General features: G+C 39.9%; 44 protein-coding genes and 1 riboswitch. Of the genes, 14 read left to right on the top strand and 30 right to left on the bottom strand.

From position 1 onward, the window contains the following. Positions 1 to 31: 31 nt before the first annotated feature. Positions 32 to 787, bottom strand: a complete 756-nt coding sequence (locus JF53_RS02860) for a helix-turn-helix domain-containing protein (protein ID WP_053351188.1) — start codon at positions 785 to 787, stop codon at positions 32 to 34. Between the two features lie 83 nt (positions 788 to 870). Beyond that, a complete protein-coding gene (locus JF53_RS02855; RefSeq protein ID WP_047980593.1) occupies positions 871 to 2,712 on the bottom strand; it encodes a cation:proton antiporter in 1,842 nt (613 codons plus the stop codon). A gap of 607 nt (positions 2,713 to 3,319) precedes the next feature. Here JF53_RS02855 and recQ point away from each other — a divergent pair. The 3 genes from recQ (at position 3,320) to JF53_RS02840 (ending at position 7,257) form a co-directional block, all read left to right on the top strand. Beyond that, positions 3,320 to 5,470: a DNA helicase RecQ gene (gene recQ / locus JF53_RS02850; protein ID WP_047980592.1), complete on the top strand. Its 2,151-nt coding sequence runs from the start codon at positions 3,320 to 3,322 to the stop codon at positions 5,468 to 5,470. Between the two features lie 530 nt (positions 5,471 to 6,000). Beyond that, positions 6,001 to 6,807 carry a YitT family protein gene (locus tag JF53_RS02845; RefSeq protein WP_047980591.1) on the top strand — a complete coding sequence of 269 codons (807 nt, stop codon included), beginning with the start codon at positions 6,001 to 6,003 and terminating at the stop codon, positions 6,805 to 6,807. Positions 6,808 to 6,927: 120 nt separating this feature from the next. Beyond that, a complete protein-coding gene (locus JF53_RS02840; RefSeq protein WP_157052453.1) occupies positions 6,928 to 7,257 on the top strand; it encodes a hypothetical protein in 330 nt (109 codons plus the stop codon). 225 nt (positions 7,258 to 7,482) lie between these two features. Here the strand turns inward: JF53_RS02840 and JF53_RS02835 are convergent, their stop codons facing one another. Further along, a complete protein-coding gene (locus tag JF53_RS02835; RefSeq protein ID WP_047980589.1) occupies positions 7,483 to 8,727 on the bottom strand; it encodes an aminopeptidase in 1,245 nt (414 codons plus the stop codon). Between the two features lie 210 nt (positions 8,728 to 8,937). On the opposite strand from JF53_RS02835, the gene JF53_RS02830 reads away from it, so the two are divergent. Beyond that, the gene (locus JF53_RS02830; RefSeq protein ID WP_047980588.1) at positions 8,938 to 9,273 is read left to right on the top strand and encodes a winged helix-turn-helix transcriptional regulator; all 336 of its coding nucleotides are present in this window, start codon (positions 8,938 to 8,940) and stop codon (positions 9,271 to 9,273) included. A 29-nt stretch (positions 9,274 to 9,302) separates the two neighbouring features. Here the strand turns inward: JF53_RS02830 and hutG are convergent, their stop codons facing one another. The 7 genes from hutG to cls all read right to left on the bottom strand — a co-directional run bounded on the left by hutG (position 9,303) and on the right by cls (position 18,864). Continuing rightward, positions 9,303 to 10,253: a formimidoylglutamase gene (hutG, locus tag JF53_RS02825; protein WP_047980587.1), complete on the bottom strand. Its 951-nt coding sequence runs from the start codon at positions 10,251 to 10,253 to the stop codon at positions 9,303 to 9,305. Further along, positions 10,250 to 11,458 carry an imidazolonepropionase gene (hutI, locus tag JF53_RS02820; RefSeq protein WP_047980594.1) on the bottom strand — a complete coding sequence of 403 codons (1,209 nt, stop codon included), beginning with the start codon at positions 11,456 to 11,458 and terminating at the stop codon, positions 10,250 to 10,252. The genes hutG and hutI overlap by 4 nt, the downstream gene beginning before the upstream one ends. A 57-nt stretch (positions 11,459 to 11,515) precedes the next feature. Further along, on the bottom strand, positions 11,516 to 13,168 hold the full coding sequence (hutU, locus tag JF53_RS02815; RefSeq protein ID WP_047980586.1) for a urocanate hydratase: 1,653 nt from the start codon (positions 13,166 to 13,168) through the stop codon (positions 11,516 to 11,518). Next, complete coding sequence (hutH, locus tag JF53_RS02810) at positions 13,165 to 14,688, bottom strand: histidine ammonia-lyase (protein WP_047980585.1); 1,524 nt, start codon at positions 14,686 to 14,688, stop codon at positions 13,165 to 13,167. Before hutH ends, hutU begins: the two co-directional genes overlap by 4 nt. A 519-nt stretch (positions 14,689 to 15,207) precedes the next feature. Next, on the bottom strand, positions 15,208 to 16,629 hold the full coding sequence (locus JF53_RS02805; protein ID WP_157052452.1) for an alanine/glycine:cation symporter family protein: 1,422 nt from the start codon (positions 16,627 to 16,629) through the stop codon (positions 15,208 to 15,210). Positions 16,630 to 16,854: 225 nt separating this feature from the next. Further along, the gene (locus tag JF53_RS02800; RefSeq protein WP_047980583.1) at positions 16,855 to 17,370 is read right to left on the bottom strand and encodes an acyl-CoA thioesterase; all 516 of its coding nucleotides are present in this window, start codon (positions 17,368 to 17,370) and stop codon (positions 16,855 to 16,857) included. Between the two features lie 51 nt (positions 17,371 to 17,421). After that, on the bottom strand, positions 17,422 to 18,864 hold the full coding sequence (cls, locus tag JF53_RS02795; RefSeq protein WP_047980582.1) for a cardiolipin synthase: 1,443 nt from the start codon (positions 18,862 to 18,864) through the stop codon (positions 17,422 to 17,424). A gap of 160 nt (positions 18,865 to 19,024) precedes the next feature. Here cls and JF53_RS02790 point away from each other — a divergent pair, with 160 nt between their 5' ends. The 7 genes from JF53_RS02790 to JF53_RS02760 all read left to right on the top strand — a co-directional run bounded on the left by JF53_RS02790 (position 19,025) and on the right by JF53_RS02760 (position 26,551). Continuing rightward, on the top strand, positions 19,025 to 19,582 hold the full coding sequence (locus JF53_RS02790) for a Rossmann-fold NAD(P)-binding domain-containing protein (protein ID WP_047980581.1): 558 nt from the start codon (positions 19,025 to 19,027) through the stop codon (positions 19,580 to 19,582). Positions 19,583 to 19,700: 118 nt separating this feature from the next. Continuing rightward, entirely contained in the window at positions 19,701 to 20,612 is a 912-nt protein-coding gene (rarD, locus tag JF53_RS02785; protein ID WP_047980580.1) for an EamA family transporter RarD, read from the top strand. A 67-nt stretch (positions 20,613 to 20,679) separates the two neighbouring features. Next, positions 20,680 to 20,797, top strand: a riboswitch (SAM riboswitch). Positions 20,798 to 20,892: 95 nt separating this feature from the next. Further along, a complete protein-coding gene (locus tag JF53_RS02780; protein WP_047980579.1) occupies positions 20,893 to 22,620 on the top strand; it encodes an O-acetylhomoserine aminocarboxypropyltransferase/cysteine synthase family protein in 1,728 nt (575 codons plus the stop codon). Between the two features lie 36 nt (positions 22,621 to 22,656). Further along, positions 22,657 to 23,706 (top strand): homoserine O-acetyltransferase MetX, encoded by a 1,050-nt coding sequence (gene metX, locus JF53_RS02775; protein WP_047980578.1) that lies wholly within the window; start codon positions 22,657 to 22,659, stop codon positions 23,704 to 23,706. Between the two features lie 26 nt (positions 23,707 to 23,732). Next, on the top strand, positions 23,733 to 24,737 hold the full coding sequence (locus tag JF53_RS02770) for a homoserine dehydrogenase (RefSeq protein ID WP_047980577.1): 1,005 nt from the start codon (positions 23,733 to 23,735) through the stop codon (positions 24,735 to 24,737). A 272-nt stretch (positions 24,738 to 25,009) separates the two neighbouring features. Then, a complete protein-coding gene (locus tag JF53_RS02765; protein WP_047980576.1) occupies positions 25,010 to 25,888 on the top strand; it encodes an SGNH/GDSL hydrolase family protein in 879 nt (292 codons plus the stop codon). A gap of 36 nt (positions 25,889 to 25,924) precedes the next feature. Continuing rightward, the gene (locus JF53_RS02760; protein WP_047980575.1) at positions 25,925 to 26,551 is read left to right on the top strand and encodes a YpmS family protein; all 627 of its coding nucleotides are present in this window, start codon (positions 25,925 to 25,927) and stop codon (positions 26,549 to 26,551) included. 118 nt (positions 26,552 to 26,669) lie between these two features. Here JF53_RS02760 and JF53_RS02755 read toward each other — a convergent pair whose 3' ends face one another. Continuing rightward, on the bottom strand, positions 26,670 to 27,284 hold the full coding sequence (locus tag JF53_RS02755; RefSeq protein WP_047980574.1) for a hypothetical protein: 615 nt from the start codon (positions 27,282 to 27,284) through the stop codon (positions 26,670 to 26,672). Between the two features lie 231 nt (positions 27,285 to 27,515). Between JF53_RS02755 and JF53_RS02750 the strand changes: the two genes are divergently transcribed. After that, positions 27,516 to 29,138, top strand: coding sequence for an ABC-F family ATP-binding cassette domain-containing protein (locus JF53_RS02750; RefSeq protein WP_047980573.1), 1,623 nt, complete (start codon positions 27,516 to 27,518; stop codon positions 29,136 to 29,138). 300 nt (positions 29,139 to 29,438) lie between these two features. Here JF53_RS02750 and JF53_RS02740 read toward each other — a convergent pair whose 3' ends face one another. Together JF53_RS02740 and JF53_RS02735 are read right to left on the bottom strand one after the other, a co-directional pair. Next, complete coding sequence (locus JF53_RS02740) at positions 29,439 to 30,386, bottom strand: NAD-dependent epimerase/dehydratase family protein (protein ID WP_047980571.1); 948 nt, start codon at positions 30,384 to 30,386, stop codon at positions 29,439 to 29,441. 30 nt (positions 30,387 to 30,416) lie between these two features. Further along, positions 30,417 to 31,607, bottom strand: a complete 1,191-nt coding sequence (locus JF53_RS02735) for a glycine C-acetyltransferase (protein ID WP_047980570.1) — start codon at positions 31,605 to 31,607, stop codon at positions 30,417 to 30,419. Between the two features lie 290 nt (positions 31,608 to 31,897). Between JF53_RS02735 and JF53_RS17410 the strand changes: the two genes are divergently transcribed. Next, positions 31,898 to 32,035, top strand: a complete 138-nt coding sequence (locus JF53_RS17410; protein ID WP_157052451.1) for a hypothetical protein — start codon at positions 31,898 to 31,900, stop codon at positions 32,033 to 32,035. A gap of 60 nt (positions 32,036 to 32,095) precedes the next feature. Here the strand turns inward: JF53_RS17410 and JF53_RS02730 are convergent, their stop codons facing one another. The 17 genes from JF53_RS02730 to JF53_RS02650 all read right to left on the bottom strand — a co-directional run bounded on the left by JF53_RS02730 (position 32,096) and on the right by JF53_RS02650 (position 52,986). After that, on the bottom strand, positions 32,096 to 32,824 hold the full coding sequence (locus JF53_RS02730; protein ID WP_047980569.1) for a 3D domain-containing protein: 729 nt from the start codon (positions 32,822 to 32,824) through the stop codon (positions 32,096 to 32,098). Between the two features lie 219 nt (positions 32,825 to 33,043). After that, a complete protein-coding gene (gene opp4A, locus JF53_RS02725) occupies positions 33,044 to 34,873 on the bottom strand; it encodes an oligopeptide ABC transporter substrate-binding protein (protein ID WP_047980568.1) in 1,830 nt (609 codons plus the stop codon). Positions 34,874 to 35,081: 208 nt separating this feature from the next. Further along, positions 35,082 to 35,984 (bottom strand): ABC transporter permease, encoded by a 903-nt coding sequence (locus JF53_RS02720; RefSeq protein ID WP_047980567.1) that lies wholly within the window; start codon positions 35,982 to 35,984, stop codon positions 35,082 to 35,084. Positions 35,985 to 36,010: 26 nt separating this feature from the next. Next, the gene (gene opp4B / locus JF53_RS02715) at positions 36,011 to 36,973 is read right to left on the bottom strand and encodes an oligopeptide ABC transporter permease (protein WP_047980566.1); all 963 of its coding nucleotides are present in this window, start codon (positions 36,971 to 36,973) and stop codon (positions 36,011 to 36,013) included. A gap of 4 nt (positions 36,974 to 36,977) precedes the next feature. Further along, the gene (locus tag JF53_RS02710; RefSeq protein ID WP_047980565.1) at positions 36,978 to 37,910 is read right to left on the bottom strand and encodes an ABC transporter ATP-binding protein; all 933 of its coding nucleotides are present in this window, start codon (positions 37,908 to 37,910) and stop codon (positions 36,978 to 36,980) included. Further along, complete coding sequence (locus JF53_RS02705; protein WP_047980564.1) at positions 37,897 to 38,913, bottom strand: ABC transporter ATP-binding protein; 1,017 nt, start codon at positions 38,911 to 38,913, stop codon at positions 37,897 to 37,899. The genes JF53_RS02710 and JF53_RS02705 overlap by 14 nt, the downstream gene beginning before the upstream one ends. 501 nt (positions 38,914 to 39,414) lie before the next feature. Continuing rightward, positions 39,415 to 41,241 (bottom strand): oligopeptide ABC transporter substrate-binding protein, encoded by a 1,827-nt coding sequence (gene opp4A / locus JF53_RS02700; RefSeq protein ID WP_047980563.1) that lies wholly within the window; start codon positions 41,239 to 41,241, stop codon positions 39,415 to 39,417. A gap of 93 nt (positions 41,242 to 41,334) precedes the next feature. Then, positions 41,335 to 42,240, bottom strand: a complete 906-nt coding sequence (locus JF53_RS02695) for an ABC transporter permease (RefSeq protein ID WP_047980562.1) — start codon at positions 42,238 to 42,240, stop codon at positions 41,335 to 41,337. Between the two features lie 26 nt (positions 42,241 to 42,266). After that, positions 42,267 to 43,229 carry an oligopeptide ABC transporter permease gene (opp4B, locus tag JF53_RS02690; protein ID WP_047980561.1) on the bottom strand — a complete coding sequence of 321 codons (963 nt, stop codon included), beginning with the start codon at positions 43,227 to 43,229 and terminating at the stop codon, positions 42,267 to 42,269. 4 nt (positions 43,230 to 43,233) lie between these two features. Continuing rightward, positions 43,234 to 44,166 (bottom strand): ABC transporter ATP-binding protein, encoded by a 933-nt coding sequence (locus JF53_RS02685; RefSeq protein ID WP_047980560.1) that lies wholly within the window; start codon positions 44,164 to 44,166, stop codon positions 43,234 to 43,236. After that, the gene (locus JF53_RS02680; protein ID WP_047980559.1) at positions 44,153 to 45,166 is read right to left on the bottom strand and encodes an ABC transporter ATP-binding protein; all 1,014 of its coding nucleotides are present in this window, start codon (positions 45,164 to 45,166) and stop codon (positions 44,153 to 44,155) included. The genes JF53_RS02685 and JF53_RS02680 overlap by 14 nt, the downstream gene beginning before the upstream one ends. Before the next feature lie 785 nt (positions 45,167 to 45,951). Then, on the bottom strand, positions 45,952 to 46,932 hold the full coding sequence (locus tag JF53_RS02675) for an ABC transporter ATP-binding protein (protein WP_047980558.1): 981 nt from the start codon (positions 46,930 to 46,932) through the stop codon (positions 45,952 to 45,954). Further along, positions 46,925 to 47,953, bottom strand: a complete 1,029-nt coding sequence (locus tag JF53_RS02670; protein WP_047980557.1) for an ABC transporter ATP-binding protein — start codon at positions 47,951 to 47,953, stop codon at positions 46,925 to 46,927. The genes JF53_RS02675 and JF53_RS02670 overlap by 8 nt, the downstream gene beginning before the upstream one ends. A 15-nt stretch (positions 47,954 to 47,968) precedes the next feature. Next, positions 47,969 to 48,892, bottom strand: a complete 924-nt coding sequence (locus tag JF53_RS02665) for an ABC transporter permease (protein WP_157052454.1) — start codon at positions 48,890 to 48,892, stop codon at positions 47,969 to 47,971. Further along, the gene (locus JF53_RS02660; protein WP_047980555.1) at positions 48,892 to 49,827 is read right to left on the bottom strand and encodes an ABC transporter permease; all 936 of its coding nucleotides are present in this window, start codon (positions 49,825 to 49,827) and stop codon (positions 48,892 to 48,894) included. Before JF53_RS02660 ends, JF53_RS02665 begins: the two co-directional genes overlap by 1 nt. A gap of 314 nt (positions 49,828 to 50,141) precedes the next feature. Then, positions 50,142 to 51,818, bottom strand: a complete 1,677-nt coding sequence (locus tag JF53_RS02655) for a peptide ABC transporter substrate-binding protein (protein WP_047980554.1) — start codon at positions 51,816 to 51,818, stop codon at positions 50,142 to 50,144. Positions 51,819 to 52,080: 262 nt separating this feature from the next. After that, positions 52,081 to 52,986, bottom strand: coding sequence for a DUF1002 domain-containing protein (locus JF53_RS02650; RefSeq protein WP_047980553.1), 906 nt, complete (start codon positions 52,984 to 52,986; stop codon positions 52,081 to 52,083). 241 nt (positions 52,987 to 53,227) lie between these two features. Between JF53_RS02650 and JF53_RS02645 the strand changes: the two genes are divergently transcribed. Then, positions 53,228 to 54,427 carry an MFS transporter gene (locus tag JF53_RS02645; RefSeq protein ID WP_047980552.1) on the top strand — a complete coding sequence of 400 codons (1,200 nt, stop codon included), beginning with the start codon at positions 53,228 to 53,230 and terminating at the stop codon, positions 54,425 to 54,427. Positions 54,428 to 54,695 lie beyond the last annotated feature (268 nt).

Raw genomic sequence — 54,695 nt, 5'->3', positions numbered from 1 at the left:
CGACTCACACCTAATGCTTCACATAGTATGGTTATTTTGAACCCCTTTTTTTCGAGCTTTTTGATTGTTTGGTACTCTGCCTCATACCGCGTTTGCGTAACATCAACTCTCTTTCCACTTCTTCTAACTTTTTTAGCGCAGCGTTCTCTGTTTCAAGGTACTCATTTCGTGCTTTTAATGCTGCAATTTCTGTTCGTAACTTTTCTTCATCTGTTTGGATCTTGTCTGGCTTTCCGTGGCCTCGTCCATCTACCAGTCCATCAGGACCATGCGCTTTGTACTTTTGAACCCATGAGTAAATATTATTATAAGAAACCTGATATTTTTCAGCTGTGTCTTTATAAGATAAGTTATTGGCTAAACATGCTTTGACAATCTCAACTTTTTCTTCATGCGTCACTTTTCTACTTTTCATTGTATACACCTCGGGTTTTGGAGAATAAGTTTTTAATTCCTCCCCCTCAGTATACTTGATGATCCAATTTCGAACAGTACTATCATTCGGAATACCATACTTGCGAGCTAACTGTATGAAAGGTGTGCCTTGTTCGATGCGTTCTTTAACGATCAAGTCCTTAAACTCTTTACTATATTTATTATTTCTCCTCTTCGTTTGAATGCCTCTAATCCCCTGTTCTTGGTATCTCAGCACTTTTTTATTAAATACCGATTTACTTAACAGCAGACCCTTCTTTTCACTTAACTCCCGATAGCTCCATCCTTCATCAAGGTACATTTGAATATATCTTTCAAGTTCATCAACAGAATGTTTACTATTAGAACGCATAAAAAACTCCCCCTAAAGTAGTTTTGTTTTTTTGGTGTCTACTTTAGGGGGAGCATATCAAATGAAGGCAGACGCTCATTTTTTTAATCTTCTTTTTCGTTTTCTAGTCTTGCTTGGATCTTTGCTTGTTCTTTTGTTCTCGGCATTAGGCTTACGATGATGTCGCCAGTACTTGGAACAGTTCGCATTTCCTCCGAGTAAAACTTGATTTGCCCGGATGGTCTAATGAGATATAAGAACACCGTTTCATCATCCGCTTCTTCCCTGTATTGCTTATAGCTGTATTGATCGGTTATCGTGGTTTGTCGGAATACATAGCCTTGATTAATCTTATTGATTAAATCCTCAAGGTTAACTTCTTTCTTGAAGAGGATTCTTCCGCCTACCTTTGAAACAATCTCCGTCGTTGTACCATAAATCTTATCGTATGGACTCACCTTAAAGACATTCGTCCGGCCATATTCTGGCATAAACGTCGTACATACGAGGGAATTATAAGACCTACTCTCGGTTGCAGCAATCAAATATTCATATGGAATCGTGTCCAGATGATATTCCGTTTGCTCCGAAAGCATTTCCTCGTGATAGAACGGCACGCCTGCTTCACGCGCCACCTTCAATCGTTCCCAAGAATGATCGACGATAATAATTGGCACATTTACTTTTGCCAGTGATTTAGCTAGTTCCACTGTAAAAACATTACTACCAACAATTAATGTTCCTGGTCTACCTTCCATGGAAAGGTTTAATTTCTTAGCCAGCCACCCAATAGAAAAGCCATGGGCAAGTACCGTAAAGAATACGAGGCCAAAGGTTAATGTCGTTAAGATAGATGCATCTTCATAGCCTGCCTCTAGTAAAATAGAAGCAAAATAGCTCGAAACCGTCAACGCAACAATACCTCTAGGCGCAATCCAGCCAACTAATAACTTCTCATTAATCGTTAACCCTGTTCCAATCGTAGAAAGGAAGATGGACAACGGTCGAACCAAGAACATCATTAACACAACATACCCAATAATATTTGGACTGAAAATCTCAAGAATTGTTTCCACTTGTAGGGATGCGGTTAGCATGATGAAAATTGCTGAGATAAGCAGAATCGAAATATTTTCCTTAAAGTGACGCATATCTGCAACTGATGAGATACCCATATTCGCAAGGGTAATCCCCATCGCCGTCACCGATAATAGTCCCGTCTCATGCATCACTTCATCCGCAATCGTGAAGCAGAGAATAACGACTGTAAAAACTGCAGGCGATTTAAGGAATTCAGGAATATAGCCTGTTTCAAACATCCAGCCAATCCCTTTACCACATAACCATCCAAATATCGCTGCAAATAAGGACGCAGCAAAGAACATTAATAATGTCGATCCGTCTGGGTCATTAGCAGTTAAATAAGCAATAATTTCAAAGGCAAATACAGCTAATAAGGCACCAATTGGGTCAACTATAATTCCTTCCCACTTCAAAATTTTGGCCGGTCTAGGCTTCAATTTTGATTGCCGAAGTAACGGCATAATAACAGTTGGTCCCGTTACGATAAACAACCCACCAATAACGAACGCAACCGCCCAAGAAAGTCCAGCTATATAATGTGCAGTTAGTGAACCCAATATCCATGCAATGAACGCACCAACAGTGGATATTCTGAAGATAGGTTTCCCAAGTCCTCTAAGTTCTTTGAAGCTTAAGTTAAGACTACCCTCAAATAGTATAATCGCTACTGCAACAGAAATAATCGGATGATAAAGGCCACCAAAGTCTTCCTCAGGATTAATAAATCCGAAAATTGGACCAATCAAGAGACCTGTGACAGCCATCACAACAATCGCTGGCATGCGATAACGCCAGGCTACCCATTGAGATCCAATCCCTAGAAAGAAGACAAGCATGATTTCAAATAATAACGAATTTACCATTTCATGCCCCCTAATTTAAAATATAAAGTCATTCTAAATGCCTATGCCCAAAAAGTAAACTATTTTCTCCTTTATCTCTGGTACTCGCTTGATATCGCTTGAAATGTGAGATTATCGCTCGTTTCACATAATTATCGCTCGAAACACAAGTTTATCGCTCGTTTCGCGTAATTATCGCTCGAAACACAAGTTTATCGCTCGTTTCACGTAATTATCGCTCGAAACACAAGTTTATCGCTCGTTTCACGTAATTATCGCTCGAAACACAAGTTTATCGCTCGTTTCGCGTAATTATCGCCCGAAACACAAGTTTATCGCTCGTTTCGCGTAATTATCGCCCGAAACACAAGTTTATCGCTCGTTTCGCGTAATTATCGCCCAAACCACTAAAATATCGCCTGCTTCGCGAAAACATCGTTCGTACTGGATAAAATTAGTATCTTCTTTTACGGAAATTTAATAACGCTATTTTATGAGTGGAGAAAACAAAAATATTCTTCCTACACTTTTCATTTTTCTAACAATAATTAGACTACTTTTTTACTTTTTAATCGTTCGTCGTAGACTGTAAAATATGATAGGATTAAACATTGAGAGGAGGCGTAACATGATTACTGCACAAGAAAAAGCACTTCGGACCTATTTTGGCTATGAAGGATTCCGTCCTGGCCAACAGGAGGTCATTGAAAAAGTTATTACATCCACCAACACGTTAGCGGTTATGCCGACAGGTGGAGGAAAATCGATTTGTTATCAAATTCCCGGCCTGACATTAGACGGAACGGCGATTATCATTTCCCCGTTAATTTCATTAATGAAAGACCAAGTAGACTCCCTCCTCGCATTAGGTATTGCTGCAACATTTATCAATAGCTCCTTAACAAACGCGGAACATGATCAGCGGATGACGGATATTGCCGCTGGGCGATATAAATTTGTATATGTTGCTCCTGAGCGCTTCGAATCAACAGCGTTTGTCTCATTAATAAAATCGTTAACAATTGCTTTAGTAGCCTTTGATGAGGCCCATTGTATTTCCCAATGGGGCCATGATTTTCGTCCAAGCTATCGATCCATTGTTCCAAATCTAAAACGATTGACCAATATCCCGGTGGTGATGGCGTTAACAGCCACCGCAACTGAAGCGGTTATTACCGACATTCAAGAGTTACTTCATATTGATAATGACCATGTGATTAACACTGGCTTTGCCCGTGATAATCTTGCTTTTCATATTGTAAAAGGAAAAGATCGCGCAACCTATATTCGCGCCTTTTTAGAAGAACATCCGGATGAGTCCGGTATTATTTATACAGCGACAAGAAAACAGGCAGACGCACTGTATGAGCAGTTAAGTAAACGAGGGATCCGAGTGGCGAAATATCACGCTGGGATGACAGAATTAGATCGAAAAAGAGCTCAAGCTGCTTTTATTCATGATGAAATGCCCGTGATGATTGCCACTAATGCATTCGGAATGGGAATTGATAAATCCAATGTGCGTTATGTGATTCATTATGCGATGCCAATGAATATTGAATCCTATTACCAGGAAGCTGGACGTGCTGGTCGAGATGGAGAAGCAAGTGATTGTATATTACTATTTTCCCCGCAGGATATTCAACTACAAAAGTTTTTAATTGAACAATCACTTATGGATGAACAAGCGAAGCAGCAGGAATATCGGAAGCTACAAGCGATGGTCAATTACTGCCACACACAAGGCTGTTTGAGTACATTCATTTTAGATTATTTTAATGATACACATTCCCAGCCTCATTGTGGACGCTGTAGTAATTGTGTTGAAAAGCTTGAAAAGGAAGATATAACGGAAGAAGCACAAATGATTTTGTCTTGTGTTAAGCGGATGGGTGAACGCTTTGGCGTTAGTATGACGGCAAAGGTCTTAAAAGGATCAAAGGATAAGAAGGTCCAAGAATTCAACCTACACAAAATCTCGACCTATGGCTTACTGTCTGCTTACACCGAAAAGGATTTAACTGAACGCATCCATTTTCTAGTGGCAGAACAACTTCTAGCCACGGAAGAGGGCAAATTCCCGACATTAAAATTAAATCAGAACTCGGTCGACGTATTAAAGGGCATAAGAACTGTTGAAATGTACACAGCACCGATCCCGACTGGTGAAGAGGACGATTATTACAAAGATCTATTTGAATCCTTACGAGCGTTACGAAAAGAAATTGCCGATGAAAAAAATGTTCCACCTTATGTTTTATTCTCAGATGCCACATTAAAAGAACTAAGTCGTTACTTTCCAGCGACTAGAGAAGATATGTTAGAAATTAAAGGAGTCGGTGAAAAGAAATACGACCAATATGGTGAAGCATTCTTACACGTCATCCAATCTTGGCGCGCGGAAAATCCTGAGGCGAGAACAAGAGTCAAAATATCGGGATCCACCCCTGCACCAAAGCCACGAAATCAACAAGAAGACGGTCCAAGCCATTTAGCCAGCTATAAGCTTTTTCAATCTGGTAAATCGATCAAGGATATTGCCGTTATTCGTGATATGAAGCCAATGACAATTGAAAACCATTTGTTTAAAGCCTTCCAAGATGGCTATCCTATTGCATGGAATATCTTCTTTAATGAGGAAGAAGAAGCTACCATATTAGCAGCAAGAGAAGAAATAACAGATCCAAAACTTAAGCCTTTAAAAGAAGCGTTACCTGATAGCTATGACTATACGAAAATCAGGGCTGTATTGGCTAAGAATGGGGTATTAGAAATGTGAGTGTAACGGGGAAAATCTTGAGTTATTTCTCATCTGTTAGTTCGTCATTTCAGATAGTACTGATGAATTTCTTTCCGTTTCATGTGCTGTTCCTACATGGTTTGGTTAGTAGAGGATTTCCAGAGAAAAGCGTGGCATGGTTTACTTACCCAGGTCTCTGACTTTTCTCTTTATTTTTACATCTGTGATGAGCATTGACGAGGGTCTATTGTTCTGATAACATTATTTCAATTAACTAAAGCGATAAAGTGAACAATTTCGATATAGCTAAGAGATTCCCCTTGGCATCCTCCTAACTAGGGGCATGTCCACCGGTTGGTGTAGTGTTGTTATATTGTAATTTTTAACTTGTCCCGATAACAGGATAAGTTTTTTTATTTATCTTACGGCTTATCACAATCTGTACTATACAGAACATCATATCCTTACACATCCAAATCAGGATTATACATCCCTTTCGATAGACAATACTAGAAATAATGCTCCATTTTATATGGTTATTTTTTCTGCTTCACGAGGAGGTTTACAGCTTGAAGAATATTATTGTAATTCTAGGATCGTTGATCATCGCTTTTTCATTCAATTTCTTTCTTGTTCCCTATCATATATTAAGTAGTGGCATCAGCGGTATCGCCATATTACTTGGGCTCATAACGCCATTTGATACAGGAATTCTGAATTTCGTGTTAAACATTCCGCTTATCATATTAAGCTATTATAAACTTGGAAAAGAAATTACGACGAATACTTTATTATGTGTGATTTCACTTTCAATATTTTTATATGTATTACCAGTCGTTCAAGTCGCTGACAACATCTTACTTTCCACCCTATTTGGTGGTGCTTTATGCGGAATCGGAATTGGACTCATTCTGAAATACTCCGGTTCATCAGGTGGCTTAGACATTGTCGCGATTATTGTTTCACGGGTAAGCAATGTTAGTGTTGGGTTAATTTTGACCGGTATGAATGGGATTATTGTTCTCATTTCTGGCGCGATTTTTGATTGGAATATTGCGTTATATACATTGCTGTCTATCTATATATCCGGAAGAATTATTGATAAAATCCATACGAGTCACATCAAACTAACGATGCAAATTGTCACGACTAAGGGAGAGCCGATTCGTAAGGAGCTCCTGCAATCGATTTATCGCGGTATCACGATTACCGATGGCTATGGCGGCTATACATTAGAGAAGAAACAAGTTCTGATGATGGTCGTTACCCGCTATGAAACGATGCAAATTAAAGAAATTGTCCGTAAGCATGATGCGAAAGCATTTATCAATGTTTATGAAACGGTAGAGGTTGACGGGGCTTTTGCGAAGAATTAAGGAATGGCGTAGACTCAAGCCACCCATCCGTGTAAATTTACAATTTCATTAATCTTTTAAACTTCTTTTTTAATGAAAATGGGTGTATACTGATATACATTACAAAAAAGGGGAGTGATTTTGATGAAAAAATACGTTGCCCTTTTGATGATTGTCGCGATTATAAGTGGTTCTTTCTTACTTTTTCCCGCCCATATTGATCATAGCAGTCCTTTAGTTGTTCAAGAAAATGGAAACAGCGCTTCCTCTACTTCGGAGGATTTGCAGCCTATTGATGGATACGGGAAACATAAGATAACCATGCAAGGTTTCGAGATGTTTGTTTTTGTAGGATTCTACTTCATCTTCTCATTCCGGTTTGTTATCCAATTAGTAAGACGACTTATCGTACTCACACCGATCTTTTACCAATCGAATTACGTTGTTTCACCTCTTTTAAAAACAAATTAGATAATCACATTGTTTTTTAGAGGAGGCTAAAGCGAATTATGTTGGCTCGTATAATTATGATGGGAGTATTTTCGGTAACTGCGGTTGTTTTATTTTCCTATCAGGGAATAGAAATTTCCCATGCTATCGCAAGTATTTTCAATAAAAAAGAATACTAGGTTAAAAGATTCTTACCACATAAAAAACCTGCCACACCCTTAGCGTGTAGCAGGTTTTTCTTATGGTTTATTTTCCTGTAATATCTAATGCCCATGTTCCGTTGCGGAAAACTGGCTCACTTGAACCGTCAGCTTTTACACCATCGATGTCAAGCTTTTCAGATCCGATCATGAAGTCCACGTGTGTTAAGCTATCATTTACGCCCGCTTTATCTAGCTCTGCTTCATTCATCGCAGATCCACCTTTAACATTGGTTGGATATGCTTTTCCAAGTGCGATATGGCAGGAGGCATTTTCATCAAATAATGTATTATAGAAAATTAACCCTGATTGGGAAACAGGAGATTCGTGTGGTACAAGTGCGATTTCTCCTAAACGACTTGCTCCTTCATCTGTTTCTAACAAGTGTTTTAATGTATCTTGTCCCTGTTCTGCTTTAAAATCAACTACTTTACCGTCTTTGAATGTTAGGCTAAAGTTATCGATTAAGCTTCCACCATAGTTCAATGGCTTCGTGCTCGCAACTGTTCCATTGACACCATATTTATGTGGCATCGAGAATACTTCTTCGGTAGGCATATTCGGATTGAAGGTAATGCCTTTTTCAGAAACAGCTGATCCACCCTTCCAAATATGGCCATCTGGAAGCTCTAATTCTAAATCAGTTCCTGGTGCTTTAAAGATAAGCTTTTTGTAGTTTTTCTCATTTAAAATCTCACGCGCAGTTTTCAATGTTTCATTATGGGCATCCCATGCTGCAATTGGATCTTCTTGATCCACGCGTACAATTTTAATAATTGCTTCCCAAAGACTTGCGATCGCATCTTCACGAGATTTGTCTGGGAAAATCTTTTGTGCCCAGTCCCCTGTTGGGATAGAGATAATTGACCACGTTATCTTATCGTTCATCGTATATTTACGGAAATTCGTCATAGCTTGTGCCGCAGCCTTATTTGCTTTTGCTACTTTTTTCGGATCGATATCTTTTAGAAGATCTGGATTGGTTGAACGGATATTTAGAACAGCTGCCCCATCTTCTGCAAACGTATCATGAAGTTTAACCTTCCATTCTGGATAGTCGGCAATAACTTCTTCTGGCGCATATTGGTATTTTAATAATGTTAATTCATCGTCAGCCCAGTTAATATGTACGTCTTTAGCACCTAGCTCATAGGCTTTTTTTGCAACAATCTTGGTGAAATCTGCCCCTTCTAATGAACTGTTTATCATTAATGCTTGCCCTTTTTGCAAATTAACACCTGTACGAAGAGCTAATTCGGCATATTTTTCTTGAATTTGTTGTGATACCATTTCGAAACCTCCAATAAAAATAATATTTCGTATACCGTTATTATTTCACAAAATACCAAAATATCCAACTAACTTTCACTAGTTTTGTGAATTGCTTCTAAATTTTAGCATTTTACACTTCTAAATGGTTATGATATGATTATTTCAGTTACTTTTTGTAAGTAAGTTAAGGTAACCTATTACGATACCACGGTTAGAGAGGTGATCCTAATGAGTGAATTATGTCCACGATTTGAAAAAGCGATGCAGATCATAAGCAAACGCTGGGTTGGTTTGATTTTATTTGAACTATTAACCGGCGAAAAGCGTTTTTCGGAAATGGAATCAAATTTACCAATTAGCGGCAGACTGCTCTCCGACCGACTCAAGATGCTTGAAAAGGAAGGCATAGTAGAGCGAAATATTTATTCCGAATTTCCAGTTCGAATTGAATACTCTTTGTCCAAAAAAGGTGAATCACTTCGACCAGTTATTGATGATATTCAGAGCTGGGCTAATGATTGGATTGAATTGGACGAAGTTAGTGATAAGATTACGGAGAGTTAATATGCGTGCAGGGCGATGAGCCTTGCACGCTATTTTATTTGCTTCCCTTTCATGTATTCTAGCAATATATAAGCCGCTAGCTTACTCGTCATATTGCGGAAGTCGATCGTTGGGTCAATTTCCACAATATCCATCGCTTTTACTTGTTTGTGCTTGGCTGCACAGCTAATTCCTTCTAGTAATGTCACACTATCCATCCCGCCTGGGCCAATTGCTGGGCAACCTGGTGCAAATGCTTGATCCAGCACATCCATATCCACTGAAAGATAGATAAACTCAACCTGTTCTTTTAGTCTATTAATTTCCTTTGTGAGGATAGCCGGCAGGGATTGTTGTCGTACATCTGCCATCGCATAGACGGTAACGCCTTGTTCTATAGCGTACTCATGGTAGGCTTTTGCATTCGAAAAATCACGTATCCCGATTTGAACGAATGCATCGCCAGAAATGATGCCTTCTTCCAGTAATCTACGAAATGGCGTGCCATTTGTTGGTCCACCGTCCGCTAGATTCCGCAAGTCATGATGGGCATCAAACTGAATAATTCCAACAGACTGATATTGCTCCTTAAAAGCTTTAATCGAAGCATAGCTGACGGAATGATCTCCCCCTAGCAAAAACCAGTTCTGTGCTGCCTTTGTTTGATACATATCAACTAGTCCTTCATATAGTCTCGTGTGGTTAGCCAGTAGGTCGGTTGGATGCATTATAATATCACCGAAATCCAAAATTGACTCTGTTAAATCTAGCTGATGCTCACCTGAATAGATTGAATAGCCTTGGAGTGCTTCTCGAATAGCACTTGGCGCAAAAGATGCTCCTGAATGACTAATCGAGGTCTTGGATAATGGTAGCCCTAGTAACCCATAGCTTCCTTGTAATGCCGGTGACCATGGCGTAAGTAATTCCTTCGCTTTTACAGTAAAACGATCCTTGAAAATTGCTTGCCCAGCATGCTTAACATGACGTATCTCCTTCATCGAATCGCCGGCCTTTCATAAAGTACCTTTCCATTTTTTATCACGGTATTTGTATGATTCACACCAAAATGGTAGGGAATATACTTATAATTCGGTGCATCCCAAATCACGATATCAGCCTTTCTTCCAATAGCGATCCGGCCTGCTTGCTCCCCACGTCCAATAGCATGAGCCGCATTAACTGTGACCGCATGCCAAATTTCCTCAGGTGATAGGTTTAGCTTCAAAGCGGCAATTGCCATAATCAGCTGCAGGTTTTCCGTCACAGAGCTACCTGGGTTAAAATCCGTTGCGAGTGCAATTGCTGCCCCTGCATCAATCATGTCCCGAGCCCGTGCATAGTCATCCTTTCCAAGGTAAAAGCTTGTTCCTGGCAAAATAACACCAATCGTTTGTGAGTTTGCTAGCTTCTGTATCCCCTCATCTGAGGTTACCGCTAAATGATCCCCACTAATTGCACCAAGCTCTACGGCTAATTCTGTTCCCCCTAGTGGATCAATTTCATCGGCATGAATTTTTAATCCAAAGCCTTTTTCCTTGGCTTTTAATAAATATCTTCTCGACTGGACAATAGAAAATACCCCTGTTTCGGTAAAAATATCAATGAATTCTGCTAGATTCTCTTGTTTAATCACATCGAACAGCTCGCTCATGTCCGTTAAGAATGCTTCCGGATCATCACGATAATCCGGCGGAATTGCATGAGCACCGAGGAATGTGGAAACTATATCGAGTGGATGAACAGTAGTTGCTTCTTTTACCACTCGTAGCTGTTTTAGCTCGGTTACTGCATCTAATCCATAGCCACTTTTAGCCTCAACTGTCGTGATACCATGCATGGCCATTCGGTCCAGATGGAAGAGCGCCTTTTCTAGTAGCTCCTGATACGTTGCCTCTCGTGTCGCTCGAACAGTTGATAGAATCCCGCCACCTTGTTTTAAGATATCGAGGTAAGGCACTCCTTGCTGTTTTAGTGCCATCTCTTCTTCTCGTGATCCACCAAAGACTAAATGGGTATGGGGATCAACTAATCCCGGGGTTACTAGTCTTCCATTCGCATCAATTGTTTTGGAAGCTTCTAGAATAGAAGATTCTTTCGTCGAGCCAATCCAGACTACTTGGTCTCCTTTTATCCCAATTGCTGCATCATTCCATACAGTTAACATAGTCATGTCTCTGCCTTTTACAGGTCCCTTTTTATCCATCGGTAGTAGTTGACCGATATTGGTAATCAGAATATCTATCTGCACCTATACTCCCCCTTACTTTTTCATCGGTATCGTAATACCATGTTCGTCTGCAAATTGTTGTGCTGTCTCATAACCTGCATCTGCATGACGAATGATTCCCATACCTGGATCTGTTGTAAGTACTCGCTCTAGTCTTTCTTTTGCCAAATCTGTCCCATCGGCTACAATTACCATCCCAGCATGTAAGGAATAGCCCATTCCAACACCGCCACCATGATGGAACGATACCCATGAGCCACCTGCTGCTGTATTTAGTAACGCATTGAGGATTGCCCAATCGCCTACTGCGTCACTTCCATCCTTCATACTTTCTGTTTCCCGGTTCGGTGAGGCAACGGAACCACAGTCCAAATGATCCCTACCGATGACAATTGGTGCTTTTAATTCCCCTGTTCGTACGAGTTCATTAATCGCTAACCCCAGTTTCGCTCTTTCCCCGTAGCCTAACCAACAAATCCTAGCTGGCAATCCTTGAAATGCCACGCGTTCCGCTGCCAAATCAATCCAGCGCAGGAGTGCTTCATTTTCCGGGAAAAGCTCCTTTATTAATTGATCGGTACGATAAATGTCCGCTGGGTCACCAGACAATGCTGCCCATCTGAATGGACCTTTGCCCTCACAAAATAGTGGGCGAATGTAAGCAGGTACAAAGCCCGGAAAATCAAATGCGTTGGTAACTCCTTCATCCTTGGCAACTTGTCGGATATTATTGCCATAATCGAAAACGATGGACCCTGTTTCTTGATAAGCAAGCATCGCCTCCACATGTTTCGCCATGCTTTGCTTCGCTAGAGACATATATTTTTCCGGGTCTAATTTACGTAGTGACTCCGCTTCTGTTATTGTATAGCCGAGCGGAATATAGCCATTTAACGGATCATGAGCCGATGTCTGATCGGTTACGATGTCAATTTGAATTGGTCGCTTGAGGAGTTCGTGATGTACCTCTGCAGCATTTCCGATTAAACCAATTGATAGGGCTCTACCCGCATCCTTTGCCTCAGTCGCTAGGTTAATAGCATCCTCAATACTTTCGGTCATGACATCACAGTATTTCGTCTTGAGCCGCTTCTCGATCCTCGATTTATCAACGTCAACTGCAATAACCACACCTTCGTTCATCGTCACCGCTAATGGCTGTGCACCACCCATTCCACCTAGTCCTGCGGTCAAGGTGATCGTACCTTTTAGGGATCCTCCGAAATGCTCTTTTGCAACTGCGGCGAAGGTTTCATATGTCCCTTGGAGAATGCCTTGTGTTCCAATATAAATCCAGCTTCCCGCTGTCATTTGTCCATACATCATTAACCCCTGTTGATCTAACTGGTGAAAATGTTCCCATGTTGCCCACTTCGGTACCAATACAGAGTTTGCTAATAGTACTCGTGGTGCGTGGCGATGGGTTTTAAATACCCCAACTGGTTTTCCAGATTGGATCAGCATTGTTTCATCGTTCTCCAGATTTCGTAGCGTTTTAACAATGGCATGAAAAGCATCCCAATTTCGTGCTGCTTTTCCAATCCCACCATAGACAACCAATTCCTCCGGGTTTTCTGCTACCTCGGGATCAAGATTGTTGTACAGCATGCGGAGTGCCGCTTCCTGCTCCCAGCCCTTACACTCTAATTCCAATCCTCTTTTGGCACGAACCTCTACTCGATTCATACAGGCTTCACCTCTCCTTTTTCCAAATTGACTTCACTTTCACTCGATTCCATTAACCAGTTGGTCAATTTCTCAATATCCGTTGAAAAAACGCGATCCTTCGTGATACTCGCCACGATTTTCCGCGCACGCTTATAAAAATCACGCGTCGCCCTTGCCATTTTTTCAATCCCACGATATTCCACTGCTTGCATCGCACAAATCAGTTCAATTGCAATGACACGTCTTGTGTTTTGCAGCATTGCCAATGCATGCCGAGCGGCTATCGTCCCCATGCTGACGTGATCCTCCTGGTTGGCTGAGGATGGGATCGAATCCACACTTGCTGGATGTGCCAATGTTTTATTTTCCGATACGAGTGAAGCTGCACTATACTGCATTATCATCGCACCTGATTCTAGTCCTGGATTCGGACTTAAAAAGGCAGGTAAATCATTGAGTTGTGGATTAACTAACCGCTCGATTCGTCGCTCTGAGATACTTGCTGTTTCAGCTATACCTAGTTTGAGAAAATCCATCGCAAAGGCAATCGGCTGACCATGAAAATTCCCACCAGAAATAACTTTATTCGAATGAGAAAAAATTAATGGATTGTCGGTGACCGCATTGATTTCTGTTGTTAGCTTTTCCTTTGCATAGTTGATTGTTTGCCAGCATGCACCTAAAACCTGCGGAATACATCTTAAGGAGTACGCATCCTGCACACGAATTTCACCTTGTACGGTTGTGAGTTGACTGTCTCGAAGTATTGTTTGCATTCTTTGGGCCACTTCTACTTGTTCCTGATGCCCTCTAACACGGTGTAAGTCGGCATCGAACGCATCAATAATCCCATATAAGCCTTCTAACGTCATCGCGGCCGTTAATTCACTTTGATGCATTAATTTTTCCAGCTGCAAATAGGCAACAACACCAACCGCCGTCATCGCCTGTGTCCCGTTAATGAGTGCTAGGCCTTCTTTCGCTTGTAAGGTAATTGGCTGCAATCCTTCTGCTTGTAATGCTTCCATTGTCGGCATTCTGTTCCCTTGATAAAATACTTCTCCCTCCCCTAATAAAACGAGAGCCAGATGCGAAAGCGGTGCTAAATCACCACTCGCGCCAAGCGACCCTTGCTGCGGGATTACGGGATGGATCGCCGCATTGACGAGATTAATTAACTGCTGCACAAGCGCTGACCGAACACCTGAATACCCTTGGGCAAGTGCATTGGCGCGTAGCAATACCATTGCCCGACTAATGGACTCCTCAAATGGTTCCCCTACCCCACATGCATGGGAATGGATTAAATTTAGCTGAAGCTCCTCAACGTCTGCCGAGCCAATGACGACATCACTAAACTTCCCAAAGCCCGTATTGATCCCATACATAACCGACTTGTCTTCCAACATCTGTTCAACTGTGCACCTATTTTCATCAATCTTCTGCCGCTGGCTATCACATAAAACGACAGGCTCCCGTTGATAAATAACGCGTTTAACTTCTTCTAACGTTAATGAACTGCCAGTTAATAACACCATGCTTACACCTCCAAAGTAGTGCTTTACCAAGATAAAGTGATCAAACAAAAAGGAGGCTCAGGAATTTTCCCAGCCTCCAGCATATTTAAGGATTAATTGATATTGCGCGTGAATGTTACGCATTCTTCGCACCTCATTGTGTTAATTTTCTTACTTTTAATTGTAAACGGTTTCTTATTGGATTGCAAGGGGTAGGGGTGTGGTGGTAAAACTGGATTTGGATTTCGAGCGATGTTCTGGTCGTTTGGGCGATAGTTCTGGTTTTCGAGCGATAGTTCTGGCTGTTCGAGCGATAGTTTAGGATTTTGAGCGATATTCCGGCCGTTCGAGCGATACTTCTGGCTTTCGGGCGATGTTCTGGCCGTTCGAGCGATAGTTTAGGATTTTGAGCGATGTTCTGGCATTTCGGGCGATAGTTCTGGTTTTCGAGCGATGTTCTACCCTTTTCCCAAACTGCGCTCCACCACCCCACAAAAAAACCGCTCGCTCTCCAAGAAAGTAAGCGGTCATTTATTCGATTTAATCTCTACCCTTTACCTGGCCAGGTTGCCAAAATTCTACGCCGGTTGCGTCATCTAAGCTGTCGCGGGTAAATACAGGGTCTTTTCCGGCTTTTCGTTGTGTGCGGTAATCTTGTAGTGCACGATGGACGACTTTATATAGTTTGGTGATGGCATATAAGTTTATTAATGCCATGATACCCATCGTAAGGTCTGCTAATGCCCAGACGAAATCAAAACTTGCTAATGCACCGAATGCAACCATCGCCAAGACAGCAACACGGTATACAAAGAGCCAGCCTGGGCTATTTTTAATGTAACCAATATTGCTCTCTCCATAATAGTAATTTCCTAAAATGGAGCTGTACGCAAATAGGAAGATAGCGATGGCTACAAATATTCCTGCCCAATCCCCGATATGTTGGGTAAAGGCGTTTTGCGTTATTTGGATTCCATCTAATTGACTGCCTTCATATCCTCCTGCCGTAATGACAATGAATCCAGTGGCAGAACAGATTAATAATGTGTCAAAGAATACTCCAAAGGCTTGGATTAAGCCTTGCTTTACCGGATGGGAAACCTCTGCTGTTGCGGCAGCATTTGGTGCACTACCCATACCAGCTTCATTGGAAAATAGACCACGTTTAATTCCCATCATAATCGCTGCACCAAAGGTTCCACCAGCTACCTCTTTTAGCCCAAACGCATTGGCCAAAATAAGTGATAGCATTTCTGGAACTAAGCCAATGTTTAACAGCACAATATAGAATGCGATGGCAAGGTATAGTATTGCCATAATTGGAACGATAACCTGTGACACATTCGCAATGCTTTTTAATCCTCCGAAGATAACAGCAGCCGTTAGCAAAAGCAATACGATGGCCATGATATAACTGTCCACTGCAAATTGCCCTTCAAATGCTAGGCTAATCGTGTTGGACTGAACCGAATTAAACACGAGTCCATATGTAAACGTAATCGTTATCGCAAATACAATCCCTAGCCAGCGCTTATTTAGCCCTTTTTCCATATAATATGCCGGACCACCACGGTATTGATTTTTGTCTGGCACCTTATACACTTGTGCTAACGTGCTTTCAACGAATCCTGACGCAGCACCGAGTAAGGCGATGATCCACATCCAAAATACTGCCCCTGGACCACCTAGCGCAATTGCAGATGCAACCCCAGCTAAGTTTCCAGTACCTACCCGTGACGCAGCACTGATGGCAAAAGCTTGGAAGGATGAGGTACCTTTTTTCCCTGATGCATCTATGGAACGTTTATCAAAGATAACACGCAGCATTTCAGGAAAATTAATAAATTGAACAAAACGCGTTCGGATGGTGAAAAATAACCCCAATCCAATTAAAACGATAATAAGTACGTATGACCATAAAAAATCATTGATATGACCGATGATATTCTCTAAGATGCTCACTCTTTTTCTCCTTTCAGGTGAAAACATTCATGTATTTCTATTCTACTATCTAGCTTAACCAATTCAGAAAAAATTCCTCAAGGGAACCAAATATAGTAAACGTAACGTGAGGATTGTATACCTTACACTTATGCAACGAGTACCACATTATGCGCTCCCATTCAAAAAGAAGGAAGCCCATTTTAAAAATAGGCTCCTTTACCTAACTACTTTATCCTAAATGACTTATTTATTCCATGGGTATGTCGTACCAAATTTAGCTGCGAACTCCTTGGAATTACTTCTCCGTTCACGGCGACGTTCTGCTCGTAATGGTGCCCCGTCATGTAATAGCTTCTCTGATTCTGTTTCTGGGTACACCTCAGGCACTGGTACTGGTCGCAAATTTTCATCGACCGCTACAAAGGTTAGAAATGCTGTCGCACATACTTTACGATTCCCCGATAGCAAATCTTCTGCAACAGCCTTCACAAATACCTCCATCGATGTATTATGAGTCCATGTAACAAATGCCTCGATACAAATCGAATTCCCTTCTTTTACAGGCTCCAGGAAATCCACCGAATCGGTTGAGGCGGTCACGACCGCACGCCTTGCATGTCTGACAGCAGCAATTGCCGCTACATCGTCAATATGGGCCATTAAGATCCCGCCAAAAAGGGTACCATGATAATTGGTATCTGGTGGCAATACATGTGAGGTTTTCACTGCTAACGAACTAGAGCATGGTTTTTTTTCCATTATGATGCCTCCATTTGTTGTTTTTGTTTTTACGCAAATGAAAAATGCCTGTTATAAAATTGGCGATATCAATCTTGAAATCGATTCCTTAATCCGGATTCCAAGTGACCGCTTCGCATATAATTTCTTCGTCATTTGGGTGGAAACCTTAATATCATTATTAAAAGCTTCAACTAGTCGGTATGCAAGAACTCGGTCATATAAAAACGCATTGACTTCAAAATTCAAGCGGAAGCTACGTACATCAATATTTGCTGTTCCTACTGATGCTATTTTACCATCCACAATAATCGTTTTGGAGTGTAGGAAGCCTTTTTGATAAATATAGACCTCTGCCCCTGCCTCTAACATATCACCGACATAAGAAAGTGTTGCCCAGTAAACAAATGGGTGATCTGGTTTATTCGGTATCATTATTTTAACATCAATACCAGATAGCGAAGCAATACGAATCGCATCCTTCAAGCTTTCATCTGGGATAAAATACGGCGTTTGTATGTAGACGTATTTCTTCGCCGAAAAAATCATTTTAATGTACCCGTTTTTAATTTGTTCCCAATCCGAATCTGGTCCGCTGGAGACAATTTGCACCCCAACATCGCCATTTGGTTCCGAGTTAAAGTAACGCTCATCATAGGCAATACGATGACGGGACGCCTGATTCCAATCCAAAATAAAGCGTGTCTGCATGCTTTGAACAGCATCACCGCGTATTCGTAGATGTGTATCGCGCCAGTATCCGAATTTCTTACTTTTTCCTAAATATTCATCACCAATGTTGAAGCCACCAATATAGCCGATTTTCCCATCAATAATAGCTAGTTTTCGGTGATTTCGGTAATTGATTTTAAAATTTATCTTTGGAATTTTAGAAGGAAAGAATGCATCTAATTGTACGCCTGCTTTGCGCAGTATTTTTAAATATTTTGGTCGTAAATAACGCGTGCCTAATGCATCATAAAGCACACGAACTTCCACACCCTCGGCTGCTTTTTTGACTAGCATATTGGCAATTCGCTGCCCTAATCCATCATGACGAATGATATAATATAACAGATGAATATGATCAGTAGCCTGCTCCATATCCTTCAATAGTGCGGCAAATTTTTCCTCACCATCAACGAAAATATCTACATTATTATCCTGTGTAAATATCGCCGCATCATTACGCAAATGTAAATAGTATAAGTCCTTATTCTCCGCTAAGTCCTCATGTTTATAGATAAACTCATTATTTTCAATCGCTCGCATTTGCCCTTGGACGGTTGTTTTCACCCCGAGCTTCGCTTTCTCGTCCCAGGTGAAAATTCGTTTACCGCTCAACCTTCTACCGAAAATTAAATACAGAATAAAGCCAACAATTGGGACAAATAGTAATACCATTAACCATGCCCATGTGGCTGATGGATCTTTTCGCTCCAAAAATACGATTGATAACCCTAAAGCAATATTAAAAATGATAAATGCCATAAAAAGATAGGGCATGATTTCCATCTCGATTACCCCTTTACGTTCATGCTATTTCTAACTTGTTTTTAATGTATGGTGCTTAACATACGAATATTTACCTATTATACTATAGCATACTTCCTGGGAATACGATTATACAAATCCGTTTGCTTATACTTATCTATAACTGAAGGGTGGTGAATTCATGCAACAAAAATTAGTTGCCATTGTAATTGGCGGAACTGGCATGCTTGAAGGTGTTTGTCATTGGCTCGTGAACGAGGGCTATGAAGTATTGGTTATCCACCGAGACCTTGCGAAATTTAAAACCATGCAGCTTAGAAGTACTAACCCCGAACAGCTACATTCTATCTCGGTGGATTATCATGAGGATGAACAACTACAATCTAAAGTGCGCGCGGCTCTTCAACCATATGGAAGCTCTCCAGATCTAATTGTTAGTTGGATTCATAATTCTGCTCCGAAGGCACTTCCAATTATTCTCCAGGAGGTGCAATCGCTTGAAAAACCGTGGAAATTAATCCACGTACAAAGCAGTTCTTCCTTTTTTGTAAAAGAAAACACGACTGTTCCAGCAACTTGTGAATACAGACGTGTCTATTTAGGATTTGTTATGGAGGAGCATGGCTCAAGATGGCTTACCCATGAGGAAATTGCCAATGGTGTTATTAAGGTTATCAAACGCGATTTGAAAGAAACCGTAATTGGGACCTTAAAACCTTGGAGCAAACGACCACGTTAACTCCGATTAATTGTTCCCAATCCTTTTTATTGCCTTTTTCCGTAAAGCATTCTAAAATGAGTTTATTTCGGTGAGCGAAAGAAAGTAGAAATAAAATTTGGTTAAAAGAGGGTTAAAGATGGAGCAAAACACAGAAAAGCTCGGCATGCTGTATGCGGCTAGCGCTTATATTATTTGGGGATTCTTACCGATTTATTGGAAGCTGGTCGACCAGGTCGATGCAGGCGAAATATTAGCCCATCGGATTATTTGGTCCTTTGTTTTTATGGTGCTGGTCATCCTTTCTGTCCGTAAATGGTCTGGGTTCGTCCAAGAGTTTAAGCGGATTATAAAGGATAAAAAGAAGTTTATGTTTATTACACTTGCATCTGTCGTAATTAGTCTCAATTGGCTTACTTACATATGGGCAGTAAACAGTAATCATGTTATTCAAGCTAGTCTTGGTTACTATATTAATCCTTTGATTAGTATTTTGTTAGCCATCATTGTACTGAAGGAGAAGCTAACGAAAAGCCAGGCACTCTCGGTTTTATTAGCTGGAACTGGTGTACTATATCTGACGATTAGTTATGGGGTCTTCCCGTGGGTATCGTTATTTTTAGCGATTTCTTTCGCACTTTATGGCGTTTTTAAAAAAGTAGTCGACATCCCAGCTATGTATGGTTTAGCTATTGAAACGATGATTGTAACACCAATCGCACTTATCTATTTACTTATAATTCCAACCAATAGCTTCTCTGCTCCAAATAGTAGTTTAGCAGATATCCTACTATTAATCGGTGGTGGAATTGTCACAGCATTACCACTGTTATTGTTTGCAAGTGGTGCGAAACGTATTCCGCTTGCCATGGTTGGATTTTTGCAATACATCGCACCAACCTTAATGCTTATTATTGGTGTATTTCTCTATCATGAGACATTCTCAAAAGAGCATTTTGTTGCATTCGGATTGATCTGGCTTGCTTTGATTATTTATTTAGCATCCGTTTATCGCTTCCCTGTTCGAAAAATGAAAGTGGAAGAAAAATAATTCAGAAAATTGTTGACATCCACTTCAATCACCGTTAATATAATAGTCAATAATTAAATAGTTGTATCTCTTATCAAGAGTGGTGGAGGGAATAGGCCCTATGAAACCCGGCAACCTTAGGTGAAAGTTGAACTTTCCTTAAAAGGTGCTAAATCCTACAGGTCATACGATCTGGAAGATAAGAGGAGGAACGGTCCGTATACACGCCCTCTTCTTAGGAAGAGGTTTTTTTGTTTCCCCTCTTTCCTCCAGAAAAATAAGATTAAAGGAGGAGTTTTTTATGACCAATTTTCATGTTGATCAACCCGAAACAACCCTACTTCATGGCGGACAGGTGCCTGATCCTACGACAGGATCACGAGCTGTTCCAATCTACCAAACTACTTCCTATGTGTTCCGAGACAGCGAGCATGCCCAAAATCTGTTTGGGCTAAAAGAAACCGGAAATATTTATACCCGCATTATGAACCCCACCGTAGATGCATTTGAGCAACGTGTTGCACTCCTAGAGGACGGTGTTGCCGCCGTTGCAACAGCTTCTGGTGCGGCGGCTATCACCTTAGCCATTCTAAACATCGCAGGTGCAGGTGACGAAATTGTCGCGGATAGCAATTTATACGGGGGCACCTACAATTTATTTGCGAAAACATTACCGAAATACGGCATTCAAGTGAAGTTTGTAGATGGCACCAAGCCCGAGGAAATTAATCAAGCCATTACAGATAAAACCAAAGCCGTGTTTGGCGAAATCATCACGAACCCCAGCTTAAACATTTTTGACGTGGAGCAGGTAGCCACCATTTGCCATCAAAAACATGTTCCACTCATCATCGATAACACATTTGGTACACCATACCTATCCAAACCGTTAACATGGGGAGCAGACATTGTTGTTCATTCCGCAACAAAATGGATTGGTGGACACGGTAATTCCATTGGCGGAATTGTCGTAGATGGTGGCCGATTCAACTGGAATCATGAACGATTCCCTGAATTCACTGAACCCGATGAAAGCTATCACGGACTTCGCTATGTAGATGTTGGCCCAGCGGCGTATGCGACAAAGCTCCGTGTCCAATTGTTACGTGATATCGGTGCATCCTTAAGTCCACAAAATGCCTTTTTATTCCTGCAAGGACTAGAGACGTTACATTTACGTATCGAACGCCATAACGAAAATGCTAATTTACTAGCTAACTATCTAAACAACCACCCTGCGGTAGAATGGGTCAATTACCCAGGTTTACCAAATCACCCATCACACGAGCTTGCGAAAAAATACTTAAAGGGCAGTTATGGTTCTATCATTACATTCGGTATTACCGGCGGGCGTGAGACAGGACGGAAGGTAATTGATTCTGTTCAGCTATGGTCACATGTTGCCAATGTCGGTGACGCAAAATCATTAATCATCCATCCCGCTTCCACGACTCATCAGCAATTAAATGCTGATGATTTGAAAAAAAGCGGTGTAACGGAAGAGCTAATTCGCTTATCTGTTGGGATAGAGTCCATCGAAGACATCATTTTCGATTTAGGTCAGGCAATTGCCAAGGCAACCAATACATCGAACACACGTGTACCATCGGAGGCATCCGTTGTGAATTGGGTATTACAATCCCCATTTGATCGAAGCAATGGTTCCCTTCGAAAGAAAACAATTGCCATTTTAACGAATAACACCGATCCAGATTTCACCCAAACCATTGCTAGATTAAAAAATTTCGGCTATGACGTCATTGCCCTAACAGACATAGCGAGCGAGCTACCGACCATCGAAGCTGTGCTAGATGTTGTACTAATTTACGATCAACTCCCGTCAACAGATGCGCTTGAGGCAATTCGGAATAAGCAGGTAAATGTTCTATGGATTGAGCGGGCTAACGGCGCTAACACAGCCCTACAACATGGTAAAGAATCAGGTGTTACCACGGTTGTGAATCGGTCTATTCTTAATGACCTATTGAAGCTTCGTGGTATTGACAAGCAGCCTATCCAGATCGGATAAGGCTTATATCCATACATTACGCGAGGGAGTGGTACATTGGAAAATACATCGCAGGAGCTCGGGATAGTTGATCATGTCACAATCGGTCCACTCCCTTTAGAATCAGGTGAGGTGCTGCCACAGGTCACACTTACCTATGAGCGAGTCGGTCCTAGCTCTGCTCCAGTTATTTTAGTATGCCATGCCTTAACCGGAAATCATCGAACCGTTGGAACTCCTAGCAATCCAGGCTGGTGGAGTGGTCTAATTGGGAATCGTAAAACGATTGATACATCAGAATTCCAAGTCATTACATTTAATGTGCTTGGTGGCTGTAATGGTTCCACTGGACCATCTTCTATCAGCCCAATAACAAATCAACCATATCGCTTAAGCTTTCCTAATATTACGATACGTGATATGGTCCATGCGCAATTCTTTGCCTTGCAGAAATTACAAATTCATAAGCTTCACACCATCATCGGTGGTTCCTTAGGTGGGATGCAAGCACTAGAATGGGGTTTATTATACCCAGCATTCATGCAAAGGATAGTCTTGCTTGCCGTCACCCCTACCCTTGCTGATTATGGAATTGCTTATAATCATATCGCCAAACAGGCGATTACAAATGATCCTTTGTGGTTAAATGGGCATTACGATGTAACGATTGCTATTCCTGGGCTTGCGATTGCGCGAATGATCGGGATGGTTACCTATCGAAGTGCTGCGCTATTTTCCGAACGTTTTAATAGAGGAAAGACTTCAGAAGGTTATTCGGTTTCCAACTATTTAAACTACCAAGGGGATAAGCTAAGTCAACGATTTGATGCAAACAGCTATCTATACCTGTTACAGGCGATGAATTCTCATGATATTGGGCGAGATCGCGGCGGATGGCAAAAGGCATGCCAGCAATTCCGCTGCAACCTACTCGCAATCAGTTATGCACATGACTTAATTTACGAGCCTACTCGCATCCAAGCATTTGCAAGCCAAACACCGAACTGTTCCTACCAGCATGTGGAGACAACCTATGGGCATGATGGCTTTCTTACCGAATTCGAAAAGTGGGCAGATGGTGTGCATGATTTCCTTACTTCCATCTAAATTTTTTATGAATATGGGGTGATGACATGAAAAAAATCCAAGTAGCATTGCTTGGACTGGGAACCGTCGGAAAAGGTGTCTATCAAAATCTAACCGTACACCGAAAGCGGATAGAAGAAAAACTCGGCATATCCATCGATATTGCTGTCATTGTCGTCAAGCATCCAGAAAAGCATCAGGCATTTGAAGCGAACGCATTAATCACCTCAGACTTTCAGACCGTTCTTGATAACCCGTCCATAGATATCGTCTTGGAGGCGATTGTTGGCAAGGAGCCCGCTTTTACCTATTTATCGCAAAGTATCCAAGCAGGAAAGCATGTCATAACCGCGAATAAAGAAATGTTTGCCCACCATGGGAAACAACTTCTTGCTTTGGCAAACGCCAATAAGGTCGAGATAGGATTTGAAGCGACAACAGCTGGGGGAATTCCCATAATCCAAACCTTGAATCAGCTTTTCCAAGTGAATGGTATAACGAAACTAACGGGAATATTAAATGGAACCTCGAATTACGTGTTGACCGAAATGCGTCTTCGTCAGCTCACCTTTGAACAGGCACTCCATCAGGCACAACAGCTCGGCTATGCCGAGGCCGATCCCTCCAATGATATAGATGGCCATGACGCATTTTATAAATTAATGATTCTGAGTCAAGTCATGTTTAATACCCAACCAGAATGGAGTCAGGTCGAACGTACTGGTATAAGCTCTGTAACATTAAATCAAGTCGTGCGACACCAAGCCAAGCAGGAGCGGATAAAGCTACTGGCAACAGTAGAGATGATTAACGGCGCACCACAAGCAAAGGTCGCTCCAGAGGTACTGACAGCTGACCATCCACTTTACACCATTGATGGCGCCTATAATGGTATTTTTTTAGAAGGTGATATCGTTGGTACCTTAACGCTATCTGGACTAGGTGCAGGTGCACATCCAACTGCGAGTGCCATGCTAGAAGACTTAGCAATTATCCTACGGCATGGTGAAGCAACGAAGCGTCCCTATCTCGTCTCAACCACTTCTCGATAAGAAAAGGACAAATGCATGATGTTAATGCCTCCCCATGCATTTTACAATAAGCTACTTAAACGCCCCTCGAGGCGTTTTTCTTTTTCTACATAAAACCCTACACTTTTAAAATCTGCTAAAGTTGGGTATATATAATAAAGTGGTTTACGAAAACCTTACTAACATTGACTTATTCAGTAGATTTATGGGGAATTTTTTCATACAGTATTGTAAAATGATGTAGTCCTCAACTGCCCTTTCTTTTAAAAAAGAATTAGCATAGGTGTGTTCATATGAGAAAAAAGACAACAATGATTACGATAATATTGACGTTATTGGCTCTAGGCTTCGCAATCTTTCTGTCTACTAACCATCAAGCTAATCCAACACCAACAAGTGAAGAGACCCCCATCAACGATCAACGACAGGAACCTAATGAACCAATCGAGCTGCCAGAGGGAGAAATAAGCGAACCGCCTGCATCTGAATTAAAGGATGAATTTGCTGAAGCAATACAACGTACGATCAATTACTTCTCTGGTAAAAAGACAAATGTAGTTGCTATTGGGGACTCATTGACACAAGGTGTAGGGGATAGTTCAGAGCAAGGTGGCTATGTCGGGATTCTCGATCGGCAATTGAACCAAAATAGTGAGGTTGTGACGTTTGAAAACTATGGAAAACGCGGAAACCGTACCGATCATTTAATCAAACGTTTGAAACAAACCGAAATTCACGACTCCATTCAGCAAGCAGATATTGTCCTGATTACAATTGGCGCCAATGATATTATGCAGGTTGTCAAAGAGAATTTTATGAATATCACCTATGAAATCTTCGCAAGTGAGCGTAACAATTACGAAACACGTTTACGTGATATTTTTGCAGAGTTAGCAGCAATCAATCCGGATGCATCCATCTACTTAATTGGATTCTATAACCCATTTGAAAATTATTTCGAGCATATTAAAGAACTCGATATGATTGTGGATGAGTGGAACGAGACAGGAAGACAAGTTGCAGAAGATTACCGGGCGACATTTGTTCCCACTAAGGATTTATTTATTAGTAATTCGACGAACTTATTTGCCGAGGATCATTTTCATCCAAATGATGAGGGGTACCAGCGAATTGCAGAAAGAATACTAAACTATTTGGTTGTGGACGAGTAATTACCATTAATTAAGAGGATTTAGAGGGTGAGCAGGATGAAACAAGATCAAACGAATTATATAAAATGGAAAAGGTCCTTTATCACCTTGCTCATTATCAATATTGCTATTGTTTTGTTGCTATGCTTACTTATCTTTTGGCCTGTTAAACAGCCTGAGATTTCTGGTGGCAATCAAGTGCCTACACAAGAAAGCTCTGAGTTCATTATCCGAACGACAAAAAGCAATCTGAACGAGCTCATCAATTCCTATATGAATGAAATTCTAAAGGATTCGAAGCATAAATTTCACGTCTCCTTAGAGGATGATGTTCATTTGATTGGAGAGTTACCAGTGTTTTCTACGACGGTTCCAGTTTCCATTCATTTGGAGCCATTTGTACAGGAAAATGGTGATGTCGTGCTCGAGCAAAAGTCTATTACCCTAGGCTTATTGTCTCTACCAAATCAAAAGATCATGGAATACATGGAGAAATATTTATCGATGCCTGACTGGATTACGATTAATCCAGCAGACGAGGAAATCTATGTGGCCGTTACAGATATGGACATTAAGAGTAATTTTCAGGTTAGTGTGGAACGCATTGACTTAGCTGCCAATAATCTAGCATTTAAGATCGAAATACCCTATGAAACACTAGGTATCGAGACGATTGTACATTAGCGACCAACAGAAAAAGCTTGCGGCTGAAATGCCACAAGCTTTTGTTGAATGATTTAGATTGTTATACGTCTACTCCAGGTGATGTGTTGATTGAAGCGTAAGAATCGCGCTAGCCATTTTACCGGACAACAAATTCCTTTAGCTTTTGGGACAAGCTATTGAAAATCGATTGCTTTGGAAGCTCAAACAGATCGTCCTCTGCCAGTCGATGCTTTGGATAGTCTCCTAATCTACCTTGATAGATTAATTGCAGCTCTGATTGCTCACGGATATCTGCCGGTGTGACAAAGTTAGTAGGTTTCGCTAGTTTAAATGTCTCGGTATCTTGTAATACAGTTGCCACAAATTGTGAACAAAACAACGCATTACTACGTTGTATTTCTATTTTTAATAGAATCCCAATTAATCCTACGAAATTATATTTATAATCGGAAGCTCTTTTTTCAATCTCTTTTATATGGTGACGAATACTAACGTAGTCTTCTTCTGTAATGTTCATGGTATAAACGGCACACTTGGAGTTCTTTAAGAAGTCACCTCTAATATCTTCACGTACAAAGCCGCCGCTAAACGGGTTTTTCGGATTAATTCTACCAAAGCTATAAACTTCTTTTAACTCATGATCAAAACAAATCGATACATGATTTAACGTATTATTCGTACAGAAGTTTATTAGTCTTGAAAGGTATGTCCCTGTATCCGTAAAGATAAAGTAGATTGTCCTTTCTCTCATGTTTTCCCCTCCACTCAGGTCCTATACAACTGAGGTTTGTCATTCTACCTTCTTTTAAAAAAACTGATATACCAAAACTTTACCCAAAAAACAAGAAATACACAAGACAATTTTTCAATTGTATGTATAAAATTGTCCAAGATACCCTTAAAATCAAGGTTTTGCATTGACGAAAGTCGTTAAATCCCGTAAGCTAACCTTGAAGTACTTTATTTGGAGGAAAACCATTACATGATTACAGTAACGAATGTAAGTTTACGATATGGCGATAAAAAATTATTTGAAGATGTTAATTTGAAGTTTACTCCTGGCAATTGCTATGGCGTGATTGGTGCCAATGGTGCTGGAAAATCTACTTTCTTAAAAATCCTTTCTGGTGAAATTGATCCACAAACAGGAAATGTTTCCATGTCACCTGGTGAACGATTGACGGTGCTAAAGCAGAACCATTTTGCGTATGAAGAATATCCTGTCATCGAAACCGTATTAATGGGACATGAAAAACTTTATGCTGTAAAACAGGAAAAAGATCAAATTTATATGAAGGCAGAATTCACCGAAGAAGACGGCATGCGTGCTGCAGAGCTTGAAGGCGAATTTGCAGAGATGAATGGATGGGAAGCAGAATCCGATGCAGCGATTCTTTTAAAAGGACTCGGTATTGAGGAATCCCTTCATTCAAAGCTTATGTCCGAATTAACCGCTGACCAAAAGGTAAAGGTATTGCTAGCCCAAGCCTTATTTGGTAATCCTGATATTTTACTACTGGATGAGCCTACAAACGGATTGGATATCCAGGCAATTCAATGGTTAGAGGAATTCCTAATCAACTTTGAAAATACAGTTATAGTCGTATCCCATGACCGTCACTTTTTAAATAAAGTATGTACGCACATTGCCGATGTTGACTACGGAAAAATTCAAATTTATATCGGAAACTACGATTTCTGGTATGAATCTAGCCAGTTAGCATCACGAATGGCTCAAGATGCGAATAAGAAAAAAGAAGAAAAAATTAAAGAATTACAGGCGTTCATTGCCCGATTTAGCGCAAATGCATCGAAATCGAAGCAAGCAACCTCTCGTAAAAAATTATTGGATAATATCACATTAGATGATATCAAGCCATCCTCTCGTAAATACCCGTATATCGGGTTCACACCTGAGCGTGAAATCGGAAATGATTTATTACGTGTAGAAGGACTCACGAAGACAATCGGTGGCGAAAAGGTGTTAGATAATGTGAGCTTTATCGTAAATAAAGACGATAAAATTGCCTTCGTTGGTAAAAACGATATTGCTAAGACAACCCTTTTCAAAATTCTTATGGGAGAAATGGAACCAGATGCTGGTACGTATCGCTGGGGTGTAACCACTTCACAATCCTACTTCCCGAAGGATAACAGCAAGTACTTTGAAAATGGTGAGCTAACCCTTGTTGATTGGCTACGTCAGTTTTCACCAGAGGATCAAACCGAAACCTTCCTACGTGGTTTCTTAGGAAGAATGCTATTCTCCGGTGAAGAGGCATTGAAGAAAGCAAATGTCCTTTCCGGTGGAGAAAAGGTTCGCTGTATGCTTTCGAAAATGATGCTAAGTAATGCCAATGTGTTAGTACTAGATGAACCAACTAACCATCTTGATTTAGAATCTATCCAAGCATTAAACAACGGTTTAATTAAGTTTAAAGGCTCGATTCTATTCACATCACATGACCATCAGTTTATCGAAAGTATCGCCAATCGCCTAATCGAAATCACCCCTAAAGGTATTATCGATAAAGAAATGAGCTATGACGAATACGTGCAAGATAAAGAACTACAGAAGAAAATTAAAGAAATGTATGCTGAGTAATTGGGAAGCCCGCTGGTTAGCGGGCTTTTTTTTCTTGGGGGAGAGCGGTGTTGGTTGGTGGGAGCGTGCTTTGGGGTAGTGCTTGCTTGGGGGGTGGTTTCCGCTGGGTTCGGGATTCAGTCTGGGGTTCGGGATTGCTCGTGCGATGTTCGGGATATGCGTGGCTTGGTTCGGGATTCCTCGCGTGGAGTTCGGGATATCCGCTTCCAGGTTCGAGATTCGTTGCAAACTTCGGCACTTCCCCTCGCATTTTAGCAACACAAAAACGCCCCCATCTAAATGAGGGCGCATCACTATTGTTTACAGATTCACTTTACTACTAATCTTCTCTAGCATTTCCTTTGTCATCCGGTCGATATCATAGTTGGCTTTAAAGCCCCACTCAGCTGTCGCTACGGATGAATCAATCCTATTTGGCCAGCTTTCGGCTATCCCTTGGCGAATTGGATCGACGTTAAATGTTAGGTTAAATTCAGGGATATGTGCTTGAATTGCTCGGGCAAAGTCCATTGGCTCTGCTGAAATTGCTGAAATATTAAATGCATTTCGATGGATAAGCTTAGCTGGATCTGCTTCCATTAGTTGTACAATGGCGTCTAGCGCGTCCGGCATGAACATCATGTCCATGTAGGTACCTTCTGCAATATATGACGTATAGGATTTATTATTTACGGCTTCATAATAAATTTCCACTGCATAGTCTGTTGTGCCACCACCAGGAGGCGTAACATACGAAATTAACCCTGGGAAACGTACCCCGCGGGTATCGACACCAAATCGTTGAAAATAATAATCACAGAGCAATTCACCAGATACTTTGTTCACTCCATACATCGTTGTTGGTCGCTGTAATGTATCCTGTGGGGTATTATCTTTCGGGGTTGACGGCCCAAAAGCACCAATGGAACTAGGCGTGAAAAATTGCAGGTTCAATTCACGAGCAACCTCTAGCGTGTTCATAAGACCGCCCATATTAATATCCCATGCTCGTTTTGGCATTTTCTCAGCAGTTGCCGATAATAATGCTGCAAGGTGCATGACGGTATCCACTTGGTAATCCTTTGCTACCTGAAAAATACGTTGTTCATCGGTAACATCCACCAGTTCAAATGGTCCCTGCTCTGCTATTTGATTGTCTACCCGGATATCAGTAGCAATAACATTTGAATCCCCATATATACTTCTTAGCTTGGTAATGAGCTCAGAACCAATTTGTCCTAAGGCTCCGGTTACAAGTATTTTTTTCATCGTGATCTCCTCTAATGTCGTTGCTTTTCTTTAGATTAAACCCATTTCCTTACCAACTTTTTCATAAGCAGCAATTGCCTCATCTAGCATTTCTTTTGTATGTGCTGCTGTTGGCATATTCCGTACACGTCCAGTACCTTTAGGAACCGTTGGGAAAACAATTGATTTTGCATACACGCCTGCATCAGCTAAACGTGTACTGAATTCCTGTGCCGCTTTTTCGTCTCCGATGATACAAGGTGTAATTGGTGTTTCACTATCACCGATATTAAATCCAAGCTTCTTTAGTCCGGCTTTCAAATAGTTCCCATTTTCCCAAAGCTTATCATGAAGCTCTGTGCTTTCCATTAAAATCTCTACTGCTTTTTTACTAGCAGCTGCATCCGCTGGTGATACTGCTGTTGAAAATAGGAAGGGACGCGAGCGAACCTTTAGCCAATCGATTAGATTTGCTTTACCCGCCACATAGCCACCGATTACACCGATTGCTTTAGAAAGTGTTCCCATTTGTAAATCCACTTTATCCTGTAAGCCAAAGTGTTTTACCGTTCCTGCGCCTTTTCCAAGTACACCAGAACCATGAGCATCATCAACATAGGTAATTAAATCAAACTCCTCAGCAATCTCCACTATTTCCGGTAGTTTCGCAACGTCACCATCCATGGAAAAGACACCATCTGTGATGACCATAACTTTATTATATAAGCCTGATTCCACAGCTTCTTTTGCCTTCTGGCGTAAATCTTCCATATCAGAGTGGCCGAAACGGATAACTTTTGCTCGTGATAAGCGACAGCCATCAATAATAGAGGCATGGTTTAATTCATCTGATAAAATAGCATCGTTCTTGTCCATTACCGCAGAGATTGCGGCCATATTACAGTTAAACCCGGATTGATAGGAAATAACCGCTTCCGTACCTTTAAATTCCGCTAGTTTTTGTTCTAATTCGATATGTAGGTTTAGGGTTCCATTAATCGTACGAACCGCACCGGCTCCGACACCATGTGATTCAACAGCAGCTTTTGCCACTTGTTTTAAACGTTCATCTGTTGCTAATCCTAGGTAATTATTAGAGGAGAGATTGATAAGCTGTTTTCCATTAATACTTATCTTCGCTCCGTTTGCGCCTTGAACTGGGTCAATTTCATTATATAATCCATGTGCTTTTAAATCAGCAAGGTTTTCATTTAAAAATGTATCTAATGCTTTACTAGTCATGTTTTGTTGCCTCCTAATCGTGATTTTCTCTTTTTCGTTATGAAAGCGTTACCAAGCAGGTAATCATATATAGTTTATCACAATATACCTTAAATGTTTACTCATACGGATCTTCTATTTTTTGCTTCTTTTTCCGATTACTATCAATTCAAATAGTCATTCTTGGAAAGGTCTTCTAATCTTGTAAAGCATTGGTGAAAATTCTATTAAATTTTGTAAAGAATCTAATTGTCTTCTCGTTTATATCCTATTATACTAGCAAGTGGAAAGAATTTTTTGGAGGCAAAATGATGAGGAATATATTAGTAGCATTATTGTTGATGCTTATAATAGGATTTGCTGCAGTTGGCGTTTCAAAGGCGACCGATGAAACAGAAAAGGTAATCGAACCCACTGACTCTGGGGTAACGATTCAAACTCAATCATAAGAAAACATAAAAAAATGGAAGCATTGGCTATCAATGCTTCCATTATCTTGCTTGTACTTGCTATTCAATAATCGTTACTTCTACTTCTTTAACGCCCCAGTTAAGTGCTTCTTCTGTAGTTGGTACATGGATGTCAATTCGATTTCCTTTGATTGCTCCTCCAATGTCACCTGCTATAGCAGTACCATAGCCTTCTACATATACTTTTGATCCTAATGGAATTACGGATGGATCAACCGCAATTACTTTTGCATTGCGATCAGCGTTTAAATCAATGCCGGTGTATGTCACACCGGAACATCCATCACATTCAGCTGTATATGCTGTTGCGACAACCGTTAATGTTTGCCCTTCAGGCTTGTCCTCTTTTTTACTAGTAGTACTTGCTTTGACTTCAGCTTGTTTTGTTGTTTGCGCAGCTGCTACTGCTTTTGAATATTCTTTTGCTTCCTTAATTAGCAACTCTTGCCCAACTAAGATCAAGTCTGATGTTAAGTCATTCCATTCTTTTAATTCTTCTACTGTTACATCATTCTGTTTTGAGATACCAAATAGGGTATCTCCCTTTTCTACTAAATACTTTTTATAGACTGCTAGTTTTTGTTTTGGATAGATTAAGTCAGAGTTTAAATTATTTATTTCAAGTAAAGAATCAACTGTCGTTTCAAACTCTCGCGCTATACCCCATAGGGTATCTCCTTTTTCAATTTCATACTCTTGTGCCGATGCACTTAATGCTGGGCTAGCAAGTATAATTCCTGTAGCGAGCATTGCTACAATTTTCTTCATAGTAGTCCCTCCTTAATTTCCGGACAAAGCCTATCGTAACATAGGTTACTAGACTCTGCGGTTACAAGACTTTTAAAAGTCTGTTACAAGGATTCCCGAAACTACTAAAAATTATTACAAAAATAATAGAAATAAGACAAAAGTAGGAGATAAATCTTCAAATAGTAAAAAAGAAGAAGCCATTAACGGCTTCTTCTTCATCAATTTCTCGAATTATAATTAGTCAACAAATGGTTCTTCTTGACTTACAGCAATTTCGTAACGACGTAGGTCAGATGCTGGGTCAATTGAGTAGTTAAGAACACGGTTGTTAACCGGAATTAATACAGAACGGTAAAGTGTTGGGAACATTGGGATATTGTCCACCATATGTTGTTGCCACTTATTGTAGACATCTTTACGATATTCTACATCCATCGCTTCAATAGAGTTACCGTCTTTGAATAATTGATCCATTTCTTCACTAGTGTAACGAGTGTAGTTAGCTGAAGACGTACGTCCATGAATACCTTCAGGGTTTACGTCAGTACCAGTTCCCCATGCACCTTGATAAATATCATATGCAGGATCATCTGCTTCTAGGCGATCATAGAATGAGTTAAATTCTAATAGACGACCGTCTACAAGTTCAACTTTTAGACCAACTTCAGCCCAACATTGGATGTAGTAGTTTGCTAATGGCTCAGCAGTTTCTCCACCTTCCATAGATGCGAAGTTAATTACTAACTCTTCACCTTCTGGCGTTTCACGGAAACCATCACCATCTACATCTTCATATCCAGCTTCATCAAGAATTTTCTTAGCTTCTTCTGGATTATAAGTTGGTGTTTCAATTGATGCATCATGATACTCTTGGAAGAATGGAATTAATAATGTAGTAGCATTCCAACGTAATCCGTTGTAGAAGTTATCTCCAACAGCGTTGTTATCTATTGCATACCACATAGCTCTACGTAAGTTTACATCTGCCATTTTAGCATCTGGATCCATTACGTTTTCACCAAGTTCTGCATCCCATTTACCTAATTTAAATCCAATGTACGTATAAGCAGCATCAACAGAACCTAACCATTCAACGTTAGCCATATCAGCTACATCTGGATATTGGTCAGTCGGGAAGCTATCAACTAAATCAACTTCACCAGTTTCAAGTGCATTAATTACTGTACTTGAGCTAACAATTTTAGCAGTTACTTTATCTAAAGCAGGCTCACCGCGCCAGTAGTCTTCGTTCTTCACATATGTTACAGACTCACCAGGAACGATGCTTTCCACTTTATATGGTCCGAAACCAATTGGAGTTTCACGAACATATTCAGATGCAGGCATATCAGCTACAGAAATGCCCTCAAAGATATGTTTCGGTAATGCATAAGGCCAGATACCACCAGAAATCATGGATGGACCAGTTGATAGATGCGTGATTTTTAATGTTTTCTCATCAACAATTTCAATACCAGAAATTGTATCTGCTTCGCCAGCATGGTATTCTTTCATACCAACAACATTTTCAAAATCTGCACCATAACGAATACCTTTGTAATCTGCGTGACCAATTACTTCATACGCATAAGCCCAGTCTTCAGCAGTTACAGGCTCACCGTCATGCCAGTTAACACCATCTTTAATGGTTAACGTAAATGTTAAACCGTCTTCTGATACTTCATACGTAGCTGCACCATCATTGGTGTAGTTGAAGTTTGCATCAGAATCAAATAATGGCTCATCAAACCAAGCGATGAATTCATAGTCATAAGCATCTTCATAGAAGTTGAAGTTTAATGTACCAGCAAACGCTGTGTCTGCTACTACACCATACGTAAGCTCTCCACCTTCAATAGCTTCACCTTGGTTTTCTTTTGTCATGCTGAAGTCATCGATAGAGTATAACCCGTCATCTTCTGCTTCTTCTTCACTATCGCCAGCAGGTTCTTCTGTATCTGGGTCCTCTGTCTCGTCGCTTCCGCTATCTTGGTTACAAGCAGCAAGTACTAGTAATAGTGCTAGCATTAGTGCGAATAACCATTTTGATAAACTTGTCTTTCCCATGTTTAATACCCTCCCTTTTTATTGAACCAATTGGTTTTGTCGATTAAATAAAAATTTGAATCGACATTTATACGCAACACAGATACCTTGTATCCATGTAGGTAACAAATTCAGATATCGTTCTTGACCAGCCTCACCTCCTTAAAATGAATGTCTTGATGTGGTTGATTCGTTCTTAGTTAGAAAGAAACGAGACTTTTAACCATGATTATCCTCTTCTTTGTCGTGCATCTGTTGCACGCTTTAGCGCTTGACCAACGTTATTTACACTTAACATAAGCAGGAGAATCAAGAGTGAAGCTGGTACCCAAACCCACCATCTATGTTCTAATGTTTGTGGATTGGTTGCATAGCTTAGTAAAGTTCCTAGACTTGGCGTGCTTTCTGGAAATCCAAAGCCTAAGAATGATAATCCAGATTCTAATCCAATATTTGCTGCTAGATTCAGTGTCATGTTAACGATAATGATTGAGCTACAATTCGGTAATAGATGTCTAAAAATAATCTTAAGATTTGATGATCCAAGCGTTTTGGAAGCTTGAATATAATCGAGTTCTTTTTCTTGGAGTGCCTTTGACCTGATTAGCCGGGCAATACCCATCCATAAAAAGGCGGTCATAATTGCCGAGAACGTGAGCACGCTATACTTCGGCACAATGGCAACAAACGCAATAACAATCATCGTAAATGGTAGGATCATGAAGAAATCTAAAACTCGCATCATGATATTATCAATATGACCACCATAGTAGCCGGACAATAATCCGAACATAATTCCGATGAGACCTGTTGCGACAGTTACTACAATCGCAATTGATAAAGAATTCCGTGTTCCAATTATTAACTGACCAAAGATATCACGTCCTCCATAATCCGTACCGAGGATAAACTCATTTGACGGCGGCTCGTGGATTGAGAATAAATCTACTCTTACAATTTCATCCTTATCCAGCACAATAGATGTGCCATATACGAATGCGGTAATCGCAATTAAAAATATTAATGATAGGAGTGCCAACTTATCTCGGACAAGTTCACGCCAAATAATACTAAAACCAGATGGACTCTTAATAACACTATTTCCTTCAATAGTTACCGTATTTGTTTCCACTTTTATCACCTCACCCTTTTCCTATTTTATTTAATCCGAATTCTTGGATCGACAAGACTTAAAATAATATCGGAGATTAGCGCCCCAAGGATCGATGCAGCCCCAAACAGTAGGATTGACGCTGTCACAACACTATAGTCGCGTTGTGATATCGACTCTACGAGTAATTGCCCCATACCTGGATAACCGAATATATTTTCAATAAAGATAGATCCTCCGATTAAGCCTGTAATTTCAAATCCAAAGAATGCCGCAATAGGAAGTAATGAGTTTCTTAGAATATGTCGATTGTACACTCTAGATTCCGGTGCACCCTTTGCTCGAGCTGTGACGATAAAATCACGTTGTTTCGTATCGACAATTTCATTACGTAAATATTGAATCGTGCTTGTCGTCGTTATTAGTGCCATTGAAATGGCAGGTAATAGTAGATGATATAACCGGCTCATCACATATTCAAAGGTTCCCTTGTCAACACCAGGCTCGACACTTCCACTTGTTGGGAACCACCCTAAATTGAAGCCAAACAACCAAAGCATAACGAGCGCAAAAATAAATAATGGTGTTGCAAAACCAACATAACTATAGCCGGTAATCATTTGGTCTCGGAATGTATCGTTATAACGACCACTTGTTATTCCGAGTGGTATAGCGATGAGGTAGGTTAAAATTAACGTAACTACAGATAACCAAAATGAGTTCACAATTCGTTGCCCAATTAAATCTGAGGTCGGCATTTTAAAACGGAATGACTCGCCTAAATCACCTTTTACAAACCCGCCAACCCAACGAGCATATTGCTCATGCCATGGGTCATTTAAACCATATGCTTCTCTTAGCTCTTCAATTCGATTTGGATCAACATCCGGTCCCATTTTTCCGGATAATGCATCCCCTGGCATTAATTGTGCAAGGACAAATACTAGTAAACTTAACACAATTAATTGAGGAATCATGATTAAAATACGACGTAATGAAAATTTCCACATATTATCAACCTTTCTCCGGTAATGCTACGAGATGTGTATCCGTTATTGGTTTTAATGCATAGGCTAATCCTTCAGTATCAAAATAATCATTATAGGCTTGTTCATATTCCTTATTAACCTCATCACGGAATCGCTTCAGCTCACCACGTTTACTCGGATCAATTTCTGGAATAGCAGCAACTAGTCTCTTCGTATAGATATGTTGTGGTTGTTCAAATATTTCTTTTGCCGTTCCTTCCTCAACAAATCTTCCTTTATACATAATTCCAATGTGATCACACATATGTTTAATGACCCCAAGATCATGACTAATGAATAAATACGTAAGGTCTAATTCGTTCTGAATTTCCTTCATAAAGTTCAGTACTTGGGCTTGTACAGAAACATCAAGTGCCGATACTGGCTCATCTGCGATAATTAGTTTCGGCTTCAGCGCGACTGCCCTTGCGATACCGATACGTTGACGTTGTCCACCAGAGAATTCATGTGGGTATTTCAAAATACTTTCTGGACTTAGTCCAACTAGTTCTAACAATTCCTGTACACGTATTCTTTCTTCTTTTTTGGATAGCTTTTCAAAATTCCGTAACGGTTCTGCTACAATATCTAATACTCTCTTTTTCGGATTTAATGAAGAATATGGATCTTGGAAAATCATTTGAATATCTTTACGTGCTTCTGATTTGGCTGTTTTAGCCAATGTAACTGGCTTATCCTCAAAGGTTATGACACCATCAGTAATATGATTCAATCCGATAATTGCTCTTCCAGTAGTTGATTTTCCAGATCCTGATTCTCCAACCAGGCCGTATGTTTTCCCCTTTTCCAGTGAAAAAGAAACACCATCAACTGCTCGAACGTAATCTAAAGTTCTTCCAAAAAGACCGCCTTTAATTGGAAAATGTACCTTTAAATCCTCTACCTTAAGAAACGCCATGCTGTTGTTCCTCCTTACTTTCTTCCGGGAAGTTGAAATGTTTATAGCAAGTGCAACGAACAAAATGTCCTGGTTTTACTTCATGCAATTCTGGATTTTCTTCATGTGCTGATTCATCTACCCAAGGGATACGTGCTGCAAAGCGACAACCCTCACGCGGAAGATTTTGCAAGGAAGGTACAATTCCTTGAATAACGTGTAATGTATCCTGTTCCTCTTTTGCATTAGGAACGGAATTAAATAATGATCTTGTATAAGGATGAAGTGGATTGTCAAATAGTGAATGAATGTCGGCTAATTCAACAATTTGTCCCGCATACATAACAGCAACTCTATCCGCCATCTCTGCTACGACACCTAAATCATGGGTAATTAGGACGATTCCGGAGTTCATGTCTTCCTTTAAATCTTTAATTAAATCTAAGATTTGCGATTGAATTGTTACATCCAGTGCCGTTGTCGGCTCATCTGCAATTAAAATATCCGGCTCATTTGCAATGGCAGTAGCAATTACTACCCGCTGTCTCATTCCCCCAGATAGCTCATGCGGAAATTGATGATATACATAATCCGGACGAGGAATTCCTACTTTTTCTAGTAAATTTATAACTTTTTCTTTTCGTTTGGATTTTGATAAATCTTTTGTATGGAGAAGTAATGCTTCTCCTATTTGATCACCAATAATCATTAGTGGATTTAGTGCAGTTAAAGGATCTTGGAAAATCATTCCCATATTTTTACCACGTAACTTATTTAACTTACTCGGTGAAATATTAGCGATATCTTCATCATGAAATAATATATTCCCCTCGATTTTTGCCCGACTATGAAGACCCATAATCGAAAAAGCGAGTGCGCTCTTACCACAACCAGATTCCCCAACTATCGCAAGTACTTCATTTCGATTTACTGTAAGGCTAACGTCATCAACCGCCGCATGGTATTCATCTCGAATACGAAATGAAGTCTTTAAGTTTTTGATTTCCAATAACTTCTCTGCCAAAATAATCCCCCTAACTAAATATTACAAAAATTTAATTTGCATTGATAGAACATAGTAAAGAGCAGAATATAGTGTCATGGTGTGGTGGTCTTCTCTCTCTGTTCTGCCCTACTAAATACCTATTTGTTTTAAATTTTCCAATAATTATATTTGGACTTTTATTACTGAATTACACAATTTTTATACATTCGTAACAATCCTGTAATATACTATCAATTTTTATAAAGTATATATTATTTTCAGACTTTTAACAAGTATTTTTTTATTTTTTCTTTTAAATTTTTTTGATTATTTCGTTAAAAAGAACATAACGGATAATTATTAGGGTATAGTTGCTAGAATTAGCGACATATATTAGTGGAATTGGGTGTATTTACCTGCTTTGGCAATGTGTTTTATGGAAGCTATAGTACCTGTGTATTGATTACTAAATTTGGATTGTTTACTATATTGGACATAAAAAAAGAAGAAGCCCTACTTGAGAGCTTCTTCTAATTGCTATTATTCCGCTACAACTGGTTCAGCTTGTGATACGCCGATTTCGTAACGACGTAGGTCAGAACCTGGATCTAATGTGTAATTAACGACACGGTTGTTAACTGGAACAATAACAGAACGATATAATGTTGGGAACAATGGAATGTTATCCACCATTAATTGTTGCCATTGATCGTAAACTTCTTTACGGTATGCAGTATCCATTGCATCCATTGAAGAACCTTTTGCTAATAACTCATCATTTTCTTCATTAGTCCAACGTGGGTAGTTAGCAAATGAGTTTCCTGCGAAAATACCAGCAGGGTTTACATCTGTACCAGTTCCCCATGCACCTTGATAGATGTCGATACCTTCATCGTCACCTTCTACACGATCATAGAAAGAGTTGAATTCTAATAGACGACCATCTACTAATTGTACATTAAGTCCTACATTACCCCATGCTTGGATATAGTAGTTTGCGATTGGTTCTGCAGTGTCTCCACCTGACATTGATGCGAAGTTAATTACTAACTCTTCACCTTCAGGGTTTTCACGCATTCCATCACCATCAACATCTTTATAGCCAGCTTCGTCTAGAATTTTGTTAGCCTCATCTGGATCGAATGTTGGTGTTTCGATATCAGCATTGTAGTATTCTGGGAAGAATGGAATGATCAATGAAGTTGCATTCCAACGTAATCCATTGTAGAAGTTATCTCCTACAGCATTGTTATCAACTGCATACCACATAGCTCTACGTAAGTTTACGTCAGCCATTTTTGCATTTGGATCTACTTCTACTTGTCCTGCTTCTTCATTCCATTTACCTAATTTGAAACCAATATACGTGTATGCTGCATCAATTTGACCTAAGAACTGTACATTTGACATATCAGCATTATCTAGGAATTGATCTGTTGGGAAGCTATCAACCATATCTACCCCACCAGTTTTCAATTCTTGTACTACTGTAGATGGGGATACTACTTTAACAGTAACCTTCTCTAAAGCAGGCTCTCCACGCCAGTAGTCTTCGTTCTTAACCATCGTTACAGACTCACCAGGTACGATGCTTTCTACTTTATATGGACCGAATCCAATTGGGTTTTTACGAACCGCGTCAGATTCAAGCATTTCTGCTACTTCCATTTCACCGAATACATGCTTCGGTAATGCATATGGCCAGATACCTCCAGTAATTAGAGAAGGTCCGCCTTCTTTATATGTGATTTGTAATGTTTTTTCATCAATTACTTCAATACCAGAAATTGTATCTGCTTCTCCAGCATGGTATTCTTCCATACCTTCGATGTTTTCAAAGTCAGCGCCATAACGAATACCTTTGTAATCTTTATGACCAATCACTTCATGAGCAAATAACCAGTCTTCAGCTGTTACAGGCTTACCATCATGCCAGTTTACGCCATCTTTAATTTTGAATGTGTAAACTTTACCAGAGTCGTCAACTTCCCAAGTTGCTGCTCCGTCTTGTGTGTACGTATAGCTTTCATCATTATCGAATAATGGCTCATCGAACCAAGCGATTACTTCATAATCAGGAGCTCCTGAATAGAAGTTGAAGTTAAATGTTCCTTCAAGTACTGTATCCGAAACGATACCATACGTTAATGATCCATCTTCAATAGCTTCTGCATCATTTGAAGTTGATACTTTAAAATCATCAATGTTGAAGATACCATCCTCGTTCGGAGTAGGGTTGTTTGAAGCTTGACCTTCTGTGTCTTTATCTTTGTCAGAAGCGTCATCACCGCCACCACAAGCAGCTAGTGCAAGCACTAATACTAACATAAGTGCTAATAACGATTTACTTAAGCTTGTCTTGCTCATTTTGTTGCCTCCCTTTTTAATAAATAGCTTTTTCTTGGCCCTTCCAATTGACGCGGCCAAGCCAACTAAATGATTGTCATCATGGTACTTTTCTTACCCTCTTCGTTGTCTTGCATCTGTTGCCCGTTTCAATGCTTGTCCAACATTATTAATGGAAAGCATTAATAATAAAATCAAGATTGATGCTGGTACCCAAATCCACCAACGATATTCCAGTGTTTGTGGGTTAGTTGCATAGCTTAATAATGTACCCAGACTTGGTGTGCTTTCTGGAAAACCGAATCCCAAGAAAGAAAGCCCTGACTCTAGTCCAATATTAGCTGCTAAGTTTAATGTCATCGTTACGATCATAAGTGAACTTAGGTTTGGCAATACTTGCTTAAACATTATTTTCAAATTCGATGATCCTAATGTTTTCGATGCTTGTACATAATCTAGCTCTTTTTCCTGTAATGTTTTCGATCTAATCAATCGCGCTATCCCCATCCAGAGGAACGCTGTCATGATAAGCGAGAATGTTATGACGTTATATTTCGGAACAATTGCAACAAATGCGATTACAATCATTGTAAATGGTAGGATTAAGAAGAAATCCAATATACGCATCATGATGTTATCGATTTGCCCACCGAAATAGCCAGAGATTAATCCGTAGATAATTCCGATAAGCCCTGTCATAAGGGTTACCAGAATCGCCACTGTAAGTGAGTTCCTCGTTCCAATGATTAATTGTCCAAAGATGTCACGACCACCGTAATCAGTACCTAATATAAATTCATCAGAAGGCGGCTTATTAATGGAGAATAAATCTACCTTAACAATCTCATCTTGATCTAAAATAATGGATATACCAAATACAAATGCAACGATTAGAATTAAAAATACTAATGAAATTAACGCAATTTTATCTCGAACAAGCTCTCTCCAAATAATGGAAAAACCAGATGGGCTTTTCATTGGAGCTTGTACTTCTTTCTCGTTCGTCTTGTTGTTTGCCATCTTCTTCACCTCACTGTTTTGCCAAATTATTTAATACGGATTCTTGGATCAACAAGACTAAGAATAATATCAGAAAGTAGTGCACCTACAATTGACGCAACACCGAACAGTAATGTCGTTGCTGTTACAACCGTATAATCACGTAATGTGATTGATTCGACTAGTAATTGTCCCATACCTGGATAACCGAAAATATTCTCAATGAAGATCGACCCGCCGATTAATCCAGTAATCTCAAATCCAAAGAATGCAGCAATCGGTAATAGTGAGTTTCTCAAAATATGACGATTATATACACGTGATTCAGAAGCACCTTTTGCTCTCGCTGTTAAAATGAATTCTTTTTGCTTTGTATCTACGATTTCATTACGTAAATATTGAATGGTGCTATACGTTGTAATTAATGCCATCGAAATCGCCGGTAATAGCATGTGATATACCTTGCTTACAAAGTAATCGAATGTTCCTGGCGTAAGACCAGGTGTAACACTACCACTCGTTGGGAACCAGCCGAGCTTGAACCCAAATAGCCATAGCATAACAAGCGCGAAGATGAATAATGGTGTCGCAAACCCAACATACGTATAGCCGGTTACGAGCTGGTCACGCCATGTATCGTTATAACGACCACTTGTAATCCCTAATGGAATGGCAATCAAATAGGTGATAATTAGCGTAACGACTGATAACCAGAATGAGTTGGCAATACGTTGGCCAATTAACTCTGTTACAGGCATTTTGAATCGGAAGGAATCGCCTAGATCACCTTTAACAACGCCACCAATCCAGCGTCCATATTGTTCATGCCAAGGATCATTCCAGCCCATTTCTTCTCTAATTTCATCCAGTCGCTTCGGATCCACATCCGGACCAACTTGTCCAGATAGAGCGTCCCCTGGCATTAATTGTGCAAGCACAAAAATCAAGATACTTAGTATGATTAATTGAGGAATCATGATTAATGAGCGTCGAATACTAAATTTCCACATAATATCAACCTTTCTCCGGTAAAGCCACTAAATGCGTATCAGACACTGGCTGTAATTTATAAGCTAATCCTTCTTCATCAAAGTAATCATTGAAGGATTTTTCATATTCCAATTTCACTTCTTCTCGGAATTTTCGCTTTTCTTCACGTTTATTCGGATCAATATCCGGTATTGCCGCAACTAGTCGTTTTGTATAAATGTGCTGTGGCTCGTTGAATATATCGGTTGCCGTGCCCTCTTCCACATAGCGACCCTTATACATAATACCGATGTGATCACACATATGTTTGATTACCCCTAAATCATGACTAATGAAAAGATAGGTTAAATCTAATTCTTTTTGAATCTCTTTCATAAAGTTTAGAACTTGCGCTTGAACAGATACATCCAATGCGGATACTGGTTCATCAGCGATAATTAGTTTTGGTTTTAATGCAATTGCTCTAGCAATCCCAATTCTTTGGCGTTGTCCACCAGAGAATTCATGTGGATACTTTAAAATGCTTTCTGGACTAAGTCCTACAAGCTCCATTAATTCTTGAACTCGTTTACGTTCTTCTTTTTTCGTTAGCTTTTCAAAATTGCGAAGTGGCTCTGCCACGATATCTGCAACACGTTTTTTCGGATTTAAAGAAGAATACGGATCTTGGAAAATCATTTGGATATTACGACGCACATCAGAACCTGCCCGTCTTATGTCAGTAATATTTTGTCCATCAAACAAGACACTTCCTGATGTAATATCGTTTAAACCAATAATCGATCTGCCTGTAGTTGTTTTCCCAGAACCAGATTCTCCTACTAGTCCGTATGTTTTACCTTTTTCTAAGGAGAAGGATACGCCATCCACTGCTTTGACATGTCCTACTGTCCCTCCAAAAATACCGCCTTTAATAGGAAAGTGAATTTTTAAATCGTTAACCTCAAGATATGACATGTTGTTCCTCCTTGCTTTCATCAGGGAATCTGAAATGCTTATAGCATGTACAACGCACATAATGCCCTGCTGATACTTCTTTTAATTCTGGATGTTCTTCATGAGCAGATTCATCTACCCATGGAATTCTGGCACCAAAACGACAGCCTTCTCTTGGTAGGTTTTGTAATGAAGGAACAATACCTTGTATGACATGTAATTTATCTTGTTCTGTACTTGCGTTCGGCACAGAGTTTAATAATGATTTGGTATACGGATGTAACGGGTTTGAAAATAGTGTATTAACATCAGCAATCTCAACAATTTGTCCTGCATACATAACCGCTACACGGTCTGCCATTTCAGCAACAACACCAAGGTCATGTGTAATTAAGACAATCCCTGAATTCATTTCGTTCTTCAATTTATTGATTAACTCTAATATTTGAGATTGAATGGTTACATCCAATGCTGTTGTTGGCTCGTCCGCAATTAATAGCTCCGGCTCATTAGCAATTGCCATCGCGATCATAACACGTTGGCGCATCCCTCCGGATAATTCATGAGGAAATTGGTTAATCACGTGATCAGCACGTGGAATTCCAACTTTATTTAATAGGTCTAAAACTCTTTCTGTACGCTTAGCCTTTGAAAGATTCTTATTGTGTAATAGTAGGGTTTCACCAATCTGCTCGCCAATTTCCATTAAAGGGTTTAATGACGTTAATGGATCCTGGAAAATCATTCCTAAGTCTTTCCCACGAACTTTATTAAATTCAGATGGCGTCATTTTAGCGATGTTTTTATCTTTGAAAAGGATATCTCCTTCAATCTTGGCACGGGTATGAAGTCCCATGATTGAGAATGCCAATGCACTCTTTCCACAGCCTGACTCTCCAACGATTGCTAATACTTCATTTTTATTAACCGTTAGTGAAACATTATCAACCGCTGCATAGTAATCATCTTTTATACGAAATGATGTTGTTAGATTATTAATTTCTAATAATTTCTCAGCCATTCTTAATCCCCCTATTTCTATCGTGTCGCCCAAGACAATATGCCTTTTTAGGGTATACATCTTTGTAGAATTTATGAAACAAGCCAATCTTATTATTGTTTAAATTATTCTGATAATTTAGTGTTATTGAATTTATGTGATAGAAACTATTATACTACCATTTTTTTAAGAATGCACGTCTATTTTTAGAAAAATAGTAACTTTACTACAGTTATTAGGTAATTTTACTTATAGGAGAAAGCGCGTGATTCCTTTATAGGTATAGGTTTAGACCCACTTGACTTAAACGAGAATTTTTTCTAATTTTTTTATCCTACTTTATCACTAGATAATGTTATCTATAAAATTGTCAATATTCTGTGTCGTTAAATAACTGTATTTTGTCACTATTTTAACGATTTGTTCATTTATTGCTAGGGCGTGGTCGCTGCGTTCAGGAGTGTGGTGGCGTTGCTTCGGGATTTATGCACGGATGTTCGGGAGTGCGCTACATTGCTTCGGGATTTATCCGCGATGTTCGGGAGTGTGTCCCATTCATTCGGGATTCTACGTGTTGTTCGGGACTGTATCGCATTCGTTCGGGATAACTGAATGGCACTTCGGCATTAAATCTGTTTTGTTCGGGATTCGTAGCTGCGGTTGGATTATAGATTCGATTAGGGAGTTGTGAGGTGGAATTCAGCGGTAACGACCACTAATTCAGCGTAACGTTACAATCGATCAGATACCGCAATATTCATTCCATAAAAAAAGAGACTTATTCCGTAGAATAAATCTCTTATACGTTAATTTTCTTCGCCATATAAATGGCAAGCTACCCAGTGATCTGGTTTATGCTCGGCAAGTTTTGGTTCTACTTTCGAGCATATTTCCATTGCCATTGGGCATCTTGTCCGAAAACGACAGCCACTCGGTGGATTGATCGGGCTAGGTACATCTCCCTCTACAATGATTCGTTCCCGGGAACGTTCCACCTGTGGATCTGCGATTGGAATTGCACTTAATAATGCTTGTGTATATGGATGTAATGGTTCTTCGTATAGATCATCACTTGTTGAAATCTCAACCATGTTTCCTAAATACATAACACCAACTCGGTCACTGATATGCTTCACCATGGATAAATCATGGGCAATAAAGAGGTAGGTTAATCCTCTTTCCTTTTGAAGCTTTTTCAACAGGTTTACAACTTGCGCTTGAATCGATACGTCTAACGCTGAGATTGGTTCATCGGCAACAATGAAATCCGGGTCTACAGCAAGTGCTCTGGCAATCCCAATCCGCTGGCGTTGTCCACCACTAAATTCATGTGGATAACGATTTCCATGCTCCGCATTTAATCCAACCGTCTCTAACAATTCATTGACACGATTTGTTCGTTCCTCTTTTGTTTTCGCAAGCCCATGAATGTCGATACCTTCTGCGATAATATCTTTTACCGTCATTCTTGGATTCAAGGAAGCGTATGGATCCTGGAAAATCATTTGCATGCTGCGATTTAAGTCTTTTAATTCTTGTTTAGATTTTTTGCCATGTACACTAGCACCTTTGAAGGTAACTTCTCCATCGGATGCTTGATAAAGTCCCATAATTGTACGGCCAGCAGTTGATTTACCACAGCCAGATTCCCCTACTAGACCAAATGTTTCTCCCTTATAGATGGCAAATGACACTCCGTCCACTGCCTTTAACACGTTTTGACGGTCTACTTTAAAATGACGTTTTAAATCTTTTACTTCTATTAATGTTTCCTTTGCATTAGCCATTTACCTTCGCACCTCCAACATTTACAAACTCTGGCGGTTCCACTTTCGGTGCACGCTCATCCAATAACCAACAAGCCGTTTTTTGTGTATCAGATAACTCGTAATATGCTGGCATTTGTGTTCCACAGGCCTTCATCGCATATGGACAACGAGCAGCAAACGGACAACCTTTTGGTGGATCAGCTAAATCTGGAGGCGATCCAGGAATTGCTTGTAGTTCCTCGCCTTGTTGGTCTAGCTTCGGCATGGATCCTAGCAGTCCCCAAGTATACGGATGCTTCGGATTATAGAAAATCTCATCGACTGAACCTGTCTCCACAATTTTACCACCATACATAACCGCTACACGGTTTGCTGCATTAGCAACGACACCAAGGTCATGAGTGATGAGGATTATTGCGGTACCAGTTTCTTTTTGTAATTCTTTCATTAAATCCAAGATCTGTGCTTGGATGGTAACATCTAGTGCTGTTGTCGGCTCATCCGCTATAAGAATCTTCGGATTACAAGCTAACGCAATCGCAATCATAGCACGTTGTCTCATCCCACCTGAAAACTCATGTGGGTACTGATCAATACGTTTCTCGGGGGTTGGAATTCCAACTAGCTTCAGTAACTCTACACCACGATTGTGTGCTTCTTGTTTGGACATATTTTGGTGCTTAATTAAACCTTCTGCTATTTGTTTTCCAATCGTCATGGTAGGGTTCAATGAAGTCATTGGATCCTGAAAAATCATCCCGATTTCTTTCCCGCGAATGCTCTCCATTTGCTTTTCCGATTTCTCTGTTAAATCTTCCCCATCAAACACAATTGAACCATTGACAAATTTTCCGGGAGGCATAGGAATCAGACGCATAACAGACTGAGCCGTAACACTTTTTCCTGATCCAGATTCCCCAACTATTGCTAATGTTTCCCGCTCGTGTAAGTCAAATGATACATCACGCACAGCCTTTACTTCTGCATTATAGGTATCAAATGATACAGAAAGATTTTTTACGCTTAGTATTTTTTTCATTTCGCATCCTCCTCCCTACTTACGTTCTTTCGGATCTAGTGCATCTCTTAATCCATCACCAATTACATTAAATGCTAGCATGGTTAAACAGATGAAAAATGCTGGAAAGAACAGCTGATATGGATAATATTTAAACGAACCTAGCGCATCACTTGTCATAACGCCCCAACTCGCGAGTGGTGCAGGTACCCCTAATCCTAAGAAGCTCAAGAATGCTTCCGTGAAAATAGCGGATGGTACTGTTAATGTTAATGTTACAAGGATTGGTCCGAATGTGTTCGGAATTAAATGCTTAAATAAGAGTCTTGAATTACTAGCTCCTAACGATCTTGACGCTAAGACATACTCCTCTGATCGCATTTGCATAACCTGACCACGGACGATTCTTGCCATATTGATCCACCCAGTTATAACCATCGCGAGGATCATCGTCCATAAGCCTTGTGGCATTACCACCATGAGGAGAATAACAACGAGCAAGTATGGTACACCAGATAAAATATCAGCAAATCGCATGATATACTCATCGACCCTACCGCCGACAAATCCAGCAACCGCTCCTAAAATTACCCCAATAACTAAATCGAGGAATGCTGCCATTAACCCAATGAATAGGGAGATTTTTGCACCTTCCCATGTTCTGGCAAATATATCACGACCTAAACTATCGGTTCCAAACCAGTGATCAGCGGATGGCGTTTGGTTACCACTCATTAAGTCATTATCTTTATAGTTCTCACCCGAAATCGGTGCCCCGATAAAAGCCATTAATGCTAACAAAGCTATTACGATAATTCCAGCTAGTGCTAGCTTGTTCTTACCAAATCTTCTCCAAGCGTCCTTCCAAAAGGAGGTACTCTTTCCAACTATACGTTCTGATTCCGCTTGGTCAACATGCAGTGGTTCGAAGTCTGCGCTTGTTAATTGTGATTGTGCCATCATTTCTCACCTGCCTTTGCAGCTACTTTTATTCTCGGATCTATTAATCCATAAATTAAATCAACAATTAAAATAGAGAATAATAGAATGACACTGTAAAAGACGGTAGTTCCCATAATAACCGTGTAATCACGATTGGTAATACTAGTCACGAACTCTTTTCCGAGTCCAGGAATCCCAAATATTTGTTCAATAATAAAACTACCCGTTAAAATACCCGCAACCAATGGCCCAATATAGGAAACAACCGGTAACATGGCATTCCTAAGACCGTGCTTATACGTAACGATGCGTTGGCTCATTCCTTTTGCCTTTGCAGTTTTAATATAATCTGAATGCAACACATCTAACATACTAGAGCGCATTAATCGCGCAATAAATGCTAGTGGTGTTGTCGCTAATGCTAGTGCGGGTAATATCGTATCTGAAAATGACTCCATACGAGCGATCGAGAACCATTCTAGCTTCGATGCAAAAATAAATTGTAGTATGGTAGCCATGATAAAGCTCGGTACTGAGATTCCAAGCACCGCAATAACCATTGCAGTATAATCACCAAATTTATTATGCTTTAGTGCTGCAAATACTCCGAGTAAGACACCGATCCCTAAAGCAATAAATATTGCCTCTAGCCCTAAAATAAGGGAGTACGGGAAACCACGTAAAATTATATCCATGACTTCTTGTCCTTCATATTTAAAGGAAGGTCCGAAGTCAAATGTTAGCGCATTAACTAGATAATCAACGTATTGTACAATAATTGGATCATTCAATCCATATGCTTCGTTCATTTGTTCTTCAATTGCCGGTGGTAATCTACGTTCTGAAGCAAATGGTCCACCCGGCGCCGCTTTCATGATGAAGAACGTGACGGTTATAATTAAGAAAAGGGATAGCAGAATATACGCTAATCTCTTTAATAAATACTTTGCCAACACATCCACCTCCAATGACGTAAAATTAAAAATAGAGCGAGACAAGCTCCCCCCATACCACTTTTTTCAAGTAAGAGAATAAGCTCATAAAATATGCAATGAAATACGATAGTCTAGTATTTCTATAAGGAGTCTCGTTTTTGGTTTGCATCTCTCGTTACATATTAAATTATTATTCTCAAAATTTGTAGAAAACTTAGTAATGTTAGATAAATTAACCCTATATAAGGAAGCAACCAAGACAAGAAACACTTTTGTTGCGTGCTTCCCATCTTGGTTATTTGCTTCTTGTTTTCAATTATTATAGTGAACTATTATTTTTCAATATAGCCCCACTTGTACTGTACGCCACCAAGTCCTGAAACTTCGATGTTCTTCACGTAATCTTGGCTAATCCAAACATTCGTGTAGAAGTAGATTGGCGCAATTGGCATTGCATCCATGAAGATTTGCTCTGCTTGACGTAAGATTTCTTTACGTGCAGCTGCATCTGTTTCAGTTCTAGATTGTGCAAGTAATTCTTGGTACTCTGCATCTTCCCAGTTCGTGTAGTTGTTTCCACCTACTTGTTGGAAGATTTCAAGGAAGTTGATTGCATCGTTAAAGTCTGCAAGCCATCCCATACGTCCAACTTGGTAGTTACCTGAACCCATTGAATCTAGGTATACATTCCACTCTTCATTACCAAGTGTTACATCAACACCTAGGTTAGTACTCCACATATCTTGAACAGCTTGCGCAATTGTAGCATGTGCTTCATCTGTATTGTAAGATAGTGTAATTGGTGGTAATTCAGATAAGCCAAGCTCTTCTAAGCCCGCTTCTAGGTATTCTTTCGCTTGTTCTACATCATTATCAGCGAAGTATCCTTCATTGTTTTCTTCAAAAATTGACGGTGGTACTAGCGCCATTGCTGGTTGCTGTTCACCTTTTGTAATGTTCTCAACAATACCTTGACGGTTAATTGCTAATGCAAATGCTTTACGAATATTTTCGTTATCAAATGGTGCTGCTTCTGTATTAAATGCATAGTAGTATACACCAGCTAAAGATGAAATATTAAGTGATCCATCTTCTTTTAATGCTGGGATTGAAGCTAATGGTAGTGAGTCAGTTGGTGATCCTACCCAATCAAGATCTCCTGCATTATACATTTCAAGTGCAGTGTTTTCATCATCAACCATGAACATATTGATTGTTTCAAGTTTTACAGTTTCAGCATCCCAATATTCAGGATTCTTTGTAAGTACAACTTTGTCTGAGTGTGCCCAAGAATCAAGCAAGAATGGTCCGTTAGTTACGTAGTTCTCACCTGCATCAAGTGCCCAATCAGCGTTACCCTCAACAACATTTTTATTAACAGGGTAGTAAGTATAGAAAGCCGTTAAATCTAAGAAATATGGAGTTGGTTGTTCTAATGTAACTTCTAGCGTTTTTTCATCAACAGCTTTAACGCCAACTTCATCTAATGATGCTCCTTCTTCTTTAGCAGCTTGAGCACCTTTGATTACATATAATTGATATGCATAATCAGTGTCCGCATTATTAGGATCTAATACCCATTTCCATGCATATTCGAAATCTGCTGCTGTTACAGGGTCACCGTTAGACCAAACTGCATCATCACGAATTGTAAATGTGTACGTTAATAAGTCATCAGATACTTCTGGCTCACCTGCTGCCATTGCTGGTTCTACGACACCTTCTTGGTTAATTCGCATTAAACCTTCAAATACCTGATCAAGAATTGCACCAGAAGTAGTATCTGTTGCTGTACCAGGATTTAATGAAGGTGGTTCAGTTTTAATATTGACATTAAGTACTTGTTCAACTGTTTCTGTACCTTCAGTATCAGTACCTTCTGTTTCGCCACCTGTTTCTGTTCCGCCATCTGTTTCGCTACCAGCCTCATCGTCACCGCCACAAGCAGCTAGAAAAAGACCCATAGCCAGAACTAGAACAAATAGTAATGACCACTTTTTAAATTTCATATTTGTAGACCCTCCCGTTTTTTAATGATTCTAACAATTCAAGACAGTCTAAATCTTGAACCTTGAAAACAATTATACAACTTATCATTAAATATTTCATCTATTTTTTTGAAAAAATTTAATATAGTACTATATTTTACTGTATTCAAATATAAGTAAATAGTCATATATTGTAAATTTTCCGTTAAATTTATGGTGCTTTAGACGCAATAAAAAAGCCGCGACTCTCCTAGTCTATTAGAAGATCACGGCTATTCTTTCATTACTTAAATAAGCTTGAGAAAAAATCTGTAATCGCGTTTACCAGCTGTTTAAAAAAGTTTCCAATACTATCCCAAAATCCCTCATCATTTACTAAATCTGTAATCTTATCTTTTACTTTAGAAGCAATATCGTTCAATTGTTCAGATACTTGGCCAAAATCGATGTTCAAGTGACGCATTTTATCAAATAAATCAATTAATAATTGTTTATATTCCTCACTTAATGTAATATTCAATTTATCTAATTGCTCCTGAACAATTCGTTCTACATCCTCCACTGTGGCAGGATTTTGCTCAGCAATAGCTTGCTTAATTTCGGTAATTAAGTTGCTCACCTGTTCTTGCGTTAGACCAGCATTCTTAACCAGATCAGTGGCAAGTCCCAGTTCTTCATTTGCAAGCTCCATCCGTTCTTTGTCTAACTCTACACCTTGCACATCATATGCTTTATAGATACCAGTTAGTGCCGAATGCCCTGTTACAGCAACAGGTGATGCTACCAAAACGGTCGCATTTTCTACTCCCGCTGTTAATAATGCATTGGCATACATTTCGTTGGTAACCTCTGTGATATTCTCCGGTGTAATAATCGAAACATCCAACCCACCAGTATCTTCTATAGTAATTTTCGCAGAGGAAAACATCCTTGAATTCGCATTTCCACCAATATAATTCGCTAAATCTTCACCCGTCACTGTGTATTCTTCAACCGTTTCTGTATCCGATAACTCTAATAACTCTTTTGTCTGTGCTTTTTGCTCATCGGTTAAGTTTCCACCATATACAACAATGGGTAAGCCATTTTTTTCATCAATGACATCTTCTGCAGCTACAGGTGAAATAACACACGCTAGCAAACTAACCACTAACACGATGACACTCGTTATTTTAAAGAAAGGTTTCATGTTTTCGTAACTCCTTTTCCATTATTATCGCTAAAGTTATGTTTGTCCTATTTTAATATGAATATGATTGATTAGTCTCATTATACTTAGGTCTATTCGAAATCTCCAATATGTGCTAGAAATAAATACTTTAAATTTATTTCGGTTTCCGTTATATTTAGGGTAGCGAAATAATTTTACAGAAGGAAGGCACGTACCAATTAATACTGAAAACACCAATGTAAAACGTAATTTAGTCATTATGTGGTTTGCAAATTTTTTCATTGCTGGAAGTACGACCATGGTTATCCCATTCCTGTCTTTATATATCGCATCGTTTGGTAATTTTTCTGATGTATATGTACAGAATTGGGCTGGCTGGGTATTTCTAGTTACCTTTATTGCAGCGTTTTTATTTGCTCCGATATGGGGAAGAATCGGAGACAAATATGGTCGTAAGAAACTATTAATCTTTTTTTCTAGTGGAATTGGGCTTTCTGTCTTTTTAATGGGATTTGCGACAAATGTCTGGCAGCTATTTATGCTCCGGCTACTAATGGGTGTATTTACTGGATTTATTCCGATGTCTCAAGCACTTATTGCCACCCAGACACCTAAGAATATCGCAGGCCGTGTGCTAGGCACATTACAAACTGGTAGTATCACTGGTTCGTTAATGGGGCCACTATTAGGTGGCGCATTAGCCGATGCGTTTGGCTTTTCCACAACATTTAAATGGATTTCTATTGCCATCCTACTTTCTAGTGTAATTGTTATTTTTGGCGTTAAAGAGGAGCCACTTCCTATTGCTGAAGATAAGGATCATAAGCATTATTCACGGAAGGAAGTACTTCTGCACATTGTAAGGCAGCCTGTATTACTTGTCGTGATGCTAATTTCTGCACTCGTGCAGATTGCACACTTTAGCGTTCAGCCAATCTTGTCCTTATATGTAGAGGAAATTCATGGCGCATCAAGTATTGCCTTTTTTGCCGGGATTGCTTTTTCAGCTGCTGGGGTTGGGAATTTATTGATGGCACGTAATTGGGGTAAATTAGGAGATCGTATCGGTTATGTAAAAATATTAATTATACTTCTGTTCATGGCAGGAATTGTCTATTTACCCGGAGCATTTGTTCAGTCGATCTGGCAGCTCGTTATCGTCCGTTTTCTGTTAGGCGTCTCGATTGGTGGGATTATCCCACTTAGAATTGCCTACATTCGTCAAGAGGCACCATTATCCATGCAAGGGGAAGTTCTTGGATATAACACTAGCCTACGTTTTCTCGGAAACATTATTGGACCCGCACTCGGTGGATTTATTGCGGGTTTTTACGGTATATCATCCGTATTTCTAGTGACTGGCGGTCTACTCATCCTAAGTGGTGTATTTCTCTTAGTAGCCTGGTATAAATTTGAATACGCCACAGAAAACAGTAGCCACACCATATCTTCACATTAACCAGGGGCTGGGACATAAGTGTTAATGGTTAGATAAAATCCGAACGTTGGAGCACGATACCCGCTCCGGGAATATACTTCGCTTTCACTTCCAGCACAGGGGTGACATCTGCTCGAAACTACCTCGCAGTGTCTACCTTGCCGCGGGGGCTGCTGAGCCTCCTCGCGCTGAAAAGCAGTGCGCCTGTGTCTGCTAGTATCGCTTCGGAGTATGCTTCCTCAGCGCAAGGGAACGAAGAAGGTTATTCAAGTAGCACCCTCACTGCGGG

It is taken from the genome of Ornithinibacillus contaminans (assembly GCF_001038425.2).
GTDB lineage: Bacteria > Bacillota > Bacilli > Bacillales > Amphibacillaceae > Ornithinibacillus > Ornithinibacillus contaminans.
This window is presented reverse-complemented; position numbering and strand designations above follow the sequence as displayed.

Bases quoted from the DNA above. Each gene is read 5' to 3' on its own strand.
- opp4B (WP_047980561.1), bottom strand. From the start codon at position 43,229: ATGTGGAAATTTAGTATTCGACGCTCATTAATCATGATTCCTCAATTA.
- JF53_RS02740 (WP_047980571.1), bottom strand. From the start codon at position 30,386: ATGAAAAAAATACTTGTAACCGGAGCCTTAGGACAAATTGGTTCTGAG.
- JF53_RS02760 (WP_047980575.1), top strand. From the start codon at position 25,925: ATGAAACAAGATCAAACGAATTATATAAAATGGAAAAGGTCCTTTATC.
- rarD (WP_047980580.1), top strand. From the start codon at position 19,701: ATGGAGCAAAACACAGAAAAGCTCGGCATGCTGTATGCGGCTAGCGCT.
- cls (WP_047980582.1), bottom strand. From the start codon at position 18,864: ATGGAAATCATGCCCTATCTTTTTATGGCATTTATCATTTTTAATATT.
- opp4A (WP_047980568.1), bottom strand. From the start codon at position 34,873: ATGGGAAAGACAAGTTTATCAAAATGGTTATTCGCACTAATGCTAGCA.
- JF53_RS02800 (WP_047980583.1), bottom strand. From the start codon at position 17,370: ATGGAAAAAAAACCATGCTCTAGTTCGTTAGCAGTGAAAACCTCACAT.
- JF53_RS02855 (WP_047980593.1), bottom strand. From the start codon at position 2,712: ATGGTAAATTCGTTATTATTTGAAATCATGCTTGTCTTCTTTCTAGGG.
- JF53_RS02650 (WP_047980553.1), bottom strand. From the start codon at position 52,986: ATGAAACCTTTCTTTAAAATAACGAGTGTCATCGTGTTAGTGGTTAGT.
- hutH (WP_047980585.1), bottom strand. From the start codon at position 14,688: ATGGTGTTATTAACTGGCAGTTCATTAACGTTAGAAGAAGTTAAACGC.
- recQ (WP_047980592.1), top strand. From the start codon at position 3,320: ATGATTACTGCACAAGAAAAAGCACTTCGGACCTATTTTGGCTATGAA.
- JF53_RS02765 (WP_047980576.1), top strand. From the start codon at position 25,010: ATGAGAAAAAAGACAACAATGATTACGATAATATTGACGTTATTGGCT.
- hutG (WP_047980587.1), bottom strand. From the start codon at position 10,253: ATGAAGGAGATACGTCATGTTAAGCATGCTGGGCAAGCAATTTTCAAG.
- JF53_RS02830 (WP_047980588.1), top strand. From the start codon at position 8,938: ATGAGTGAATTATGTCCACGATTTGAAAAAGCGATGCAGATCATAAGC.
- JF53_RS02665 (WP_157052454.1), bottom strand. From the start codon at position 48,892: ATGGCACAATCACAATTAACAAGCGCAGACTTCGAACCACTGCATGTT.
- JF53_RS02645 (WP_047980552.1), top strand. From the start codon at position 53,228: ATGTGGTTTGCAAATTTTTTCATTGCTGGAAGTACGACCATGGTTATC.
- JF53_RS02790 (WP_047980581.1), top strand. From the start codon at position 19,025: ATGCAACAAAAATTAGTTGCCATTGTAATTGGCGGAACTGGCATGCTT.
- hutU (WP_047980586.1), bottom strand. From the start codon at position 13,168: ATGAATCGAGTAGAGGTTCGTGCCAAAAGAGGATTGGAATTAGAGTGT.
- JF53_RS02670 (WP_047980557.1), bottom strand. From the start codon at position 47,953: ATGAAAAAAATACTAAGCGTAAAAAATCTTTCTGTATCATTTGATACC.
- JF53_RS02860 (WP_053351188.1), bottom strand. From the start codon at position 787: ATGCGTTCTAATAGTAAACATTCTGTTGATGAACTTGAAAGATATATT.
- JF53_RS02695 (WP_047980562.1), bottom strand. From the start codon at position 42,240: ATGGCAAACAACAAGACGAACGAGAAAGAAGTACAAGCTCCAATGAAA.
- JF53_RS02750 (WP_047980573.1), top strand. From the start codon at position 27,516: ATGATTACAGTAACGAATGTAAGTTTACGATATGGCGATAAAAAATTA.
- JF53_RS02730 (WP_047980569.1), bottom strand. From the start codon at position 32,824: ATGAAGAAAATTGTAGCAATGCTCGCTACAGGAATTATACTTGCTAGC.
- JF53_RS02675 (WP_047980558.1), bottom strand. From the start codon at position 46,932: ATGGCTAATGCAAAGGAAACATTAATAGAAGTAAAAGATTTAAAACGT.
- JF53_RS02680 (WP_047980559.1), bottom strand. From the start codon at position 45,166: ATGGCTGAGAAATTATTAGAAATTAATAATCTAACAACATCATTTCGT.
- JF53_RS17410 (WP_157052451.1), top strand. From the start codon at position 31,898: ATGAGGAATATATTAGTAGCATTATTGTTGATGCTTATAATAGGATTT.
- hutI (WP_047980594.1), bottom strand. From the start codon at position 11,458: ATGGATAAAAAGGGACCTGTAAAAGGCAGAGACATGACTATGTTAACT.
- JF53_RS02835 (WP_047980589.1), bottom strand. From the start codon at position 8,727: ATGGTATCACAACAAATTCAAGAAAAATATGCCGAATTAGCTCTTCGT.
- JF53_RS02710 (WP_047980565.1), bottom strand. From the start codon at position 37,910: ATGGCGTTTCTTAAGGTAGAGGATTTAAAGGTACATTTTCCAATTAAA.
- JF53_RS02685 (WP_047980560.1), bottom strand. From the start codon at position 44,166: ATGTCATATCTTGAGGTTAACGATTTAAAAATTCACTTTCCTATTAAA.
- JF53_RS02735 (WP_047980570.1), bottom strand. From the start codon at position 31,607: ATGACTAGTAAAGCATTAGATACATTTTTAAATGAAAACCTTGCTGAT.
- JF53_RS02655 (WP_047980554.1), bottom strand. From the start codon at position 51,818: ATGAAATTTAAAAAGTGGTCATTACTATTTGTTCTAGTTCTGGCTATG.
- JF53_RS02755 (WP_047980574.1), bottom strand. From the start codon at position 27,284: ATGAGAGAAAGGACAATCTACTTTATCTTTACGGATACAGGGACATAC.
- JF53_RS02780 (WP_047980579.1), top strand. From the start codon at position 20,893: ATGACCAATTTTCATGTTGATCAACCCGAAACAACCCTACTTCATGGC.
- opp4B (WP_047980566.1), bottom strand. From the start codon at position 36,973: ATGTGGAAATTTTCATTACGTCGTATTTTAATCATGATTCCTCAATTA.
- opp4A (WP_047980563.1), bottom strand. From the start codon at position 41,241: ATGAGCAAGACAAGCTTAAGTAAATCGTTATTAGCACTTATGTTAGTA.
- JF53_RS02770 (WP_047980577.1), top strand. From the start codon at position 23,733: ATGAAAAAAATCCAAGTAGCATTGCTTGGACTGGGAACCGTCGGAAAA.